The organism is Paenibacillus sp. S-12, assembly GCF_030363895.1.
GTDB classification, from domain to species: Bacteria; Bacillota; Bacilli; order Paenibacillales; family Paenibacillaceae; genus Paenibacillus_B; species Paenibacillus_B alvei.
In genome coordinates, this window is the sequence record NZ_JASIUF010000015.1 from 57,672 (window position 1) to 115,342 (window position 57,671).

The window sequence follows — 57,671 nt, forward strand, 5'->3', positions numbered from 1 at the left end:
ATTTGCGTGACAATTCTCGAGTTCTCCTTACAATATTGTCACAATGCAACTTAGGAAGAAACTTTCACGTTTATCCACCGTATGGAACACTGTCATTTCCTAGATCAATACATACCTACATCGAAGTAATAGAAAGAAAGGAGGAGCCGAATGCTACGTGTCGAAGGTCTGTCACACTCATTTAAGAACGGCCCCGAAACAACCCAAGTACTGCATTCCATTAATTTTGAAGTTAAGCGCGGCGAGATGGTTGCACTGCTAGGCAGCTCAGGTTCTGGTAAATCCACATTGCTCAACTTAATGGCGGGCTTAATGAAGCCAACTGAAGGGAGCATTTATATTGCAGATCAGGATATTGTAAAGCTGAACGAGAACTCACTTGCTGAATTTCGACGCAAGCATATTGGTTTCATATTTCAAGCGTACGAGCTAATAGCCAATTTAACTGTACGTGAAAATGTAGAGCTCCCACTTATTTTCCAAGGCGTACGTCCAGCCGAACGAAAGCAAAAGGCGATCCGTCTGCTTGAACAGGTTGGTATTCCTGACAAGGCTGAACTGTTCCCATCTCAATTGTCTGGTGGGCAGCAGCAGCGTGTCAGTATCGCACGCTCGCTTATTACCGAGCCATCGGTTGTTTTTGCGGACGAGCCTACCGGTAATCTGGACACACGAACAGAAGAAGAAATTATCGCAATCCTAAAAAACTTAAACGAAACCGTAGACACCACCTTCATTATCGTCACACATGAAATGGAAGTGGCCGAACAAACAAAACGCATTATTACTTTAAAGGATGGCATATTGATCGAGGACGGATTGCACACGCACGTAAGTCCAATGTTGACGACAGAAGCTGTTCAGGACGAAAAAGTTCTTCATCCCGTTGGAGGTGAGCAGTCGTGAGAGTACGAGACTACCTCCATCTATCATGGGATCAATTGAAGAGACGTAAGGTTGTTACTGGCTTATGTGCGGCTGGAATTTCGATTGGCTGTGCCGCAATTATTATTGCGATGAGCGTCGGGGAATCTGCACAAATGTTTGCAGAAAAACAATTGAACTCCTTTTTAAAGATGGACGAAATTACGGTTACTCCGAATACGGGGGTCAGCCAAGGCGGAAATCAAGGCAAAAACGGCGGACAGCAGGCCAAAGGTGCAGATAACGAGAACGTAGAACGCGGAAAGATTACTGCGCAAAAGATTGAGGTCATCCGCAACATCCCTCATGTAAAGGCAGTGGCGCCATTCCAGCAATTCGGTTATTTGGAAATGAGCACATTGGATGACCGCCGTACTGGAATTGAAGTATTTGCAACAGATCTCAATTCGTTAACTCAATTTGACAACAAATTTATGCAGGGTTCTCCTTCCGACCTCGATGGTACCGTCATCTTAAACTATGGAGGAACCCTAGGACTTGTTGATCAAGAAACGATGGATAACCTGATCGAACAGTTGTCTAACAATCCGTATGACGATTCACTAATGGAGCAGTACAACAATCTTAATCGCATCCCTACTGCGATGTATCAGCGACAAATACGTCTCAAAACGATGCTGGGTAATGGCGACAGCAAGACCTACACGAGCTCTCCGCTTCGGGTATCTGGCATACTTAAGAAGCCGGCCGGTGTCAGTGAGAATCAGGTAGCATACGATAAGAAACTTTACGTATCTCTTGAAACCGGCAAAATGCTGATGCAAGAGCTGCGCTTGAATAACGGCAATGAAGAACAAGGTACATATAACAATGTCATCGTGAAAGTAGACGATCAAGCGAATGTAGGACAAGTCGAGAAGCAAATTAAGAAGCTAACGCTGAACACACAAACAAACCTGCACCAGAAGGATCGTTTGCAGGAGAACTTCGCCATTATTAAAACGATTGCACTGGGCATTGGCCTATTTGTTCTTTTCATCGCTTCCATTTCGATTGTGGTCGCGATGACCATGTCAACCTATCAGCGGCGCCGACAGATCGGCATCATGAAGGTTCTCGGGGCGAACCTGAGACAAATTCGCAATATGTTCATCATTGAGGCAGCACTGCTTGGATTGGTTGGCGGATTGATTGGAGTTATGCTGTCTTACTGGATCGTATGGGCCATTAACGGGGTGACAGCAAGTACAATGTCAGAGAGTACAGGAGATGCGATTATCTTCATCTCCTTATCCAATATTCCAATCGGAATTATTTTTGCGATCGTGACAGGCATTCTGTCTGGTATATATCCAGCCATCAGCGCCTCTCGTACCGATGCTCTAACCGCTATTAAGCGAGACTAAGTGCCATCGTTCAATTGCAGTCCGCAGTTGTTCCACATAGAGGAGGACATAACCATATGAAATCGATATTAAAATGGTCAATTATCATACTTATTTTAGGCGGTATCAGCTTTGGATTGTACCGATTCGCCAACCCTGCGCAGCCGGAAGTTCCAATGGATAATGCAGGTGCTATCACCTTCCCCGTTACGAAGGAAACACTTGTCAACCATATCGAGGTAAAGGGAAAATCGACATACGAGAAGGAAACAATCGTATATGCTCCATTCGGTGCCGAGGTGAAGCAATGGGCAGTGAAAGACGGACAGCAGGTGAAAAAGGGCGACCTCATTTTCCGCCTCGATCCAAGTACGCTAACGAATGAAATCGCACAAGCGGAAGCTGCCATCAAGAAGCAGCAGTTGGAAACACAGCTTGCGAAATACCAATCCGCCCTCGGGGAAGAAGATCAAGCCCTTCCTTCCACGGAGGCCGAAATGAAGAAAAAATTCGTCGAAAAAGAAACGACCAAGCTGCAGCAAGAGCTTAACAATGTGACGGTCGATATTCAACGCAAGGAAATTGCTCAGAAGCAGAAAAAGGTGGATGCATCCGAATACATCGCCCCTTCGCCTGGCATTTTCCTGTATGATGACCCGAACAAAATTCCGAAAGCATTAAAGGAAAATGATCGCGTCGGTAAAATCGTAGATTTGAAGAAATTGCAGCTCGTCACTCTTGTTGGCGAACAAGATGTATTCCGGATTAAGCCTGGCATGGCTGTTGAGGTAAAGATGAACGCCATGAAGAATGTCAAGCTTCAAGGTAAAGTTCTAAAGGTGTCCAAGTTCGCTAAGGCTGTATCCGAAGAACAAAGCAATCAGCCTGCACAATTCGAAGTCATCATCGGACTCGATGCCAATGAGAACCTGATTGCCGGCCTTAGCCTTACTGGCCAAATCGAGACGCAGCGTAAAGAGAATGCGATTGTCGTTCCTACTGTTGCGGTAATGCGTGAGAAGGACAGCGTCTACGTCATGCTGGATAAAGGAAATGGTCAAGTAGAGCGTAAAGATATCAAGGTTGGCTTGGAGACAAGTGAAAAGACCGAGGTGCTGGAAGGACTTAAAGAAGGCGATACGGTCGTACTGCAATAATTCGTACTTTCTTTGAAATTAGCGGTATAGAGCATAATGCGGTTCAGTTTGATTAGATGAAAAGAAGAAGCACCCTGCAAAACCTAAATGGTTCTGAGGGTGCTTCTTTTTACATTAGAGCGAAGATTGCTCAGCTTCTATGTCATCGAACTCCAGCATCGTAACAGGTTGACCTGTCGCAATCTGAACTTTGCGAATTCGATGTTTTTCCCGCTCAAGCACGGTGAATTGAACGCCATTCCATTCCAACTGAGAACCCTTTTTGCAGTCCGGCATTCGATCATACAACCATCCTCCGATTGTATCGATATCTTCATGCTCAAGATCAGTGGAGAGCAAGTTATTCACGTCGGTAAGCAGCACCTTGCCATCGAAAATGAAGGTGTGCTCATTCACTCGTTCAATCTCAGGACGCTCTTCCTTATCGAATTCATCGCGTATGTCGCCAACGATTTCTTCCAATATATCTTCAATCGTGATCATGCCTGATGTTCCGCCATACTCGTCAATCAGGATCGCCATATGCGTGCTTTCTTTCTGCATGCGCTTCAGGAGTTGATTGATCGGTGTAGATTCAGAGACGGTAAGAACAGGAAGCATGATGTCAGACAATTTCTTATCAGCCGCTTCATCATACTGCAGGAACAACTGCTTTGTGTTGATCATGCCCACAATAAAGTCCTTGCTTCCACGGATAATGGGATATCGGGTATACTGCTCTCGCTTCATTACGGGGATGCTCTCTACGACAGGCAAGTCTTCCGACAAGCAGATCATATCGGTTCGAGGCACCATAATTTCCTTAGCCAGCAATTCGTCAAATGCAAATATGCGGCTTACATATCCAAACTCGGTTTTATTGATTTTACCGCTTTCATAGCTCTCATTCAAAATAATTTGGAGCTCTTCCTCGGAATGAGCTTCTTCCTGTTCTTTCGCAGGCTTCAATCCAAATAAGCGGATAAATCCATTTGCAGAGCTGTTCAACAACCAGATGAACGGATACATCACCTTGTGAAACCAGATAATCGGTCTTGCAAACAGCAAGCTGATCTTCTCCGACTTCTGAATCGCCAGTGTCTTCGGGGCAAGCTCACCTACCACCACATGAAGGAACGTAATGACGATAAATGCAATCACAAAGGAAAGAATAGACCCTGCCTGCTGTGGAACAGATAACCATACAAATACGGGATGAAGCACCTTCTCAACCGAAGGTTCTCCCAGCCAACCAAGTCCCAGCGCTGTAATCGTAATGCCTAATTGACACGCTGACAAATAGCCATCAAGATTGCTCGTCACTTGTTTCACCGCAAGCGCATTTTTGCGTCCTTCCAGAACCAATTGATCAACACGGCTGGAGCGGATTTTAATGATTGCGAACTCTGTGGCTACAAAAAAGCCGGTAAGGATAATCAGTATTGCTACTAAAATGAAGCTGATACTCGGGGGTAAATCCATTATTCGTCTCCTTTAGATACAAAATATGAAGCTTATTTCCACATATTATACAGGTTCCAGGAAAGGAAAACAAAAGCCTCTACAGTCGGAAAATGACTTCTATCGTTATTGATATTCCAGTCCTCCAGAAAAATAACATCATCACGCGTCATTGCACGAGCGCATGCTCTCCTATACGCTGTAGAACCAATTTTGTATGAAATCATCGCATCCGGTGTAACCATACAAGCCACCTCATTCTACCGCTCATATAATAATTTTGCAGACCGGCAAGATTGGGGGTGAAGTGATGGCTATTTTGTTTAATAGAACACTAATATTCGATAATTTGTCTGAATTGCTCGTAGGTAGAAATAAGTTTGAGCTTGTGCTTCAAAATGGCATAAATCAAAGTCTATGCGACCTTCACATTGCTACTAAGAATAACCTTGGCATCCCGCCACAGCTCGCCTCATTGAAAGTGCAGACAACTTTCGAATCAAAAACATTGGTATTGAGCCCGCCTGTAATATCACTTGATGTAGACTTCCTGACTCTCTTTAATAGCAAACAATGCGTTCCGTTTGGAACACTGAACAGTATCTTCTTACTGACATTGACATTTACAAGAACGTTTTTGCCGGGTGACACTCTGGTGATCGCTCCAACTAACAGTCTCGGAACCCTTGTCATTGCCTAATTCGTAAAAACTGTAGATATTACAGCAGAACACCATTTCCGACCTCGTCATGAAATGGTGTTCTGTATCTCCGTTTATTCGAATATGACATGTTTAGTCATGCAAGGATGGCAACTCACAGCTCGAAATAAGGAAATGAAGTTCTTGATCGACTATCCGAATCGTAATGTCTTGAAATGGCGGCAAATTATCCTCATGCTGCTGCAAGGCGTCCAACACTTCTTCTGCATCGGTGCGCAGTTGATGTAAGTCAATCCCCAGCACAAGATTAGGATAGGCGTGCAGCTTTTGAAGCGCGGCCACAAGAAGCTTGACCGCTCCGGAACGGTTGCCGTTCTGAAAATGATGCAGTCCAACCGCTACTTGCAGCAGGCCTTGGAGAAGAGGCTTCCGCCCCTCCTCAAGCCATAACTCTTCCATGACATCATGACATTGATAGTAGTCCCGCTCCTCATTGAACAGCTTGATGAACTGAACATACAGCCTATCATAAGGGAGAGCCTGTTCAGCATTCATAGCTGAATGTCCCCGTTCTTCTTCGCACTCTCCAGCTCCCTCGTGATCTCTTCCTCTAAATTTTTCAGTTCTGTAATATCATCCTTCTCCCATACTTCATTGAAGCGATTCTGGAATTGAATGGCTTCAGAAATACGGTGATAATAATACAGTTCTTGAATAAAGGACAGGCATTTCTGTACAATCTTCGACTTATCTTCGAAGCTCTGTTGTGCGACGAGAATTTCCTGACGGATGCTGGACATTTCGTTATCCAATACAAATGCCGCTTCCGCTGCCGTCTTCAGCCGCTGGCGAACTTCCTCAGGAAGGCTGTCCTTGTATTTATAATTCAATGAATGTTCAATCGTCGCCCAAAAATTCATCGCCAGGGTACGAATTTGGATTTCTCCCAAAATCATTTTCTGGCCAAGCGCCGTTTGAACCGGATATTCGATAATCATATGGAAACTGCGATAACCGCTTTCCTTATAATTGGTAATGTAGTCCTTCTCATATACGACCTTCATGTCCTGGCGATTGCGAATTAAGTCTGCCACTCGATGAATATCATCGACGAATTGGCACATAATCCGAATGCCTGCGATATCCTCAATTCCCCGCTCCAGTTGATCAAGGGGCACCTCAAGGCGCTTCGATTTTTCTAGTATGCTGGAAATTCTCTTCACCCGGCCCGTTACAAACTCGATAGGTGAATATTCTTCTCGCTTCTTCAATTCAGTTCGCAACGTTTTGAACTTGACCTTCAGCTCTTCGACGGCCTGTGCATAAGGCAGCAAAAAATTTCCCCAATCTCTTCCGTCCATTTGTATGCCTCCTGTCCATTCCAACCATTCGTTCAGTGAACCTGTGGTGTATCACGATACGACCATTTCTTATCGATGATCAGCCCCAATAGCTTCTGAAATATGCTTGAATCCATCCTGCTTCATTAGTCGCTTCAAGCCTGAAGCCAGCTCACGGTTAATTCCAGGCCCCTTATAAATGAGACCCGTATATATTTCGACCAGACTCGCACCGGCACGAATTTTTTGATACGCATCTTCTGCAGTGAATATGCCACCCGACCCAACAATTGGGATAGCCCCTTTGGTCATACGATATACTTGCGACACGACTTCAGTCGAGCGTTCTGTCAGCGGCTTTCCACTTAATCCCCCATTTTCCAACCGATGGACATGGGTTGCTCCCATGCGAGACAGCGTAGTATTTGTAGCAATGATCCCCGATACTCCACTCTGTACAATCGTCTCGGTCATGCTTTCCAATTCGCTGTCCGATACATCCGGAGCGATTTTGACGAGAATAGATTTATTTTGGCCATGAGCCGCATTTTGGCGATTCATTTCATCTACGACTAAGTTCAATAGTGCCCTCAACTCGTCACCATGCTGTAAATTCCGCAGATTGGGCGTATTTGGTGAACTGATATTGACTACGAACAGATCTGCCACATCATACATCGTTTGTATGCATTTCAAGTAGTCTTCATACGCCTTATCATTCGGGGTAGCTTTATTTTTACCGATATTGACCCATACCGGAATTGGTCGCTCCTTAATCGCTGTCAATCGCTCGTGCATAGCTTCCGTTCCTTCATTATTGAAGCCCATTCGATTGATTAACGCTTCGTCTGGAGGAAGCCGGAACATGCGCGGCTTATCATTGCCAGGCTGTCCTTTGGGCGTGACAGTACCCACTTCCATAAATCCGAAGCCAATGGAAGAGAATCCGCGGACGGCCTCCGCATTTTTATCTAGTCCTGCCGCAAGTCCAATCGGACTATGGAATGTGAGACCGAACAGTGAAGTCGTCATGGCGGGATCTGCCTTGACTCCATACATTCCACGCATCATGGCAAGCGCACCGGGCACCTTCGCTGCTTGCGCCATGCCACCTATAACGAGGTGATGCGCTTTTTCAGGATCTAATTTGAAAAATATCGGTTTAGCTATGTTGCGATATAACAAAGGTTCCACTCCGTTCATTGTGCCATACATGTAAGCCATGATTACTGACAACATCGTATAGTTACCGTACCGCGCAAGACTTATACTTAAATCCTAACAATATACTATGTAACATCCTTGGCGGGCATAAAAAAGGCTCCATGTCATAGTTTAAAGGTTTCTAGCACAAAAGAAAAGTGCATATGTCATCCAACCCTGACTGGTCAAACATTTAGAAAACGATTACAATAGGCATATAGAGGTTTTATAGAAGATTTATAAAGAAAGGTGATGACCTATGGCAGTGAAACGCAAATCCCCAACAATACCGGCTAAGCATGCAGAAGAAGTGAACAAAAAGGCGATCTTATGGGTCGGAGGGGTTCTCTTGCTATTTGTCATAATCGTATCTACACTGCTTATTGTAAATGGATAGCATTTCCCATTATTTACGAAGAAGAGCCAGAACTCAAGTCGCACTTGAGAATTCCGGCTCTTCTTCTTGATAAGAGCATCATATTTACAGCCAGCGATATCTCTTGTTCGGATTGTCCTGCTTCGGGCTCAAGTTAAGTCGATAGCGGCTGTCCTTATCCGGCACAAGCAGCTCCTCTGGCAATATATCAGAACCTATCACGACTTCTGTTCCGATCGGCACCATATCGAACAATTCCTCAACATCTTCCTTCGACATCCGTACACAGCCAAGCGACTTATCCAATCCAATGCTATCCGGCTCATTCGTGCCATGAATGGCATACAACGTATCTGACAAAGTCATCCCCCGACTGCCAAAGTCGCCAATTGACGACCCGTTCGGATCCACTACCTTTTCGGTAATTCGAAACGAGCCCAATGGAGTTCGTTTGCCACCAAGACCAACTTTGTAATTTCTCAGCATAATTTTACCACTTACGACCGCAAGTCGATGATGCTTCCTATCGACCAAAATACGCATTGGCTCCCTGAACGGATCTGATTCATCGCTCCATATATTTTGAAGTGCCTGCTGCTTCGCCTTCTTAGGGGCTATCTGCTTCGCCTTTTTCATATGAGACATATACGATGCAGCTATCTCGTCATAGGTTTGGGCGATTTGAGGAGTAATGCCTGACACTACATTGTTCGGGTATTTGCTTGCTAGTTTCGACCATTGCTTAGGCGCTTGATCATTCATTTGCAATACAGCCGTAAGTGCAGACTTGGCTACCAGCCGCTCCACACTTCTTGGCATCCATTGCTGTACAAATGAACTTGCCTGTACACGGTCAGCGTCACACTTGCACTGCTTGCCTTGCAGCGGAGTCACAACGATGTTTTGCCCGTTTGAATCTGCAGACAGCCGGTAGTCGGGACGCAGTGGAGCCTTCCACATCCACCATTGCTGATGAGTGCGAATATGAAGCAGATAGTGAACATGATTCACTTTGGAGGCAATGTGTTTGGCATCCTTCAACGCATGGCCGAATGCAGCATCGTCTTGTTCCGGAACGAGTATGCCAGCTTGAGATGGAATCGATAAAGCACCATTCGGTAGATGCACATCCGTTTTTTTAGAAATCGCATCGTCTTTTGCTTCCCCAGCCTCACTCTCAACAGAAGCAGGATACATTCGAGAAGGAGCTTTCACTTCACCAGCTATCGAGCCGAGCAGCAGAAAGAGCAGAATAGCAATGCCAATTCGCTTCTTCCCATTTCGGGAGATGTGTGATGCTGCTTGCTGCCGCTCGGTGTTCTCTGCCAATTCCTCAATCTCCTCAGATAGACGAGGCACATTCTCAAAGGCATGATAGATGTCCCCTGCTTCCTTGAAGCAATAATTCGCCTTGCCTTGCTCACCATTTCGCTCATATTGCTTGCCTAGCAGATACCAGGCCATCCGATTATCCGGATGCGACTCAATATACTCCTTTATATATGCTTGGTCTTTCTTCGATCCGAGTGGATGTTTTCCATCCGATGAAGAAGTCAATTACATTCCTCCCTCCGGCACATTATTTAGCTGTTATTCGCTGAGGCGGGAAGCACGTTCCCGTTGCCGCATAGCGCAGGAAAATTCGGTCTCTTACTACGACTGCCCTTGCTTGTGCAACCCACTGGACATCGAAGCCGAATTGTTCAGCCACAAAGCGGACAGGCACTAATATTCTGCCGTTCTGTATGAAGGGAGCTGTAGGAAGCTTCAATACAGATGATGTACCGTTATCTTCCACATTCACTTGGTTGCTTCCTGGACGCAGTTCGATGCTGCTCTCCCCAAGTTGAAGAACCACTCGCTTACCTGCTCGCCACTCCGTCTTATAACCCAAGGTTTCTGCCAGAACCCTTAATGGCAAAAAGGTTCTGTCGCCCTGAATAATCGGCGCCGTATCCGTATACAAAGGCATACGATTGTATACTAACTGAACCTGAGATGCGCGCGATTGATCCAAAGGTCCCATAACGCATTCAGGAAGCTCATAACGGCGAATAAGTCGGATTGCATTATTAAATCCTTCTGCCACCGCTATTGACCCATTCGCGAGCACAGCAACGGCTGTCGGCTCATGCAGCTTAGCATAAGAAGTAATTCCGTCCAAATCACCGCTTTTGCCAGCTTGTCCGCTTAGTGTAACAACCTCTCCCTTATATATATATCGGACAACATGATTCCATCTGTCTGCGACTACAATCCCATTTTCATTCGTAATTGCAATTCCTGTAGGGCTATTGAATATCGAATTCGAAGCAGCGCCATCGCGATATCCTCCTGGCGCATACAGTACTCGCTGGACACCTGGTAAGGTATACCCGGCAGTAGAACTGCTCCCTGCAATCGTTGATACACTTCCCTGTTTCAAATCAATGAGACGAATACGCTGGTTGCCCGTATCTGCGACAGCTAGTTTGCCATCATTCATCAAGGCAATCCCGCTTGGTTCATTGAACATCGCTTCTGTCAGGTTGCCGTCTTTAAAATCACCTGCTCCTGTTACTGACCCCGGTGAATATTCCACGATACGGGAAGAACGGGCAGTTAATGTAGTGACCATCCCCATTGCATCAATTCGTCGAATAACGTGATTCAATGAATCGGCAACATATATCGCTCCATCATCCGCTACGGCTATGGCTCGCGGCGTATGGAAGCGCGCTGTCCCTGCTGCACCATCTTTCCAGCCAGGAATACCATCGCCGGCTACTGTGGTCACTTTTCCAGCCCCATCTATTTTACGAATGACATGGTTTCCTGCATCCGCCACGTATAGATTTCCTTTTTTATCTGCTGCAAGTCCTGTCGGCTGATCGAATTGTACCTGAGCCTGCTCTCCATCCTCCCAGCCCTGCTTATTGATCATTCCTATAGTTGCCGTTATGCGTCCCTCAGCATCCAAGCGACGAAGTACATGATTACGCGTATCGGTAACAATAATCGATTCATTTTCCCCTGCTGCAATTCCTGTGGGGAATTGCAGGCGCTCCACTTGCTTATTAGCCATTGCTTTGCCAGATAGGTGCACCGTTTCATACCAATGTGATGCGGCCTTCCAGGCAGTCATCTCGATTGCAGGGGAAGTAAAGTGTTCAAAGGCTTGAGCCTGTTCAGACTTCTTGTTCAACGATGGGGCTGCTGCATATACCTCAACAGAGGATGCCATCGCTGCAGTACCAGCTATTAATATGAAGACGATGACAAGATGCATTTTTCCCGTGATTTGTCCGACTTTCATTTCCAATATCTCCTTCAACCGTTACGGAATAAGCTTGATTTCGAGCGGTTTCTCCATCGTATTAACTTGCAGCAGCAAACCTTTTTCATCATAAAAACGAACATTCGTCAATTTTAATGACACTGGATTATTGCTTCCATTTGTTTTAAACGGCAGCTTGACGAGCGTATCGTCGCTGTTGAGTGCTACATATCCAGATGTAGTCATCATAATGCGATATGTGATTAATGACTGGGTTGCGGTCACCACGGAATCGACACTATTGCTCTTTGCATAATCTCCAGGTTGGTGTGCAATTTGAAATTTGCCACCGCCATCTCGATATTTCTCTTTATTTGCTTGCAATTCCCCTGTGTCTAGTTCAGCTCCCTTTTCTATCTCAATGGTGAACTGCAATGAAGCTGCGTTTACAGGGGCGGTTAGGCGCTTCAGTATCGCCGTCACAATGAATTGATCACCTGACTTGACTTCATCCTTATCAGCGGCCAGTTCAAGAACGTGTTCTTGTGGCTTTGGATCCGGCTTTGGATCCGGTTTCGGATCTGGCTTTGGATCTGGTTTCTCTGGATCCGGACGACTTGGATCAGGGGAACTCGGATTGACCGCTCCGCCTTGAAAATCCTTATCTTTGTTAGATTCCTGACATACTCGATTTTCGTATGCATTTTCACATACTTCCAGTTGAGCTTTTTTTAAATTTTCTATAAATTGCTGCTTCATAAGTTCCGAGCTCAGTGAGGCCTCATAATTCTTCTCTACTTGTCCCTGTTCTTGAAGCTCCGCAGCCTTTCGCTGCTGCTCAAGGGCTCCTTCCTTTTTCAGCCCATCATTTGCTTCTAGCTCTCCCAACCCCGCCTGTTCCTCTACATGCTTATGTATGAAGGTCTGCTGCTGAGATTCTTCCTTTGTCAATAATAACGTTGCTGTTTTCCATGGTAACCCGCTCAGGTTCGCTTCCTGCTCTGTCAGCTTTCCATACTCTACAGCAGTTCGAACCACATAAGCAATGAAGCTGCTCATATTATGAGCGACCCGTTTCTCAAGTGGTTCCGCCTTGCCGCTATTCGCAATATTCTCGATAAGTTGATCAGAGCCTCCGCGCAGTATCCCGCCAAATTTCCCCTGCAGCATCCCATAAGATTGAAGAACCTCACATGCACGCAACTGTAGACTGGCTCCTTCACATTTTCCCTCTGACCACTGTTTCATGGTCGTCTTATTCTCCTCTTCTGCATCTGCCGCACCAGCAATCATGGCTTTCACAACTGCCATATCCCATTGTGTAAGCAGTGTCCCTGCATCCGCATACCCATATTTATAGTCAGTTCCTAACCCTGATAAAGTAAACGCAGCCGTTTGTGCAGGAAATACATCTTGATGGCCGATTGTCACGACCTTACTTTTACCGAATGATGTATCCTTTTTTTGCGGCTGGCTGCCTGATAAATCAGAACTGCTGCTGACCTTGATTGGGAATTCCGTTCTTACAATCCCCGCTGTAACATACAACTGTGTCAGTCCATTTAAGGGATAGACCTTGACCCCGAATTGCGTGCCGCGAACCGCCATAACCGTTGTTGGCGTCTCCAGCACAAATCGATCATCGATTCCTGCAATAGACTTTACCTTGGTAAAGACGGAACCTGCCCATACACCGATGCGAGTCTTCACACCGCCGTCCTTTTTTAACTCGGTAAAGCTAACATCTGCATCTGCGCCAATCGTCAGTTCATCCTCTTTATCTCCCCCGACCAATTGAATGACAATTCGGGATTTATCTCCGGTACGAAGGCGATCTCCTTGATTAATACTCATTTTTTTAAATACTTGAATCGGCTTATCTCCTCCGGCCTTGGTAACCGACACACTGCCTTTCCATTCCTTCACAATACCCACTCGTACGGCTTTGGCTGCACCCTCTGCACCATATGCAGTTCCCCATGATCCAGCTCCAAACAGTGTAAAAAACACCACCATAAAGGCGAGACTGCTTTGCAACAAGCGTTTCTTTCGCATTCTTCCATGCTCTCCTCATTTCTCAGACATAAGATTCATTTCTAGAACCGCTATCATGAACATGTTGGCGAATCTATCCAACTCAGTTTCCTTCCCGCTCAGCACGAACTTCATAAGCTAATACTTGTTCCGATTTCCCTTTTAATTGAAGTGCTCCAATACTTGTCACTTCAAAACGATTGCAAATTCTCAAATAGGTTTCCTTTCCAACAACAATTTGCCCCGGCAAGGCTCGTGATTCCAATCGCGAAGCGACATTGACGGTATCTCCGATGGCCGTATAGTCCAAGCGCAGTTGCTCAGAACCGACATTTCCAACTATCGCTTCCCCACTCTGAATACCGATACCAATTCCAAATCGGTCACTCAGCTCAATTTCCTGCAATAATTGAGTACGCAATTGCTCAGCACAGCGTTGAAGCTCTAATGCGGCTCGTACTGCGTGTTCAGCATGATTATCAAGATGCTGCGGCGCTCCAAAGATTGCCATGACGCCATCGCCCATAAATTTATCCAAGGTTCCATTATGCTTAAATATCGTGTTTGCACACAAATGCAAGTATTGATTCAGAAGTTGGATCGTTACTTCAGGAGCGAGCCTTTCAGACAATGGAGTAAATCCTCTTACATCAATGAACATAACCGAAATGTCAGTACGTACTCCTCCTGCCTTAACAGGTGCTTGTGATTCCAGCAGCTTCATCACAACCGCAGGTGATACATACCTGCCAAATAAATCTTCAACATGCTGTCTTGCTCTACGTTCTTCTCGGCCCCTATAGGCAACGATGAGAACAAAAGAAGCCCCCATTCCGCAAAGCTCAGTAAAGTAGGGAATGAAGACAGAGCCACTCTCGTAAATACCAATCCATACGATTGTAAATACAAAGACGATACCTATTGCTGCAGCAACACCTTGAACGCCTCGAATTCGCGATGCGCTCCAACCTACAATGCTAATTCCTAGAAGTAATGCAATCACATTCCAAAAAAACGGAGCTTCCTTATAAAAGCGACCTTCCACTAGCGATTGAACCATATTCGCGTGAATCTCCACGCCATAAAGTGTCATTGATCGACTAAGCGGCGTCATGTGCCGGTCGCTTAATGAGGCTGCATAGGGGCCTATTAAGACGACGGAGTTCTTGTAATAGGAAGGATCAACAGTACCATTCCATACATCTGCAAACGACTGACGATCATAGCCGTACAGATTGTCCGTGCTATCGCCATAAATGGAAGAGAAATAATCGAATGCGACTTGATCCCGATTCTCTGTCGGAATCACCTTCTCCCCCCGATACCAACGGCCGCTTAACCCATCCCACCGAATTTGCTTATCTTCTGGCAATAACTGATTCGCGGCTAGAACATCTATAGAAGGAATCATCTTTCCATGTTCATCCGGAATGCCTAAACTAATTTTTCGAATAACGCCGTCACCGTCTGGAATTACATTCACATGTCCGAGTTGACTATCAGCAACTCGAATGGAAGATGGAGGCCGCTCAACACCAGACGCTTCGAGAGAATGGGCATTCTCTTGTAAAGGAAGAAGTGAAACCTGCACCGGCAAGTATATTGACGGGTATGTACTCAATTGTTCAGATAAGCGTTCGTCCTCCTCTTCATGCATAGAGGGATCAAGCATCAGTAAATCGATGACGACCGCCCGGGCACCGGCATGCATCAACCTTGCACTTAATTCGGCATAATAGGAGCGAGACCATGGAAAAGAGCCGAGCTGTGCTAATGAAGGCTCGTCAATCGCTATCATCTTGATTCGATCATCGGGCTGCCGCTGTTCAATACTCTTCGTTCGCAAAGCATCACGAAATGCCTGCTCCGCCATATGAAACACGCCACCAGCTCCATGAGTGTACACATATACCATAATCATGGTCAGCAGCGATACGATCAATGCCGGGACAACGAATTTTCTCATCTCGAAATCACCTACTTCACCTTGGCAGCATGAACCATTTTATTGCTACAATCAAGAATGATATATTCTGCTATATTTAATCTATCATATTGTATGAGCGTATACGATGATATTGGTTATTTCAAGCTGAATTTTGTCGAATTTTGCGAATTGTTGCTTTGATGCAGTAATTAGTTGAGGTGAGCAGATATAATAAAATCCCCGCGGGAGGCGCGGGGATCGTGTAGGTATTTCTCTCTCTATGTGTGTAGTATGCTTCCAGTAGATTAGTTAAATGGTGCGTCCGCAATCTTAATAGAATCTGTTGGGCAGCCGTCTGCAGCATCTTGCAGATCGTCAAACAGATCGTCTGGGATAGCGGTTACCCCTTGGTTGTTGTCACCTTCAAAAATAACTTCTGCGATACCCTCATCATCGTAGTCATAAATGTCAGGTGCAGTAGCGCCACATGCTCCACAAGCGATGCATGTGTCTTTATCAACCCAAGTATATTTTGCCATTGGTCAGTTCCCTCCTGTAATCGTACAGATCTTCTTGGTTCCTCCGTTATCAATATAATACAAACAAGCTTGGAATTCAAACGATTTCCAACTTTTTTAAATGATTTGAAAATTATTAATTACTCGTCTGATCCATGCAGTGTATCAGTTTGAAGGGAAGTACCCCGAACACGGTGATTGCGAAGCAATGTAGAAGGATCATCTCCAAGCATTCCTAACGTAACAATCGCATTTTCTCCATATTTATCTCGTATCCGATCCATCGTCTCTATCAATTGCTCTCGCTTCGGCTGACGCTCGAAATCAAACAAATCCAACTGTACGGCCGCTTCTTGCTTTGCTACTAGATTTTGGCCCGTAATCCCTAGAAGCCGAATCGGCCTGCCTGACGTCCAGTGCTTCTCATAAAGCTTCCAGGCCTCATCCAACAAGCATCCAGCATCGTCTGTGGGTCCCTGGAGTGTGCTTGACCGCGTTATCGTCTTCATATCCGGAGTACGAATAGTAAGCTGTACAGTTTGTGCCATCAGTTTTTGCTTTCGTATCCGGCGCGCCACCTGATCTGCCAAGTTCAACAAAACTCTTCTTACTTCTTCCTTCGACTCCACATCCTTCGGCAAGGTCGTCGTATGGCCGATTGATTTGTTCTGTTCACGCTCTGCTTTCACTGGCGAATCGTCGATGCCATTGGCTGCCTGCTTCATCCAATGCCCCTGTATGCCGAACAATGACACGAGCCGCCCTTCATCGGTATGCGCCAGTTCTCCAATAGTGCGTATTCCCGCGCGGGACAGCTTATCAGCAGTTTTGCGACCAATCCCGAACAACTCGCCGCACGGTTTATGCCACAATTGCTTCGACATATCCCGAATTCGCAGGATGGTAATCCCATTTGGCTTTTTCATATCAGACGCCATTTTTGCAAGCAGCTTATTCGGTGCTATGCCAACTGAGCAAGGCAAGCTCAATTCCTCTCGAATCCTCGTCTGCAGTTCATTAGCAATGTCGAGCGGTGTGCCAAATATTTTGGATCCTGTAATATCCATGTAACACTCATCGATCGAAACGACCTCAACTAGCGGGGTATAGCTGCGCGCGATTTCGATAAAGGCTCTTGAATATTTGCGATATAAATAAAAATCAGGCCGAATGACAATCAAGTGGGGACACAGCCGCATCGCCTCCTTCACATGCATTCCTGTGCGAATGCCAAGCTTGCGGGCAGCATAAGAACAAGTAACAATGATACCCTTGCGCAATTCCATGCTGCCAGCCACCGCCGTTGGCTGGCCTTGATATTTTTCAGGTTCTTCTGCTGCATGTACAGAGCAATAAAAAGCATTCATGTCGAGATGCAATATGACTCGACCCTTGGTCGGATAATATTGTTGTATGTAGTTGCGCGAAGTTTCGTTCTCATTCATAATACTGCCCCCTTCCTAACAGCTTCATTGTATTCATACAGCCTAATTAACTACGCAAGACAACGATCCCTTTATTTCTATATATTACCAATATATCTCGAACAATTGTTCTATTCTCTTATAAGCTTACTGATTACTACAATCCGTTGCAAGCATGAATACCAACTTCCTTTGCTAAAAAATCAAGTATACGATTATGATTTTCGACTATACAAGCAAGAAAGCAGTGCTATAATAGGGAAATAGTTATTTCCATATTCATCCTTGCATAACTTAAGGAGGTTCCTAGAATGTCAAAATTCATCTCTATCTTTGACACAACACTTCGCGATGGCACCCAAGGCGAAGGAATTAGCTTGTCCGCGGACGATAAAATCAAAATCGCGCGCAAACTTGATGCGATTGGCGTCACATACATTGAAGGCGGCATTCCGGGAAGCAACGGCAAGGATATTGAATTTTTCAAAAGAGTAGCTGCTTATTCATGGAATGCGAAACTAACGGCATTCGGCAGTACCCGACGCAAAGATTCACTCGCCGAACAGGACGCCAACCTAAATCGCATTATTGAAGCGAACGTTCCTGCTGCAACGCTTGTAGGAAAGTCATGGGACTTCCACGTCCATACCGCCCTACAAACGACGCTAGATGAAAATTTAGCCATGATCTATGATTCTATCGCCTATCTGAAGCAAGCAGGACTTGAGGTGATGCTCGACGCAGAGCATTTCTTTGACGGCTACAAAAACAACACGGAATATGCGATTGCAGTACTGCGCAAGGCGCAAGAAGCCGGCGCTGACTGGGTCGTCATGTGCGATACCAATGGAGGCACACTGCCTAACGAAATCGGCACCATCATTCGAGATGTTCGCAACCATGTGCAAGTGAAGCTTGGCATTCATACACACAACGATTGTGAGCTCGCTGTTGCGAATACACTTGCAGCGGTAGAAGCAGGCGTCACACAAGTACAAGGCACAATCAACGGATATGGTGAAAGATGCGGCAACGCCAATCTATGCTCCATCATTCCGACACTTCAATTGAAGATGGGATACTCCTGTGTTGAAGATAGCCAGCTCCAAGCGCTAACACCGGCTGCTCGATATATAAGCGAGATCGCCAACGTAGCTATGCCTGTCAATCAGCCTTATGTAGGCAACGCAGCCTTTGCACATAAGGGAGGCATCCATGTCTCTGCGATCATGAAGGATTCTCGTACCTATGAGCATATCGTCCCTGAATTGGTTGGCAACAAACAACGAATACTTGTATCTGAATTAGCAGGCCAGAGCAACGTTCTTTCAAAGGCACAGCAATTAGGGTACGAACTTGATGCTACGAAGCCTGAAACGAGGGCAATTATGGATCGAATCAAGGAGCTTGAGCATCAGGGCTATCAATTCGAAGGCGCGGACGCTTCACTGGAGCTCTTATTGCGTCAGGCTACAGGGCAAGCCGAGGATCCTTTCACATTTGAGTCGTTTAAAATACTGGTAGAAAAATCATCACAGCAATCCGTTGTATCTGAAGCAATCGTCAAGCTGCAAGTAGATGACGAGTCCATTTATATGGCCGCTGAGGGCAACGGCCCTGTGAACGCATTAGACAGTGCGCTGCGCAAAGCACTTAGTCGCCATTACCCTTCTATCGCAGACATGCATCTCACCGATTATAAAGTTCGTGTACTCGATGAGAACAATACGACAGCAGCCAAGGTACGAGTGCTGATCGAATCAACAGACTCCAACAATACGTGGAGTACAGTCGGAGTCTCCAGCAACGTTATTGAGGCCAGTTGGGAAGCACTTATCGACAGTATTCGTTACGCGTTAATAGGTCAAGAGAAGGTGGCTACGTCCACCGAGCGCAAAGAGCAGGTTGGACTCGTCAATCACTAACGTAATGCAAATATTCTTTCATAGAGATAGAGCCATGACCTCCTTGATAAGTGGTCATGGCTCTATTTACTTCAGTTCGTTATTCTGCAATGACTTGTTGAATGGCCTGTTCTAATTCAGCAGGTGGCCTGATACCATCATAACGCTGACGAATTACTCCGTTCTTATCCAGCAGTACATTCGTAGGGAAGCCAATTCCATTATACGCTTTGAACGCCTGCCCTCTACTATCCAGAAGAACCGGATTCGTTAAACCATAGGCCGCAACGAATTCCTTGGCTCCTTCTTCTGTATCGTGAGCGGTTACATTAATCGATACCATTAACAGCTTATCCTTATACTTCTCGTGCAGCTTCACTAAATCAGGCGCTTCAGCCTTGCACGGATCACACCAGGAAGCCCAAAAGTTAACAAAGATCGGCTTGTCTTGCTTCCCGCCTACCGTAATAGGTTTCATCTCAGATCCTAGCACATTCAATGAAATCGATGGCGCCAAGTCCCCAACCTGCCCGCCAATTTTGGTCGGAGCTCCATTATTGCTGACTGTAGATGTCGACTTATCTTGATTGTTCCATATCGCAATTCCAATGAGCAGCACACTCACTACAAGCAATAGTAAACTTTTTTTCATCCTATATTCTCCTTGTTCGCATCTTGTTCCGTGTTCATATTGTACCCTTTTTCCAGTAAAAATACGATTCCCTTCCGACAATCACCTTTCCTAACCTGCTCACGTATGCCAACCGAGTTATGCGGGTACAGTAACGACGAACTGACTCAAAGACTACACGAAGGAAAGGTAATGTATGTCATCACAACAATCTCGGCCACTATGGCTTGAATATGCAGCTCTGGCAACCGTCCCCCTTGTTATGGTACTGGGAAATTCCATGCTTGTCCCGATTTTGCCCGAAGTCAAGCGACATCTTGGATTGACTTCCCTTCAGACGAGCCTCATTATTACTTTGTTCTCGCTATCTGCCGCCATTATTATCCCGGTCGCAGGATATTTGTCCGACCGATTTGGGCGCAAAAAAATTATTATCCCGGGACTTATTATTTACGGAGCAGCCGGGGTATTTACCGGGCTGGGCGCACTGTGGAATTCGTACCCGCTGCTTATTAGCTCCCGGGCTATCCAAGGCTTAGGTGCTGCAGGAACTGCTCCAATTGCCATGGCTCTCGTCGGTGATTTATATAAGGATGCAGAAGAAAGTCAAGCCATGGGACTAATTGAAGCATCGAATGGAGCCGGCAAAGTCATTAGTCCAATCCTTGGAGCCGCGCTTGCGCTGTGGACATGGACAGCCCCATTTTTCGCTTTTCCTTGCTTTTGCGCTTTGTCGCTAGTAGCGATTATTTGGCTAATCAAGGAACCTCGACGCAAGCAGGAGCCTACTCCGTTGAAAACGTACTTGCACAATGTTGCCGAAATATTCAAAAAAATGGGGCGTTGGCTAATACCCGCTTTTTTTGCAGGCTCGCTCGCCTTATTCATTTTGTTCGGCATTTTGATTTATTTATCCGATATATTAGAGGAAAAGCCATATTACATTAAAGGTGTCGTGAAAGGTCTCGTGCTCGCGATTCCGCTGCTTGGCATTGTAACCACCGCCTTCATTACAGGTAGCTTAATTAAGAAAAACGGTATTCTCATTCGGCGAATGATGATAATCGGACTTGTCTGCATGTCACTATCACTCGGTCTTACGATCATGTTCCATAAGCAGATCGTGTGGTTCATTGCCTTAATTACGATTAGCAGCATCGGAACGGGAATGCTTCTTCCTTGCCTTAATACGATGATTACGGGAAGTGTGGAAAAAGCAGAGCGTGGAATGATAACGTCTTTGTACAGCAGTCTGCGCTTCTTCGGAGTTGCACTTGGGCCGCCACTGTTCACCTGGATGATGGAGAAGTCACATCAAATTATTTTTATTAGTGTGACGGCTTTATCTATTATTGCGCTTATACTCGTCTGCCTGTTCATTAAGCCAGATGCAAAGGTGCAATAGTACAGATCCTATACAAGTTATTTCCGACCTGGGAGCAGACAGCATCATTGTCCGCTCCTTTAATCCATTTAACCCCTAATACATAAAGGTTGTAAAAGTCATATAAATGTCATGTTTGGACTGATTATTCAGAACCATAACGTTTGACTGTATGGTTTGCTATCTAGTATCATAGATGAATAAGTGAGGTGATGACGATGGGGGCTACTAACAAGTTAATACGAATCGGAGAGCTGGCTCGCGCCGCGAATGTAAGTCAACGAACAATTGACTATTACACGACGATAGGCCTGATTGAACCGGTGAAGCGCACAAATACAAACTATCGTCTGTACAGTCATGAAACGATTGAACGAATCGAACGTATTAATCAATTAAAACAAGAAAAGTATAGTCTCGATGAAATCAAGCTTTACTTCTCGCAATTGAACAGTGTTACTGCCGAGCGTGAATTGGAAGAACGACTAACTGATTTGCAAATTCATCTGCAAAAACTAGAACGTGAAGCAAAAGAGCTTAGTCCAATGCTGGATAAGTTAAAACCAACACAAGCACAGTCATTGTTCAATCGTCTTGCTGCTCAGAGTGCAGCTTGTGTGGAGGTATTGCTCAATTTAATCGATAAGGGCAACAATCACTTTATGATGTAATACAACAATTGCCGCTAGACCGTACTCTTGATGTTTAAATGGGAGGTTTGAACATGCTATTTTTTCACCCGATGGATTTCTTGATTCTAATCGCTTTTGGATTATCAATTTGGGCGCAGTTCCGTGTTAAAGGAACCTTCCAACGATTTGCTCAAGTAAGAGCTATGAGTGGCTTGACCGGCTATGAAGCAGCACGTCGAATGCTGGATGCAAACGGCCTTCATGATGTTCCAATCGAACCGATTCAAGGTGCGCTTACCGACCATTACGATCCAATCAACCGTGTCGTACGGTTGTCAGAGCCTGTTTATTATGAAAATTCAATCTCAGCAATCTCAGTTGCCTGCCATGAAATTGGCCATGCGATTCAGCACCAGCAGTCGTATCCGATGCTCGTTCTGCGCCACCGCATGTTTCCGATAGTTAACTTTTCGTCCGGTATCGCACCATTCATGTTGATTGCAGGCTTTCTTTTCCAATGGAGCAACCTGATTCTGTTAGGGATTATTTTCTTCTCTGCAGCCGTATTGTTCCAGCTTGTTACCTTGCCAGTTGAGTTCGATGCAAGTAGACGCGCACGCGATCTGATGATTGCTGAAGGGTACGTAACGAATGAGGAAGAGCGCGGTGTAGCGAAAGTACTTAATGCAGCAGCATTAACATACGTTGCAGCGGCAGCCATTTCTGTGCTGGAGCTTTTGAAGTACATTATGATATTTACAAATAATCGCAACGAATAAAAATGAATTAGCTTTCACGCACCGTAATTCAAAGAACCCCACTCCGATGCTTTCGCGCATGGATGGGGTTCTTCTGTGTAACAGACTTAATCATGATAAGGTAGCAGAAGATGAAGCCTTCGTAGACTTAGCAAGCTGCTGCAAATCGTGCTGGGCAAAATATTGAAGTAAAAATGCATGAAATGTATGAGCAACTAACGGTAATTTCTCACCTGAACGATAAATGATGCCGATTGTCCTCGTTACTTCCGGGTTCACAACCCGCACTCGCGCAGGCTGCAGCTCTGAGGTATGCTGGAGGGCCATATCAGGCAACAAACTTACTCCCATGCCAGCAGCGACAAGTCCCCTTATTGTTTCTGTTTCCTCACCTTCGAAGCCAATACGCGGTGTAAAGCCAGCTTCGATACAGGCATCCCATACAATTGGCCGCAGGGAATACCCTTGACTAAACAGTACAAAAGCATCCTCCTTCAACTGAGTCAAAGAGATCTCCTCTTCAGTCGATAACGGGTGATGCGGAGGCAAAATTGCATATAATTCTTCGGTCAGTACAATTTCCCCCGTTACATGCTCACATTCCTTTGGGAATGGAGAAATGAACGCAAGATCCACTTCGCCGGAAATGACATCCCGAATAAGCGACGGATACATGCCCTGCTTGAATCGAAATTTCACATTCGGATGACGCTTACGGAATTCTGCTACAATACTCGGAATTAAATGCACGCCTAGGCTGTGAGGGAACGCAATTCGAACTTCCCCCAGCTCAGGATCCATAAACTCTTGTACTTCTTGAATCGCACGATCAAGATCCTTCAAAATCTCCTCCGCTCGCTTGCAGAACAACTGACCTACCGGTGTAAGCTGGAGGTTCCGACCCTTCTGTAGGAATAACTTAACACCAAGCTCTTCTTCCAACTGATGAATTTGCCGGCTAACGGCGGATTGCGCCACATGCAATTCTTCAGCGGCTTGCGTGACATGCTCTTTTTGCGCTACTTTCACAAAGTAGTGCAATTGCCTAAGTTCCACGACTTCTCGCTCCGTTCTGTCAATTATGCTATTTCATTTTCACTTGCAATCATGCCCTTCTATAAAAAGGGTTGATTTTACTTCCTAATCATCATATGCAAGCATCATTCAACGGATAAGCCGTAATATACCATATACTGCAAATCCTGCAGCCAACCCGCCTAAATGGGCGCTCCAGCTTATTCCTTGAATGACGAAAGATTGTACAATACCAATCCCTAATATAATTAACAATGTGCGTCGGGATGCCTCATCAAGGGTTTGGCGACGGAACATAGCAATAAACAAATATGCACCGTATATGCCATAGATCGCACCTGAAGCCCCAACCGCAAGCGTCCCCCATTCAGACAGCCACAGCGCAGCAGCATTCCCTAACAAACCGCTGCATATATAGAGGACGGCATATTTGAACGATCCCATCATCTTTTCAAGTGGTGGTGCAAACACAAATAGGGCGAACATATTAAATAGCAAATGCTCGAATCCACCGTGAAGGAACATAGCAGAGGCCATGCGCCATGTTTCCTGAATATAGGGTGTTTCCTTATAGATCGCTCCATGCCGAAACAAATTTTCGCTATTCGTACCGCCGCTAATCAACAACACGATAAACATAATCACATTAGCGATGATAAGCAATGTGGTTATGGGGTAGCTTTTGACATAGGTACGCCAATTTTCATACCGAATAAAAATCATTAGGTCTCCTCACTTTCATCTGCTGGCTTACATACATAGGCGTACTGTTTTGTACCCATATTATCGCATACTTGAAATCATTCTCAATTATGAAGTGAATTCATCACGAAGCGACATTGGACAACCTTATATGCAAACCGTATAATGGACAATAGGTTTACCAATTATGTGCATGATATGTAAGAAGGAGGCTACCAACCATGTCCGCAGAACGTACAGGTGTGGCAACATTAAAGGGAAATCCTATCACATTGATCGGCCCCGAACTTAAAGTAGGCGATAAAGCGCCTGAATTTCAATTGAATAAATCGCTCGTTGATGTCGTTGGACTTGAACAATTCGCTGGCAAAGTAAAGCTGATCAGTGTTATTCCGTCTATCGATACTGGTGTATGCGATGCACAAACACGTCGCTTTAACGAGGAAGCTTCCAAGTTTGGCGAACAAGCCGCAATGATTACTGTTAGTGTTGATCTTCCAATGGCACAAGCTCGCTGGTGCGGAGCAGCCGGTGTAGACAATGTCGTGATGCTGTCTGACTATAAGGACAACAACTTCGGTAAATCTTACGGTGTACTTATTAAGGAATTGCATTTGGATATGCGCTCTATCTTCGTAGTAGATGCCGATAATACGATTCGTTACGTTGAATATGTTAGCGAGATGACAGAACACCCTAATTATGAGCAAGCATTGGCAGCTGTAAAAGCGCTTCTGTAACACCACGATACCAATCAACTAGAGTAAAAGCGAGAGAAGAGTGAAGGCTCCTCTCTCGCTTCTTGATTTCATTAACGAGTATTCTATTTCCGCACGGCACCCGCTACTACCTTCGCTCCAAGTTCGTTAGCTATTCATTTTATAAGATGCCAACTTCTTGTCCAATATGGCATACAGATCGAGAATAACTCGGTAGTTCGCGCCAAAATCACCAAGTCCGCCACGAGAAGCAGAATAGATATCGATTGCAGTCTTATTTGGCCCTACATTAATAACGGAGACGGTTATATCCATCGTCCGTCCTGTCATTGTTCTCTTCTCTAGCGTAATCTCGCCTACAGAAGACACCTCATGCAGCACTTTGTACCCTTGAATTTTCTTTAGTGTGGATGTGACTTCTCCCCAAGCTTTCTCTCGGGACATTTGATAATAATGCGTTTTCAATTTAGGGTCCTTTGCACGATCGCCGCTCGATTCAAAACTGCGAACGATACCGACCAGTACACGTTTCAGTGACAAGAGTGTGTTCCTCCTTTTTCTAGACAGCCGATGCTCACTTATCTATAGTGTATCATTGTTCGTGATCGAACGAAAGAGAATTTACATAGAAAAAGAAAACACCTCCTCCCATGAAGTCATTCATGAAAGAAGGTGATTCGCTAAGAAGAAAACCCGCCTATGCCGTTCAGCTCCTATGCTTCTGAACCCGCTCTCGCAGGTGGGTGTCCGCATAAGCACATTTGACGTCCCTTCGGAGAGGGCTTGCCAGCAATGCTTAGATGTTGAACTCCCTAGAAACAAACATTGGTTCAAAACAACGTAAGCCTACACGTACATCGCAGGATGTAATGCTTATTATACTGTGTTGTTCACGCAAAGTAAACCATGCAAATTGCCTACTTATAATGGTCAAATGAAAGGCTACGATACGCAACCGTTAACTACGCTTCATTTGTTAGGAACAACATCATATCATATTTTCCTAAAGCAGTGCAAGTCTGATTGAGCTATCGTGTAAAGGAATTATCTTCCGATTGTTGTTCGCCCGATTTCCCAGATTCCGATGCTTCAACTTTATCTTTGACTTCTGCTTCTTCTCCGTCACCCTCTTGGGCGGCTACCATACGCTGGTACTTGTCCTGAATTTTTTGGAATGCGTTATTGAAATTGAAATAAGATAAGTATGCGATTAATGAACCTGAGAAGAAGAACAATAGAACCGGCCACTTCGTTAAGCTAAAGTATAAGATAATGCAGCTTAACACAATTGTAACTACACTGCTAACTGGAGTAAAAATCGTCAACAGTACGCTGTTCTTCATAATATGTGTTGTCTTCGCTTGCAAATGAGCCACCATAGAGAAAAAGTTGAACAAAGAAACAAACAACAAAATCAGCAAGCCGAGCATCGCGTATCCGATGAATTGCATCGACTTCAATTCTGTCATATACACGTAGTAGTCGATATACATAATGGCGAACAGCAGCGTGTAAAAGATTCCACCTACCATCGCCTGCTTATAATTGTCTTTGTAGGATTTGAAGAATGTGCGCAGCAGTTTGACATCTGTATCCCCCATAATCCATTTTCGCGTTACGGAGAACATCGCGGCTGTCGCTGGGAACAATGTAAACGGTGCCACAAGTCCCATTGCCCAATTCATCGTAATGGATTCATTTACAAAGTTCTGTTGATCGACTAGTAATTTCACGAATAAAAAGATAAAAAAAGGTGACGAACAGATCATCCATAATATGTTCGTAACCGAAAAACGCATTATCCATTCTGAAATGCGATAAAAGCCGCCCATAATCCCTCGAAATTCCAAAGGTCATTCCTCCTCATCATCCTGTCTCTTCTACTATAATACAAATTGCTACCTTAGTGCCAGTGCCTATTTTGGCGCAGATTAGGTTGGTGTCCACAGCGATATAAGGTTTTTCGCATAGGATATTAACGTGACAACACCAAACAATGCAGCGTTAAAGGAGGTCCCCGTATGGGTCAATTAGGTTTCGGAGGTAGCTGTGGTGGATGTGGATTTACATCCACAGGAGTGATTCTTGTCTTGTTCATTTTGTTAGTTATTGTTGGTCGTGCTTGGATCTAACCTTTTGGAATAGTAAACCATCCTCACTCCTGAATTGTCTATGTACAAGCAAAAAGAGACCGCTCCATTCGGGGCGGTCTCTACGATCAACGAAACACATTCACCATTCCATCCATTGCCTTACCTATTCGTCGCGCTTGTTACGGTTTTCCTCATTGTTAAAGCGTCTTGGGCGGCGATCTCCACCACTGTAGTTACGCTCACGGGAATCGCTGCGTCCAGAGCGCTCACCGCGTCCGTCACGATTGTAACCGCCACGGTTGCCATCTCGGCCACCATCGCGTCCGCCACGATAGTCGCGTCCGCCACCGGAACGGCCATTGCGGTTGTAAGGCGCAGACATCTTGCGTCCGCTGGAACGAAGATCCGGCTTGCGACGCTTCACGCGGATTGGATCTTCCGGTGTCAAGGAAATGGCTACATCCTTCTTATCGCCTGTCAGCATCTTGAATGCTGCAGACAACAATTGTACGGAGTCATACTGCTCCAACAATTCGATAGAGATGCTTTTGTACTCATTCAGTTCTCCATCTTTGAGTACATCAAGAATGCGATCTGCAATGATACGCTGCTTCCCTTCAATCGCTTCTGCAAGGCTAGGAATCGGCTTGCGAGGAATGCGATGACGAGTAACGCGCTCGATGAAGTGCAAATGATCAATCTCACGAGGCGTTACAAAGGACCATGCACTACCCTCTTTACCTGCACGGCCAGTACGACCAATGCGGTGTACATAAGATTCCGGATCTTGCGGCAAATCAAAGTTAATAACATGTGTTACACCTGATACGTCCAATCCGCGCGCAGCTACGTCAGTTGCAACGAGAACATCAATGCTGCCGTCGCGGAACTTGCGCATAACTGTATCACGTTGATTCTGGGACAAATCACCATGCAGCCCGTCAGCAGAATATCCACGTTTTTGCAATGCTTCAGACAATTCATCTACACGACGCTTCGTACGTCCAAATACGATAGCAAGCTCTGGAGATTCCATGTCGAGCAAACGGCTTAATGCGTCGAATTTCACACGCTCAGGGACTTCAATGTATGCTTGATCAATGAGTGGTGCACTCACATGTTTAGGCATTACCGATACATGTTCTGGCTCGCGCAGAAATTGATTAGCAAGCTTTTGGATGTTCGGTGGCATTGTTGCGGAGAAAAGCATGGTTTGGCGTTGTTCAGGTACGAGGCTCAAAATGGAAGTAATATCTTCCATGAAGCCCATGTCAAGCATTTCATCTGCTTCATCCAATACAACGGTTGCTACATCATCAAGACGAATTGTCTTGCGGTTGATGTGATCAAGCAAACGACCAGGTGTACCGATAATAATTTGCGGATGTTTTTTCAAAGCACGAATTTGTCGTCCAATATCTTGTCCACCATAAATCGGCAATGAACGCACACCCTTGAAGCGAGTCAATTTGCCGATTTCATCAGCAACCTGAATCGCCAATTCGCGAGTTGGTGTCATAATCAAAGCTTTTACACGTTCTTCAGTTGGATCAATCTTCGAGATCAACGGGATACCGAAAGCAGCCGTCTTCCCCGTACCCGTCTGCGCTTGTCCGATAAGGTCTCGTCCGGTCATCGCTACAGGTATCGCTTTCTCTTGGATTGGAGTCGATTCTTCAAACCCTAATTCCGTAATCGCCTGAAGCACTTTCGGCTCCAAGCCAAATTCTGCAAATGTCTTCAAAATATTCATACTCCTTCATTGTGGACAATCCACAGCCTTATCTGTATTCTTAAGTAGCGCGACAATGGTGACGAATGGCACTTTCAGTCAACCGTCTTCTCATATACAATGCGGAGGGACACTCTTATTGTGTAGCGTGAGCTCCGCGTCAAATTCATGTACATCGTTGGTAACTAAAGCCTACTCAAGAATATCCAGCATATTATAACACATAAATATTGAAGAATACCAGATGCGAACTAACTTATACTACGTTTTGAGGTGACATTGCTTGAAACGCATATTGGATATTATCTTGTTAATTGCCGGGGCAGCGCTCATCGCTGCATCATTCAATTTGTTCTTAATGCCCCACCATTTGCTTAGTGGCGGCGTATCTGGATTATCGCTTGTTACAAATTATTTAACGAAGTGGAATCCGAGCTTTTTGTATTTCGCCTATAATTTACCGCTTATCATATGGGGCTGGTTCGTCCTTGGCAAGCGCTTTATCAGTTACAGTTTGATAAGTGTTGTCGCGACAACCTACTTCATTTCTATATTTCCGGTAAAAGCTGTTGCCAACGAACCGCTTTTATCCGCGGTCTTTGGGGGAACATTAGTCGGAATAGGAAGTGGAATATCACTACGAGTAGGCGGCTCATCAGGTGGATTCGACATTATCGGTTCTATTGTAACCAGATATCGCGATTTCTCAATTTCGAACATTTTGGTTGGAATGAACGCAACTGTAATCGTAACTCATGGATATTTATCGAATGGATGGGAACTGGCACTCTATTCCATGGTCTCTATTTTCACAACCGGAAAAGTGATTGGAACCATCTATATTAACCACTATAAGGTAACGGTATTCATAATTACGCGAAATAAAGAGGCTCTGATCAACAAGCTGCTGTCCTTGCCGCACGGAGTTACCGTCATTAAAACCACAGGTGCATTTACGGATATTGAGAAGGATATGCTAATGACAGTGACCACACGCTATGAATTGACGGAATTGAAACGGGTTATACGCGAAAATGACCCAAAGGCTTTTGTTAATATTGTTGAAACTGTCGGGGTCATTGGCAATTTCCGAAGGCCAAAGAATAGATAGGCTATTGAGTTACCAGCTGTACAAGCCGTACATATGCATATGAATCGTTGTCAGCAATACAACAAAGCCCGTCCGCGTAAATGGACGGGCTTTGTTGTGCGATGCGAATGAGAGCAAACACGATGCAGAGCCTTACTTTCCAGCTTCCTGCTTATACTTTTTGACTTCAGATGGAGAGGCATATACATAATGTTCTGGCATAATTTCAACCAAGCTTGGATTCTCTGCACTATAATTATGTACGCCTGGATTATAATAGATTCGTTTGCGATTCCGTTCGTGATGAGGGTCTGGATGCGGAATGGCAGAAAGCAAAGACTTCGTATAAGGATGAATTGGCTGTCGATATAAATCATCTGCCTTGGCCAACTCCACAATCTTGCCATTGTACATCACGCCAATCCGGTCAGAGAAATATTTAACGACGGACAGATCATGTGCAATGAATAGAATCGTAAGTCCAAGCTTCTTACGAAGCCGATTGAGCAAATTCAATACCTGCGCCTGAATCGATACATCAAGTGCGGATATTGGCTCATCTGCAATTACCAGATCAGGGCTTGTAATTAACGCACGAGCAATTCCGATGCGCTGCCGCTGTCCTCCTGAGAATTCATGCGGATATCGACTTGCATGCTCCCGGGTCAATCCAACTGTCTCTAGGATGTCATAGACCATATCTACACTTTCCTGCTCACTGCGGCAAAGCTTATTAATTTTTAAGCCCTCCGCAATTATTTCCTTCACGGTCATTCGAGGATTCAGTGATGCGATTGGATCTTGAAAAATCATTTGCATGCCGCGCGTCACTTCTTTTCTGAGCTCCTTGGTCAAGGCTCCTGAAATGAGCGTGCCATTAAAATAAATTTCTCCGTCCGTAGGCTCATACAGACGGATAATCGTTCTGCCCGTTGTTGTCTTGCCGCAGCCGGATTCACCTACAAGCCCAAACGTTTCGCCGCGATACACCGTAAAACTAATGTCATCGACTGCTTTGACCACCGTTTTCTTTCTGCCAAAACCGCTGCTGAAATATTGCTTTAAATGCTTAACTTCCAACACCGGATCGCGAGTGATTACATTCGTCATCTTATCGCACCAGCCTTTCCGTTTGCTGCTCAATTCGTCTCTTCAATACATCCGGAAGCTCCACCTTCGGTGCATTCGGATGGAGAAGCCACGTCGCGGCATAATGCGTGTCGCTTATTCTGTACATGGGCGGCTCTTCTTCAAAGTCAATATTCATCGCATATCGGTTGCGTGGAGCAAAGGCGTCTCCTTTGGGCGGATGCAGCATATTAGGAGGCGTGCCCGGTATAACGAGCAATTCGTCGGATGCGCTCGTCCCCAGATCAGGCATGGACACAAGCAAGCTCCAAGTATAAGGATGCTTCGGGTTGTAGAAAATCTCGTCCACCGTTCCATGCTCGACGATTTTGCCCGCATACATCACGGCCACACGATCCGCGACGTTAGCCACCACCCCAAGATCGTGCGTAATGAATATGACGGACAACTGCCGTTCCTTCTGGATCTCCTTAATCAGATCGAGAATCTGCGCCTGAATCGTAACATCAAGCGCCGTCGTCGGCTCATCGCATATCAATACCTCCGGGTCGCATGCAAGGGCAATCGCGATAACGATACGCTGACGCATTCCTCCTGAGAACTGGAACGGATATTGATGGAATCGCTTCTCCGCATTCGGAATGCCTACAGCCTCCATCAGCTCCAGCGCTTTGGCTTTAGCATCCGCTTTGCTTAGCTGCTGTGAACGAAGTGCCTCCATAATCTGTTTGCCGATCTTCATTACCGGATTTAGAGAAGAGAGCGGATCCTGAAAAATCATGGAAATTTTAGAGCCCCGGATTTCCGTATATTGCTTCTCTGTATACTTCGTTACATCTTGCCCATGATACTTGATACTGCCGCGTTCGATAACAGCATTCTTTGATAAAATCCCGACAATCGCTTTGTTCGTTACGGATTTTCCCGAGCCTGATTCACCGACGATAGCCAGTGTCTCGCCTTTGCGTAATTCAAAGTCGACCCCGCGCACGGCCTGCACCTTTCCCGCAAATGTATTGAATGAGATATGCAGATCATTTACTTGAAGAATCATATCGTTGTGTGTCGTCATCCTAACTCCCCCCGCTATTCGCTATTATTCTTGGCCTCTTAAAGTCGGATCGAATGCATCCCGCAAGCCGTTTCCGAACATATTGAACGACAACATTAAGATCGAAATGATAATTGCAGGAAATAGCGTTAGGTGAGGATGTTCGAGCAACACCTTCTGACCTTCCGATAGCAAGACGCCGATGGAGGGTTCAGGGGCTGCGATGCCGAGTCCCAAATAGGAAAGAAATGATTCCGTAAAAATAGCACCTGGAATTGCGAGCGTCGCTTGTGTAATGATCGGACCGATTGCGTTCGGCATAATGTGCCGGAATATCAAGAGACGATCCCGCGCTCCCATCGTACGGGATGCCAATACATATTCTTGACCTTTATATTTATAGAATTGTGCCCGAATCATGCGGCTCATGCCAATCCAGCCCGTAACAACCATCGCTAATATAAACGGCGTTATGCCTGCACCCATGAGCATAACAAACAGGATTACGACGACTAAGCCAGGTACACCGCTCAATATCTCTATAATTCGCTGCATGATCATATCGACCGCACCGCCATAGTAACCGGAGATCGAACCATACGTGACGCCAACCAGCATATTAATGAGTACAGCCATAAATCCTATTAAGAGAGAGATGCGGGTACCTTTCCACAAACGCGTCCATTGATCGCGCCCCAATGCATCAGTGCCCATCCAGAAATATTTATCCTTCGCCTCTTTTAACTGATAAATATCTACTTTGGCCTGTACCATCGGAATTTTATTACCGCGGTAATCAAGTTCGTATTCTTTAAGCACTTTCACGATCGAACCTTTATATTTTTCTTCCATACTCGTTTTTTTCACGTCCATAACTTTCGTTCCATCCCATATTCCCAGCTTCTCCAGCACCGGGACGCGCGGGGGCAGCAAGCTCCATTCTATATGCTGTTCCCGATAGGAATAAGAACTGATCATCGGAGCAATTATAGCAAGCAGTACGATAATGCCAATCACAATTGCCGCTATGGTGGAAGCTTTATTCCGGCGGAATCGCAGCATCGCATCCTGTAGAAATCCAATCGCCTTTCCTTCAAATTTCTCATCCGCGATTGGCTTGTCCCGTTGGACGAATTCGAATGGGTTCCGCTCCGTGTTGTTATCTGTATTCCGGCTTATCTTCATTATTTCTTCCCTCCCATTCGAATGCGCGGGTCAATAATTCCGTATGATAAATCCACGATCAGAATACTGATTAAAGCAATTAAAGAATAGAAGAACATGACGGCAATCGTAAGCGGATGATCCAATGAGTTAATGGAGTTCACAGATAGAGAGCCAAGCCCAGGCACACTGAAAATATTCTCGATTACGATCGCTCCCGACAATATGGAAAAAATCATCGGAATAATAATATTCGAGAGCGGAATGAACGAATTGCGAATCGCGTGGCGCACGGTGGCCTGCATATGCGATAGGCCCTTCATTCTTGCCAACAGCATATAATCAGAATTAATTGTTTCGCATAATTCAGCCCGCAAATACCGTGTTATAATCGCAATTTCGCCAAAGGACAACGCCAGCACCGGCAAAATCATGGATTTAAACTTGTCCCAGGTAATCCCTTGATCCGTCGATAGCAAGATCGGCAGCAAATCCCACTTGTAAGCCACTACATATTGCAATAATGCTGCAAATACGAAGGAAGGAACGGATATGAACAGCACGACCATCATGTTGATCCCGTGATCGGTCATCGTATTCTTTTTCAATGCTGCTATAATTCCGCACATAATACCTATTGGCAGCGTAAATAGAAGCGCCATAACATTTAACTGGATCGTGATTGGAAGTTTTTCCTTAATAATATTGAATACTGGTACTTTCGGCTGCACTTTAAGCGAATCCCCGAATTCAAATGTAAGGAAATCCCCTAGGAAATATCCATATTGGACAATGAGCGGCTTGTCCAAATGATATTTGGCTTCGATCCGTTCCCGAACGTCCGTAGGCAGCAGCGGATCATTTACGATGCTGCCAGGCATGGCATGAATTAAAAAAAACAATAGGCTAATGATCAGAAATAGAGTAATAGCCATGGCAATCAGTCTTTGCGATATGTATCGTAACATAAGCCTGGGACTCCTTTTCCGCAAGGTAGGAGACCTTGCGTTACCACAAGGTCTCCTTAGTTCTGGTATTAGTCCACAATGTCAGCTTGCAGGATGGCAAACTTGACTCCCGGGAGGTATTTTCCTTTTGTGGCCAAATGAATTCGATCTTGATAGATCACTGCATTGTTGTTTTGGAAGAGCGGAATTTGTGGCACATAATCAGCCAGCATTTTCTCCATTTCGCCTAATGCCTTTAACCGTTCTTCCGGCTTCAACAGCAAATCGCCTGTCGTAGTCCGTTTCTGCAATGCATCGAATGCGTCACTGGCGAAGCGATGGCTACGGTTCGGGAAGTCCTCCCTCCATACCTTCATGCTGCTCCACGGATTGAACGCATTTTGGGTCATGGAGCCAATGCCCAATTCGTATTTTCCTTCTTTGTAAGCGTCATAAGCAGAGCTCGGCGGCATCGCTCTAAGCTTAACGGCAAGCTTATCCTTACCGAACAGGTTTTCGTACATTTCCTGCGTCACTTCTGCTGTGCGTTTCATCGTTTCCTGCGCATCGAAGTATGTGATTTCAACCGTGATTTTCTTGTTGCCGTTCGCCTGATACGCTTTTTCAAAATATTCCTTCGCTCTATCTGGCTCATATCCCATTCCTGGAGCTACTGCTAACTTTGCTTCTTCAGAATCGCGATAGCGCTTGCCCTCTTTGTAATCTCCAACTATGCAAACTGAAGAAATGTAATAAGGTGCCGATTTGAACGTTTTAAAAATACCTTTGGCAATTTTATCGCGATCGATTCCATAGTATAGCGCTTTGCGGAAATCGTTGTTTTTCAAGATCGGGTTGCTGTCCGATTCGGAGTTCACATAGAAGCCCCAAACTCCATCTGCTTCTGTATAGACGACCCGCGGATCCTCGCCGTATTTATCGAATTGTTCGCCGCTAATCGATACGGAGTCAATTTCACCTTTTTCCCACAATTGAACACGGGTCGAGCTTTCCGTTACAACTCGGGTTTCGATGCGGTCAGGCTTATAAATTGCAGCCAATGGCGAATCCGGGTTCTTTTCAAACGTGTGATGCTGATCGCGAACCCATTCGGTCAAGCGATACGTCCCGGAAGAAGGCACCAGTTCTTTCGTAGTCCCATACGTCGTTTCACTGCGATCAGACTTCATGCCGCCCTCGTACAATTTCTCGTGAACGGGGGATGTCGATCCACCGCCCGCAAAGACAGTTAAGATATCGATGTCCGGCATTTCGGATTCCAACGTAATTTCCAGCGTGGCATCGTCTTTGGCCTTAATTCCGACATCTTCCCATTTTGCCTCGCCCTTAAAATATTTGTTAGCGCTTACAACGGGGATGTTGTCAAACAATATGAAAGCATTTCTATTGGCTAGCTTCGGATCGAGCAGCATTTTATAGGAGTATTCATAAGTTTTCGCAGTAATCGGCGTGCCGTCCGTCCACTTCAATCCTTCTTTTAACTTGAATGTCCATACTTTATGATCTGTTGTGGTTGGCAGATCAACCGCATGATTGCCAACAAATTTAATATTGTCCGTTGCTTCGTCATAGATAAGCTCCAATAAATTTCCGTAAATATACTCCATCATATCCGAGTTTGTGGCATTTTCGGATGTATGCTGGTTGAACGTATCCGCACCCATAGTTGCAAGACGCAAGACTTTCGGCTTATCGCTTGCAGTGCCTTTCGAATCGGTCGCAACCTTACCTTCATTCTCCTTGCTCCCCTGATTCTCTTGTCCGGCATTCCCGCTCCCGCCCGAGCAACCCGCGAACGTTAGCATCATCATGATAGCCAAAACAACCAAGAACGGTTTTTTTGGCAGCTTCATACAATCCCCTCCTGATTTCTCATTTTTTCAATTCATTATGTAAAGTATGTGGGTAACAAGGTAGAAAGAACGTTGGGCCGCATGCGCCAATAAAATTGACACCGTGTGAAATAATGGGCCTTTGGATTGGATGAATGCGTTGACATTGTTGTAGGCTTGAAACTAGACAGAGAGCCGATTCATTGAGGAAGATCATTACACGTCGGTAACTGGATATGCATATATACCACGAATCGACAACGATCAAATGCATACTTATGAGGTAAATTATGTAATAGTTTTTTATAAATGCTATCAAACTAAATACCTATAGTCAAGAAATAAATCATAGAATATTCCTTAGAATACTCGAGAAAATGCGGAAATAGGAGGAAATATGATAGATTATGACGAATCTATCATATTCATTACACCAAAATATCTTCTCACTCGTCATCGCCAGAAAGCCTCCAATACAGCTAGACACCGAGCGAGTTCACAAAGAAAGGAGTTTCGCCATGAATCGACTGCTGCTTCTTGTAACCCTCTTATTTACAGTTGGTTATTCCATCTTGAACGGTCACAATTCCCTGCTTATCAACCTGTCCAATTCGTTCTTCATCATTGGTCTTATCTACCTATTAATCGCCTTGCTCACTTACGTGCGGAACATCGGCTTCTTTAAATCATTAAGTTATCACCTCCATCGCAAGAAGAAGGAAAAGGAACAGGCGCTTCATTACGATTCTGGCGACGCATCGCTGGCTGGGCAGCCTCAAAAGAGAATGGCCTTGCATGAATATGCTGACTTGATTCGTTCAAACCAATGGTCCAGTAAAATATTATATCTGTTTTCAATTCCGCTGCTGCTGTGCTCCTGCATACTGGCAATCTTCGCAACATAACAATCCCCGTTCCATAACAGAACGGGGATTAACTCCCCTTCTTTAGTCACTTTGAACGCTCATTTCCATGTGACCACGATATTGGATGGCTGTAAGCTGTTTCCTCCCGGACTTCCGCCACCGCCAAAAGATATGCTCCCCTTCGATGGTATACTGTCATTCCAGCCTGCCGATTCAATAATATAGTGATTGCCATTGCGGCTTACAATTCTGGCATCCCATATCTGGGATATAGAGCCGCTGTAGTCAAATTCCAGGTGCCAATTCGAGATTCCCGCGGAACCATTATTGGTCAATGTCCCCTGAAAATTATACCCACTCCCCCAATCGCTCGTAACAGTAAAAATAAAACTTACATCCGGCTTCGTAGACTTATCTGTCACGACCGTTACCGGTTGACTTGGCTCGGATCGATAGCCCAACGTGTCAACGGCGGTTATCGTAAATGAATAAGAAGTCTCAGGAGTCAGACCTGTAACGGTTACCGATGTCCCCTTCGCTTGAGCAACCGTCCCTCCAGACAGCCATACCTCGTACCTAACCACGCTCGTTTTTCCCGTCGAAGGCAACCAGGATAGGGACACTGTCGTATCCGTCTTGCCGGTTACCACAACTTGAGTTGGAGCACTTGGAGGATCCGTATCTACAGGAGGCTTGTTGGCTGTACGCACAAGCAGCGGAGCACTCGCCTCGGATCGATTGCCTAACGTATCCTTCGCCTTCACCGTAAAACGGTATTCCGTATTGTCCGTTAATCCCGTAATCGTCGCTTCTGTTTTTGATGTGGACAGTGCAAGGTTTCCATCCTTGTATGCTTCATATCCGGAAATCCCCACATTGCTTATTGATGGATTCCACTTGAACGTCACTGAGCTATACGTTGCCTGCACAACCGATAGTCCTTGCGGCACTGTAGGCGGTTCATTGCCAGGGTTAGTGCCGGATATCCCCAAATCCGCTGCCACTTTATCTACAATCTTTTGCCCTGAGCACGTATATTTGGAGCTAGTGCGGCAATCCGAGCTTAAATCCCAGTACATAGCACCGCCAAGCCCCTTGGATTTGATGTAGCTCGTCTTATACCCTATAGATTGGTTATCGTCATAGGACAGGAATACGCCCGTTGCTGCATTGAACAGGTACGGCACTTTCGCGGAATCATTCCAATAGCGCTGATATCCGTTTTTATTTACATAGTTGGCCGCTACATCGCCGTAATCAAACACTCCTGAAGCTCCAGACTCCCAGTTGTCCCATGTGCCGTTAGGACGCACATTGCCATCCCAACCTCCTTTGCAAGCTTGATACAGGCCGTCGTTGTTCGGTCCCGGATCGCATCCTTTCCAACCGACACCGTAAACCGCCAGCCCCATTACGACTTTGCTCAAATCCACCCCTGCGCGTTCATAGACTTGAATCGCTCCGTCAACATAGAATTTGGTTGCCGCTGCCGGGTCACGTGGATCTTCATATAAGCCAGTAGTATGATTCGTCGCTTTTTCCCAACCTCCGTGGAAATCGTACGTCATAATGTTGATGAAGTCGACAAGCTGCATCACCTTATCCATCTCTGCATTATCAATATACCGCTGCGAGGCACCAGTAGCCAAGGTGAGCAAATATTGCTTGCCATCCTGTGCTCCTGCTGCATCAAGCTGCTTGCGCACCTCTGCGAGCAGCTTTGTAAAGTTAAATTTGTCATTTGGACTGTAGCTGTTGCCTTTAATTCCTTCCACGCCTGGATACTCCCAGTCAATATCGATACCGTCAAAGCCGTATTCGCGAATGGCATCGACTGCAGACTTAGCAAAATTGATGCGATACTGTTCATTTGCCGCCACATCCGAGAAGCGATTGGACCAGGTCCACCCGCCTACTGAAAAAAGTGTTTTCAAGTGCGGATTCTTAGACTTTAATTGTTTTAAACGAGCGATATTTCCGCACTTCCCTTTTTGGCAATCTTCATAAGGAAGATTGAGAGCGCCTCCAAAATTTGTATTCACATCTGCCCACGGTTCCCCTAATACAATTGCTCCAGTAGGGACATTCCCCTTTTGCAGCGGAACCCCAGGATCTGTGCATGACCAAGTTTTCTTATTTGGATTATCCGAAGAGGTCGAAGGGTTGCCATGCTTACCATTCCAGCAAATATCAAAAAAAGCATAGTTCAAATGCGTCAACTTTGAAGCATCAATATCCGTAACCTGATAATTCCGGCCATAGATTCCCCATGATGTAAAATAGGCCACCGATTTATAAGACGATGACGCCTTTGTGCCTGGGAGATCAGAAGAAAAGGCTGACACCAATCCGGAGCCTCCTCCCGGCCAGAATAAGGCACTCATCATAACAAGCAGTACGACAAATAAAAGAAAAATCCGCATCGCATGTTTTCTTATGCCGATCGGCGACTTCGTTTTGTACATTCTTTCATCCCTTTCACTTTGAGATTCACAGCAAGCTGATTGCTGATGGAAAAATTAAGGACAAATACCTTGCCTCACCTCCTCAAGAGCAAAATAGAACGGAGAATCTAAAAGATAAACGATTAAACGGTTCATTTTATGTAAAAATAAGGATGCTAAGAACTAAAGGCTAACTCTTCAGAAAAATGGGGATCCATAAGTAGGTTGTTTACTGCCTGTGAGGCGTTTTTAAATATGAAAAGGGTCGAGTCAGGGGCTGATTACAATCCACCTAGAACTCGACCTTTTTCCTTGCGTTATTTGCAAACTTATGTACTTGTCAGGCAACGCTACTTCATAAAACCGTATTTAAGCGGATTTAATGAATGAAAGACTTAATCTAATCAGGGAGCCGTGATCAGAAACGATCCTTGCGTTCACTTGCTCCCCGACATAACGAAAAGACGAATTCTCTTCCTGTAAAGATGGACTGTTATAGTTGCCCCTTAACAATATCGGTATCGGTTATGCCAGATCACGTGTATGCTTAGACAGTTTCAGGAAATAGTCCAATGTCTTCTGTACACGCTGAATCACCTGTTCTTGTACAGGCTGTCCCTCTTCAGTGAACTGTCTAGCATCTCCGCCGATAGAAATCCATTCTGGGCAGTTAATACCGTGTACATTTCGAATAATCGTCTGCAGGTGCGTTAAAGAATTGACGCCAACCGCACCGCCGGCAGAGCTCATCGACAAGACAACCTTATTGTTGAAATAATCAAAGCTCAAATAGTCGATTGCATTTTTCAGTACGCCAGACAAGCTGCCATGATATTCTGGCGTAGCCAGAACGACAGCATCAGCTTCTCGAACGGACTCTCTCAGCAGCTTCACATTCTCATGCTCCTCTGCATCATCCGGGCAATAGAGAGGAAGCGGAAGCTCATATAAGTCAATGACTTTCGCCTCATGTCCTCTTTCTTGTAAACTTGCCGCTACATAACGGACAAGCTGCGCACTTGTCGCTTCCTTGCGATTGCTGCCTGCTATACATACGATACGCATGATCGCACTCCCCTTCTATCATAATTCGGCTGCCAAGCATCTATGAATCTCGAGCGGGGATGATATAACCGCTGCCATTGACGCAGCGCTTCTTCTCAAGCAAGGTCAATTCTTCCCATTTCAGCCCAGGAAGCTCCCGCTCGAAATGTGCTTCCGCATACAGAAACGCTTGCTCCTCTGTATCCGCCGTGAGCACATATACGAACGTCCCTTGCATCGATGACGCTTCCAACCGATATATGTACATTTTTCCATCCCCTTCCCTATCGCACATCATACAAAAAACCGGAATAAGGCGTCAAGATCTGTACAATCTTCGAACGCGATCTTAATCCAAACCCGAGTCGATAAATGACATGCCAAAAAGCCCGGCCGACCGCATGATGCGGGCAAGCCGGGCTTATCCAAATCTGCTTGAACAAGCAGCGTCTTATTGAGACAGACGCGTAGCCAATTCGTACAGCTCCATGTTGAATTCCTTTTTCGTGTTCACAACAAGATCGATATCGGTTGCCACCAGCTCGCCTTTGATCATACCACAAGCCTTGCCGGATTCCCCTTCCATCAGCTTGCGAACCGCAAAGTCGCCAAGACGGCTTGCGAGGATACGGTCGAATGCAGTTGGCGCGCCACCGCGTTGGATATGACCAAGAACCGTAACGCGCGGCTCAACAGTAGGGCAACGTTCGATGATGGCATTCGCTACATCTTCTCCGCGTCCAACGCCTTCCGCTACGATAACGATACTGTGACGCTTGCCGCATTCGAAGTTTTCTCTCATGCGGGCTGCAACTTCATCAATGTTATGATCAACTTCAGGAACAAGAATCGATTCCGCACCGCTTGCAAGACCTGCATACAGCGCGATATCTCCACAATGGCGGCCCATCACTTCTACAACAGAAGAACGTTCGTGGGAGCTCATCGTATCGCGAAGCTTGTTAACCGCGTCAACTACGATGCTGACAGCTGTGTCGAAGCCGATTGTATGATCGGTAAAGGAAATATCGTTATCAATTGTTCCTGGCAGACCCATGGTCTTGATGCCAAGCTTGCTCAATTTGTTCGCACCTTGATAAGAACCGTCGCCACCGATCACGATCAAGCCATCGATGCCATGCTTGCGCAAAATGTCCGCACCCTTTTGCTGGCCTTCTGGCGTTCTGAACTCTTGACAGCGAGCGGATTGCAAAATCGTACCGCCACGTTGAATGATATCACCAACACTGCGGATGTCCATCGGACGAATATCTTCATTCAAAAGCCCTTGATATCCGCGTTGAATTCCGTAAACCTCAATTCCATTAAATATAGCTGCACGCACTACTGATCGGATTGCAGCGTTCATACCTTGAGAGTCCCCGCCGCTAGTCAATACGGCAATCTTTTTTACAGCAGTCATGATTTGTTTCCTCCCTCATTATCCTCAATACATATGTTTGCGTATCCAGAGGCTGTTCATCCAGAAAAATAACCGCATAAGCGGACTATTTCGCATGAGACGCTTGGATACTTGTTGAACCGCGGCCTGTTCCCTTACTTTCGGATCTGATAAATATAGAGCTAGCAGCCCTTCTATAATCATACGATGAAATCGTCCATCCGGCAGCGAGCTAACTCGTTCCGTTGCAAGGTCTGCAAAGTGGCCAATCCGGTTCACGACCAAGCTCTGATCGTCGTAATAATTGCAGAAATTCAAGTCTCCGCCGCTACGATCTTCTTCCTGGTCAATTAAATAATCTAACATAATATGCAGCCCACATACATAAGGAAAATATGCCTCTAGAATGCGGTCTGCCTCAGCATGCGTCAGTCTCTCGTCTGCCGCAGCCAAAAACAACTGGAACACACCTAGCGTAGAGCCGGTCGCCGCAGCGAATTCATTCCAGCCCAGCTCCGAAAAAGCCGATTCATGCAAACTCCACCAATCCAGCAGTGCCTGCTCCCGAGAATCCGGGTGAATATGCTTGTACACTTGCAGGTCTGTATACAGTCCGACAAGACGAACAATATGCGACTGCACAACCTTATATGCCGGCAGTGAAGCGATACACTCCCTGCACGTCAATACTAGATCACGCAAATAGCCCCCGTCCTCTCGATCGTCACGGAGCGCATAGTAATCTTTCAGAGGTTCGTCCGGTTGGACCGCATCCAGCATGGCCTGATGAAGCAGGCGAAAATCATCCGCATCCATCGAGGTGCTTCGGTCGCACAGGTTATCCAAGTAGTCACTGATCGTTTGAAAAGCAACAATGAGCGGGATCAATATATGGCGCACATCTAACCTAGCCGCAGCGTACACCGCACCGCCCTCGCAATGAAACTGCTTGCTAGCGATGCTCGCGAGCGCCTGCTTGCGCAGCTCCTCGTTCGGAATACGCTCAGCCCGCGCCTGCCAATTTGCCAATGATTGACGAACCTCCGGCAATATGTACTTATACACGCGGTACATGAGTCCGAGCGGCTCTTTCGGAGCTCGCGTACGGCGTTGCCTCACCTGATTCAAGAAAATCCTCCGTCCTCTGTGTAGGTCAACTTCTACGGGATGTTACTGACACTTATTGCGTACTCATTTTAACCACACCTATTATATTACGAAGTGACTAATTGCACAAACGATTGCATGCGATAATCACTAGTGGTGATTTTTGGCATCTACGTCCTGATGAACCCGGTACCATAAATTCAGATCGATAATCTGGGAAGCCAGTTCTGCGATCTCGCTATTCAGCCGGCAGGAAGCCTCAAATTTCTCCTCCTCGTTCAGCGCATTCTGCTTCCTAATAATCGTACGTTCCAGTTCTTTAATACGGTCGGGAATCCTACCTCGAGTGTGTTCCCACTTTTCCATAATAAGCACTTGATCGTCCCAGCTCAGTCCGTCCCATGAATCTTCTACTATAGGCACCTCTATACCCAGCCGTTCATCGAATTCGAACCAATCATTCATAATGCTGCCACACCTCCGGTAAATAGGATGCATCATTAATGCTGTTAATGTACCATGCCGCTTAAGAGGATGTAAATGACGAAACCGTCCCATTCCAGAAGAAGCATGCTATACTAGGGATTATGCCATTTATACTTGCTCAGTTGACAACTCCGCTATACATACATTCATCTACTTCATGGAGGGAACACACATGGCGCATCCGGCACCCCGGAACACAGAAGCGCATTGGCTGCGCGCCTTTACATTTATGATTTTCATGACCTCTTCGGTCGTTGTTTCGTATTTGCCGCTTTATTACAAATCACTGCACTTCACAAGTGTGCAAATCGGACTTCTTTATTCCATTGGCCCGCTCATTTCGATTGTATCCAATCTGTTTTGGGGTGTAATGAGCGACAAGCTTGGCACGTTAAAAAAGGTACTCATCACACTGCTAATTGCCCAAATTATTCTGTCCGTGACGCTTGCTCAAGCTTCATCGTACGGAGTCGTCGCACTGCTTCTCGTTTGTTTTTATTTCTTTTACTTTCCGATCTATCCGTTGAACGACAGTTTCTCGATCATGACCGCCCAATCGCAAGGCAAAAGCTTCATCGGCATTCGTGTATTCGGCTCTATCGGATTTGCGGTATCTGCGCTTCTATTCGGCTTTGTCCTGCGCTCAATAGGAGCCTCATATAGCATTTGGATCATTGTTCTATTAGGCGTGCTGTCACTAGGACTTGCCTTCCCGCTCACAGATAAGCGAGCTTCTATGAAAAAGATGGAGCTATCCGGTCTATGGGTTGTTCTGCGGCAGCGGGAAGTGCTGTTGTTCTTCTTGTTCGTATTGCTGCTTGCGATTGGACATCGGCTGAATGAAGCCTTCCTTGGACTATCATTGTCCCAAATTGGGGCAGATGAATCATTGGTTGGCTGGGCCTGGATGCTCTCTGCGCTGAGTGAAATCCCGATCTTCTTCCTATTGAATGCCTATGGGGAGAAATTCAGGGAGCTTCCGCTATTAGCTTTCTCTGGATTAACCTATACCATTCGACTTTTGCTTATAGCCGTGCTGCAAGATCCCGCATGGATCGTATCCACTCAGCTTTTGCACAGCGTTTCGTTCGGTATTTTTTATTTCGTTGCAGTTCGATATATAAGCCGCGTCATCCCAGATGAATATCGTTCTACCGGGCTTGCGCTGTACACAATCGTGTGGTCAAGTATTGCCGGACTTATTAGCGGTACTTTTGGCGGGATCTTAATGCAGTCCTTCGGCAAGGATGTGCTCTATGACGTTGCGGCTGGCTTTTCCTTCGTTGCCTGTCTCGGCTTTCTGACCATGGCCGTAATCGCTCGCCAGAATGAAACTGGTTCAAGACGGACTTTACGCAAAGGAAGCTAATTGCTTTTTTTGAAGTGTACCGTATAATAGTAGTAGGTCCTAATACAAGGTCTTAAAGGAATCATACTACTCGTTCGGTGGAGGGTCACCAATATGACAACTACGTATGAGACGATAAAGGAAGTCATTCATGGGCGCCGCAGTGTTCGACGCTACGATGAGCGTCCCGTGTCTGTAGACGACATTAAGGAGCTTATTGATTGTGCTCGCTATGCTCCAAGCGATACGAACTCGCAAACGTGGGAATTTATTGCGATTGTAAATCGTTCCATCATTCAGCAAATTGAACAGCTTACTTGGGATGCGCTGCATGCCAGGGCACAAACTGCAGAGGAGCAAGGATTGAACAAGGAAGCGAGAATGCTCCTCAAATCCTTCGGGCCTTATGCAACAGCCTTTTCTGACGCACCAGCACTCATTGTATGCTTAGCAACACCTTATACCTCGAAATTCCGTGAGCGCATCTTCGATCCGATTCAACTGGTGCCAAATACAGTGTGGGAAGAAGAAGGAATTAAGAGCAGCTGCTTGGCCATTCAAAATCTAATGCTAGCCGCACATGCGCAAGGATTGGCTAGTTGTCCGATGACCGGCCCTGTTCTATTGGCAGCTGATGCAATCAAGTCTTTACTGGAAATTCCTGAAGATCGTCAGGTGAACATGGTGCTTGCCTTAGGCTATCCGCACGAAACGCCAGCCAAGCTGCCGCGCAAGCCTGTCGAGGACATCCTGCGAATCGTCGACTAAAAAAGCACGATAATGTACGAATGTACGTTTATCAGATCTAACCAAGCAAGCCCCTTGCACTTCTCCATCGAATGAGAAGCATAAGGGGCTTTTCCTTTTACTATGCGTCAATCGTTGTATAGCATGTGATGGGCAAGCTCGACTTCATCAATTGAAGGACGCAGTATATAGTTCTCAGTTGATTCTTCATTTGCATTGCAAGGAACCGTCATGATCATGACCTCATTCCGCTTAGGTGCACCTGTCTCCATGTGGGGTATTACCTGCGAACAGGATGACACTCCGCGGGAACGGATTTGTCTTCCTGCATATCCTTGCGCATCCAGAAGGAAATCAGCACAGAGTCTCTGTCACCATACAGCTCGCTCGACTCGTACGATATGGAGTATTGACCTGACTTACTAAAAAAGCAGCCATGCTCATATTGGAGCATGGCTGCTTGGCATTGCTAGTGCACTATTTATAAATGACAGCCCTTAACGGGACAACTCATTATAATTTAATGACATTAGCTGCTTGCGCACCGCGATTGCCTTCAGTGATATCGAACTCTACTTCTTGGCCTTCGTCAAGTGTTTTGAAACCGTCGCCTTGGATTGCGGAAAAGTGAACGAATACATCTTCGCCGTTTTCCACTTGGATAAATCCATAGCCTTTTTCTGCGTTAAACCATTTTACAGTACCTTTCAAGGTCAAAACCTCCTCACTTCTTCGCCCTTACAGGCGAATAGTAACATTATACTTAAGCAAAAAGTCAAACGCAACTTTTCCCACAAAAAAAGATTTCTTAAGATCTTGCAAATAAAGTCGTCTATATTGCGGTTTTTGGGGAAATCAGATTTGATTTCATCTAGTTGCTAAGGTATCATGATCGGTAAGACGAACTGCTTGGCAATACCGTATACAACTTAGATTGACGGTGCCCTGCACCAAGAAACGAGGTAGCTTTGAAATGATGAAAAAACACATTATTTATAAAAAGGATAACTGGAATATGCTGACGGTTGAAGTACAGGGCCGTTATATCGTATTGCGTGAAATATCCGAACAATGGGGAGAGGAATGTCATAACTTCCTAAGCCGTCCGGCGTTGATGCACTGGGCGGAACAACGCTTCCCTAAAGAGGAATTCGTGGGCAAGGAAGAGGAATGGAACGAGCTGATGCTCAGATTTAAGCAAGTGTAAAGGCAGGATGCATATGAATTTTTCATCAACGAACCTTATTTTCATTTTGCTCGCATTCTCATTAGGAGTCATACTGATTTGGAAGAGGGATACGCTGCCTGATAAGCTGCAAAGGCCTTTGGCGATTACTGCATTGTGCATGATCGTTTTTGCCTTCTTCCTGATCGTATATTCCTTCTTAGCGCTCGGAACTTAGTCTGCGACTTGTTTTCAGAACAAACGTAGCCGATCGCAGCAGATAGTTTGGCGCTGCTCTGGTCATACTACCCTACAGATTTATTGGCAGCTCTCCCAATAGGAGAGCCACTATGAGTGCCTACGGAGGGGTAATATGGCCACAACACGCCAATTGGTGATCGGACTGGTTACAACCGCCATCACGGCGACCAGCCTGCTTCCCGCTTCTACAACTACTGCCTCAAGTCATAAGCATGCAGTAGCTAAGCCATTATCGCAGCATCAACACATGAGGAGGGTACATATGCAACAAGTATTGAAACGTTCAGAAGTTCCACAAGATGTGCGCTGGAAATTGGAAGACTTATTCGGTTCACAAGCTGAATGGGATAAAGAGTATTCGTTAGTTAACCAGCTTTTGGATAAGATGAAGCAATATCAAGGCAAGCTGTCTGAGGCTGATGCACTGAAGAACTGCTTCGAGCTTGAAGATGACATTTCCCTACATACCGAGCGCCTGTACGTGTATGCAAGCATGCGCCATCATGAAGATACGGCAGAGCCTAAATATCAAGCCTTGTCAGAGAAGGCAAAGCAGTTGAGTGTAACGGTTGGGGAGGCGCTCTCTTTCATTACACCCGAAGTGCTGTCCTTGTCCGACGAACAGTTGAATGCTTTCATCGAGGATCCGAAGCTCTCTGCATACCGCTTCACCTTGACGGAAATGAAGCGTCAAAAAGCACATGTTCTGACGAAGCAAGAAGAAGCCTTGCTCGCGCAAGTCGGAAGCATGTCCAAGGCACCTGAGACCATTTACAGCATGTTGAATAATGCGGATATGAAATTCCCGACCATTAAAGATGAAAAGGGCAACGATGTGGAGCTGACACATGGCCGTTACATTCAATTCCTTGAAAGCCGCAACAGCGAGGTTCGCAAGGCTGCATTTGAAGGTGTATACGGCACTTATCGCAAGCAACGCAATACAATTGCTTCTACACTGAATGCAAATGTGCAGAAGAACTTGTTCTATTCGCGTGCACGCAAATACCCTTCCACATTGGAAATGTATTTGTACGGCGATAACATTCCGAAGGAAGTCTACACGAACCTGATTGATACGATTCACAAGCATTTGCCGCTTATGCACCGTTATATGAAGCTCCGCAAGCAGCTTCTTGGCGTGAAGGAACTGCATATGTATGACTTGTTCGCTCCGGTCGTCGAAGAGTTCGATATGAATATTACTTTCGAGGAAGCTAAGGCTACTGTGAAAGAAAGCTTGAAACCGCTTGGCGAATCTTATCTGAAAGTGCTTCAAGAAGGATTCGATAACGCATGGATTGATGTTTACGAAAATGAAGGCAAACGCACAGGTGCATACAGCTGGGGCGCATACGGCACTCACCCTTATGTGCTGTTGAACCACAAAGACAATTTGAACAGCATGTTCACATTGACTCATGAAATGGGTCATGCATTGCATTCGTATCATTCAGACAATAATTTGCCATACCGCGATGCACAATACACGATCTTCCTCGCTGAAGTTGCGTCTACGCTGAATGAAGCACTGCTTATGGACTACATGTTGAAGAAGACTACGGACAAGAAAGAAAAGATGTACCTGCTTGCATACTACATCGATCAGTTCCGTACAACGGTATTCCGTCAGACGATGTTTGCCGAATTCGAAATGATCATCCATGATCGTGCAGAAAAAGGCGAAGCGTTAACACCACAGTTGCTCTGTGACGTGTACTATGACTTGAACAAAAAGTACTATGGCGATGATATGGTCATTGATAAGGATATCGAAATGGAATGGGCGCGTATTCCTCATTTCTATACGAGCTTCTACGTATTCAAATATGCAACAGGCTTCTCGGCAGCGCAAAGCTTCGCGAAGCAAATTCTCGAAGAAGGACAACCGGCAGTCGAACGCTATACAGGCTTCCTGAAGAGCGGCGGCAGCGACTTCTCTATTAATATCTTGAAGAAGGCCGGCGTTGATATGTCCACACCTAAGCCAATCGAGGAAGGTATGAGCTTGCTTGAATCCCTCATTGAAGAGATGGAGCAGCTTGCAAAATAAATGTAAAAAGACGCTCGACAGTCTGCTTTCTTGACTGCCGAGCGTCTTTTTAGTCTTACAAAGTCGATTGATGAGCATCCATAAAGGTGGCATCATCACTATTCTTCACTCTAGTTACTCCACCCCGTCAAACGGCCAGCAACGCTGCACACCCGCCGCATCCAGCTCAGATTGATATGCCTTCAAATGCTGCTTATCTTCATAGACGCTGCGTGGAATGACACCCTGTGCGATGGAATAAGCGATCAGATGGCCGACTGCCTCTCCTATATTCCATTCGGTTGGATGGAGACGATAACATCCATTGGTAAGCTGGGTCGTACCGATATTTTTGCAGGCAGGCAGAACATTGATTACCCGCTTAGGGATCAAGGCACTAAGTGGTATTTCATAAGGCATTGTTGGGATGTAGCAGCTTCTTCCAGTCTTTGTTGTTGTGTGTAAATCCATGGAGTAGTGCCCCACTCCCACACTGTCCTCATATCGGCGTATGCCCAAGCCCTGCGCTTTGCGAAGCTCTTTACTGACATCCTGCTCCGTAATCGTATACATCGCTTGGATTCTTCTCGATTCACGAATATAGGCCGACTTGGAGAGACCATCCTCTGTACCGACAGATGGACCGTATAAACGAAATTCAGGGTAACCTGCTCCCCCATCCTCACGAGGCGCCTCTGTCTGAAGCCAATAGAGCAGAGACAAGCTCAACTGCCTTGCTTCCGCGATAAGCGCATCCCGTTCCTCATAGCTCATTTCAACGGGAGATGCAATCGAGTAGTCATTTTGCGGCCAGTTGATTAAAGACAAATCTCCAGAATACATTCCATCCTGGAACTGCGAGGCATCAATTGTACGGCGATAAGTCCATAGGGGCATTGGGTCTACATCGTTAGGCAAGCAGATGAACTTGCGAAATTCATGAGTCGCATTTGGCTTCGTATCCCACCAGCTAAGCAGTGGATAAGGCGATCCCTCATGATGAAAGCTCCTCCATCGTTCGTAACTGTCCGGTCTAGGGATCGGCTTATTGTTCGCAGCAGCCTCCGCATCCAGCTTCTCTAGGGACATCACAACCGTAAACGCTTGCAAATCAGCTGGATCCGCTTCCTCCAACGCGTGAGGCTCCCCTGTCACTGCACGTGACTCTGCCCCAACCACGTATTCAATTCCTGCCAATGGCAGCACATCTCCGCATTCGGTTGCATCCACATAATAAGCGCCTGTAAGTACCGACTTCTCAAGCGTAATCCGATTTTGAACCACAATCTTCGTTACCGCATCCCCGTGTGTATCCGCATGAATGGGTACCGTATGATACAGAATCTGCAATCGCCCTTCATCTACATGCGGACGAAGCCATGACAGCAATAAATGATGTGCTACATTCGGCTCATGGCATAGCCGGCTCACCCATCCATTGCCTGGATTGAATGTATTGTCATAGGCGTATCGATCCTGCAGCAGCTCCGGCTTCACTAATGAAGCATAGTGACTGCGGATTTGATTGCGGAATGTTCGGTAAGCAGCAGTACAGCCTGTTTGTTCAATCCATGGATGCTCATCTGGTGGAACAGCCTGACTTGTAAGCTGTCCGCCTATCCAGTCCGTCTCCTCTGTCATGATTACTCGCAGGCCTCGATTGATCAATGTCCACGCTGCCAGTGTTCCCCCAAGTCCGCCGCCGATAATCACAACGTCTGACTTCATCATATTCATGAATATCCCTCCCTTACCATTTCCAAATAACCCCTTTCCATGATCATACCATGGCAACCCTCTATTATGAATATTAATTCCACATTAAAGAATTTAAAATGGAGAAACCATTCAACTTGTGGCGAATGAAGTCGAACATTATACTGAGATTAGATACATAAAATAAAGGTAAGGAGGCTACCTGCAATGCGAATTCAATGGTCCTTGCTGGCAGGGCTCATTTTTGCGCTGATTACAGCGATATTTGCCGTTATCAATGTAAATCCAGTTCAAGTTAACCTGCTGTTCGGCACATTCGACGTACCGCTTATTCTACTTATTTTGGGCTGCACGCTGCTAGGCGCAGTAATTGTAGGCTCATACAGCATTTACTTACAGTTCCGCTCCCAGAAAAAGATTAAGCAATTGGAGCTTCAGCTTGCGCAGCTTACTGGGGAGGGCTCATCTATGTTAGAGAGCCATGAATCTCTAAGTGACCAAGAAGGTTTACTTCCTAACGGAGAACCTTCAACTGAAGATCTCACCGGCTTCACAACAACATCCAGCGTTAATAAGACTGAGCATTAAGCAAGATGGCACCAACACATGCACGATACATATACGGACAAACGATTTTGAGGAGGAACGTAACCTATGACCACATCTGCATATCCAACAATCGCACCTGAACCATTTCATGCAATAATTGACGAAACCTATGTAACAGCCTTCCTGCTGGAACTGCTATCAAGTCCAAGTCCGACAGGCTATACCCACCATATTATGAAGCGGATTGGACATGAAGCAGAACAGCTAGGATATTCATTTGAGCTGACGCAAAAAGGCTGTGGCGTCATTAAGGTAGCCGGTACGAATCGCAGCTCGAAAAAAGTCATTGGATTATCCGCCCATGTAGACACACTCGGAGCTATGGTACGTTCGATACATACTGACGGAACATTGCGCTTAACTTCCCTTGGCGGGTATATGTCTGGCTCGATGGAAAACGAATACTGCCAAATTCATACTCGCAGCGGTCATACATATACAGGTACAATTATGACGAATCATCCTTCTGTTCACGTATACAGCGATGCAAGAGAATACGCACGCGAAGAGAAAAATATGATTGTACGAATTGATGAGCTTGTGCACTCTAAGAAGGATACCGAAGCGCTTGGCATCCGTACAGGAGATTACGTTTCCTTTGATGCGCGTCCCGTACACCTGCCAAACGGTTTAATTAAGTCTCGCCACCTAGATGATAAGGCTAGTGTAGCTGCATTATTCGGATTGCTGGAAAGCATGAAACGCCATGCTTGGCAGCCAATGCATGATATTGTCATTTTTATTACAAATTATGAAGAAATCGGACATGGAGCGTCATTCATTCCCCAGGAAATAACAGAATTGCTTGCCGTTGATATGGGTGCTATGGGGGATGATTTGTCATGTAAAGAAACAGACGTGTCGATTTGTGCGAAAGATTCATCCGGTCCGTATGATTATATGATGACAGGCCAACTGATTGCACTTGCAGAACGTGAAGGGATCGAACACGCAGTCGATGTTTACCCACACTACGGTTCAGATGCATCTGCGGCACTTCGCGGAGGCAACAACATTCGAGCTGCGCTAATTGGTCCAGGTGTTCATGCCTCACATGCGATGGAACGCACTCATCAACGTGCAGTTATGAACACAGCACGCTTGATTGCAGCATACATCACAGAGGAATAAGAGCAAGAACAGATATAATTAATGCTGTTAATCACTTTATTCCCTAATGGGAGTGATTTTGTCCTATCTTCCACATATCTTAGCTTGTGCAACAGTGAATAAGAAGGGAGGCTCGAAGGTAGATGCTACAGCAACAGCAATTTTCAGCGTTATGGATTCAACAACAGTCAGACGGAGCATTAGATATACAAGTTCAGCCATGTACACCGGATCAACTATCAGCGGGCACAGTAACAATTCGCACTGCTTATTCAGGTTTAAACTACAAAGATGCACTTGCCTGCTCGCCTACAGGCAACATCGTTAAGTCATATCCCTTCATTCCAGGGATTGATATGTCTGGTGTCGTTATGCAGTCTGAGGATGAACGATACTCGCCAGGCCAGCGTGTGCTTGTAACGGGTTATGGGCTGGGAGTGACCCATACGGGAGGGCTCAGTGAAATTGTCCGTGTCCCTGCCGAGTGGATCGTTCCGCTACCAGATTCGCTCAGTCTGCGGGAAGCCATGATTTTCGGTACAGCAGGTCTAACGGCTGCACTCGCCGTTGAACGCTTGGAACGCCACGGAATAACACCTGAGCAAGGGCCTATTCTCGTAACCGGCGCAACGGGAGGCGTAGGTTCTATTGCCGTATCCATGCTTGCCAATCTGGGGTATGAGGTTGTCGCCTCAACAGGCAAGGCACAATATGAAGAACTGCTTTATACGCTTGGCGCCAAGCACATTGTCGCACGCAGAGAGCTTCTGCCTGAGCGGCCAAGGCCGCTCGATAAGCAGCGCTGGGCAGGTGCAATCGACGTATGCGGCGGGGCTATCCTTGCCTCTGTCCTGTCTTCTCTGCATTATGGCGGAGCTGTAGCTGCAGCCGGGATGACCGCAGGCGGGGCATTACCTGCTTCTGTCTTTCCGTTCATTTTGAGAGGTGCAACCTTGTACGGCATCGATTCGGTATTCGTCTCGAATGAGGATCGTATGCGTTTATGGTCGCGAATCGGAAAACAGTGGAAGTCATTCATCGATACCACGAATTGGATACGTGAATTGCAGTTGTCAGAAGTCCCTGCCTATGTCACTGAGCTTCTTCATGGCAAATCGCATGGTCGTGCCATCGTAAAGATAGGTGACAATGAGTAGAATGGTATTGGCTTTGGATAGATAGATAGCAAGCACTTTCGTCATTCATGATTTGATAAGCAGCAAATCATAGAAAAAGAGCAGGAACCAAGTTGAACTGCCCCCCAATTGTTAGACACCATCTAGCGATTGGAGGTACAGTTCAAGTAAGATTTCCTGCTCTTTATATTAGTGCTGATTCAGTTTCTCTTGCTCCCAGCGCACATGCATATCCTGTGCAAGCTGCTCAATCGAGCCACGTATTCCAATCTTAGGAATGTTAATCTGTGTATCCACAAATGCCTGATTTGCTGACATTGCTGAACGCTTCCATCCTGGGCAGCGAGCTAGGAACTGATCTGGATTCACTACCCTCACACCAAGAAAAGTCTGCCCCATCATCTCATAAATCTTAATCTCCTCAACTTCCGACCAAAACACTTTCCCCGCCGCCCCAAGCGAAGCTTGATCATAGAATCCTTCCACTGTCAGGATTACTGCAGGTTTAGGAATGAGCATGCGGTACATGCTGTACAGACAGCCAAGTCCAAAAAATGCAATGCTTATCGCTCCAAGGATTACATATATCCCTTTATCCGTTCCTAACAGTACTGCTCCAATTGCAATGAAAATGAGAGAACATAGACATAATAAGATTAATTTTCGCTTACTAGGATAAATAACAATATCTTGTGATTCCGGTTCATACTTCCCCATCATACGAACGCTTCCCTTCACATCGCTGTTATTCATTAGCAGTATCGTTCATACCTTTCACGTCAACTCATATGTCATTAATGTTACTTTGATTTCTCCGCCTCGATTTGCTCGGCAAGCTCACTTAAATAGGTCCATCGCTCCATCAAATGCTCTAACAGCTTCTGGGCTTCGGCATCTTCCTTCATTAGCTCCTGCAAGCGTACAGAATCATTGAACGCCTGCTCCATATCCTGCTGGATTCGTTCAATATTGCTCTCGGCTTCCATAATGCGTTCTTCAATCTGTTCATACTCACGTTCTTCTTTGTATGACATTTTGAGCTTAGGCTTGCGTTCTGGTTTGCCGCCAGGCTCTGTGGCAACAGTCGCTACCTTGGATTGCGTTACGCTGCTTTCCGAATTTGTCGAATTTCCATGCTTGGATTGCCACTCCATATATTCTGAATAATTGCCGACATGCTGGTTGACATGACCATTTTCAAATGACCAGATACGTTCTGCTACACGATCCAAGAAGTAACGATCATGAGATACCGTGATGACAACGCCAGGGAAATCATCCAAATACTGCTCCAGCACTGCAAGCGTCTGTACATCCAGGTCATTGGTTGGCTCATCAAGCAGCAAAACATTTGGGGCTTCCATCAAGATTCGAAGCAACTGAAGCCGCCGTTTCTCTCCGCCTGACAGCTTGCCAATCAAAGTCCACTGCATCGTTGGGCTGAACATGAAGCGCTCCAGCATTTGTGCAGCCGTTACTGTATGCCCTTCAGCAGTCTGAACGGTTTCTGCTCCCTCGCGTATATACTCAATGACACGGAGCGACTCATCCATTTCTTCATGTTCCTGTGTGAAAAATCCAATGCGAACCGTTGGCCCTAACACGATGGTTCCTTGTTGCGGCTCGCGCATGCCTGCAATGACACGAAGCAGTGTCGATTTTCCGCTCCCGTTCGGCCCAATGATACCTATGCGATCCTCCGGTACAGTAATATAGCTAAGATCCCTGAACAGCTCACGACCATCAATCGAGCATCCAAGAGCGTCCAGTTCCATAATTTTCTTTCCTAGGCGTGCAGACATTGCGGAGATTTCCACTTGTCCATTTTTTGCAAGCGGGTTATTTGCCTGCAATTCCTCGAAGCGTTGAATCCGCGCCTTTTGTTTCGTTGATCTTGCTTGTGCCCCGCGCCGAATCCAAGCCAGCTCATTTCGCAGCAAATTCTGACGCTTATCCTCTGACGCAGCTTCACGCGCCTCCCGATCTGCTTTTAACTCTAAGAAGCGCGTATAATTGGCTTCATAGAAGTAAGCGCGACCTTGATCCAGCTCGATCATACGATTGGCTACGCGATCCAGGAAGTAGCGATCGTGCGTAATCATGATTAATGCACCACTGCGCTTTTGGAGCAATGTCTCCAGCCATGCTACAGTATCATTATCGATATGGTTCGTCGGTTCATCCAACATCAGCAAATCCGAAGGGTGAATCAGTGCTGAGGCAAGCGCTACACGCTTGCGCTGACCGCCTGACAAATCACCCATACGGGCGTCAAAGCGATGAATGCCAAGTTTGGACAGAATTGTCTTGGCATCGCTCTCGAGCTGCCAAGCCTGAAGACGATCCATATCATCGCTAGCTCGTACAAGTCTTTGCTGGACTTGCTCATCATCGGGATGAGCTGCGGCCGATTCCAAGCTCTCGGTATATGTTCGAATGGCAACCATTTCAGGAGCATCCCCGCCCATCACCTGATCCAAAACAGTAGCGTTAGGATCATATTCCGGCTCCTGCGGCACATATTGCACGCGAACGCGGTTTCCAACCATAATCTTGCCTTCTTCTATTGGCTCCAAGCCCATAATCGTACGAAGGAACGTAGATTTACCTGTACCATTCACGCCTACGATACCGAAACGATCTCCCTCTTCGATGCCAAATGATACATCTTTAAACAGCGTTTTATCCCCATAACTTTTACCTAATTGTTCGATCGTCATTACATGCATGATTTCCGTTCCTCCAATCAAGCTCAACCCATCTATAACGAAGTTGCAGCGCAATCCAACTGCATCTCCAATCTACTTCATTACCTATTCCTTATCATAACATTTCATTGACAATAGACGATAGCTTATATGCACAGTTCTTGTCCATTCAGGTGAAGACAAACTGCAAAAGAACGAAGGGGCCACTATTGTGCCCCCTAGTTTCCACCTCCCATCATCGAAAAAGGAGAACCATTGTATCGGTTCCCCTTCTGAATAAAACATTCATGCAGCTAAGAGAGCGGCATGCCGTGCTTACATCCATTCTGAAATAATTCGGATGCGAATTGAATTCGCCGCCGCAAATCATGAATGGAGAATGTCGGATCAAATAAAATGTCCATCTTGAGCATATCAAGCATCCCGATAAAGGATTTGGCGTGAAGTAGGGGATCTGGTAGATCAAAGTTCTCCATTGTACTTGCAATCCGCTGCACATAGCTTTGCATGAAATTGCACAGCGCTCCCATCATTTCCGGATCCTTATTCGGCGCCTTGAAGAACAGCTTCGTATATTCCCTGCGCTTGTAATAATGCTCCAAATGATGTTCAGCTATGAAGGTAAGACTTCCTTCGAAGGTGTCACGCTCAAGAAGCCCTTGATCCAGCTCCTGCAGAAACTGCTCGAAGCTGCGCATAATTATAGCCGCAAATAGCTGCTCTTTGCTCTCGAAATATAAATATAGCGTTCCTTTGGCTATGCCAGCCTTGTCAGCTATTTCCGACATTTTCGTTTCATAAAAACCATTAGAACCGAAGAGTTCATAAGCTGCGTTCATAATTAGCTGCTGCTTGTCACTCTGTCCATAACTCACTCGGTTCACCTCCTTGTACACTGCTGCCCAACAAATAGACTAACATTCTGCTTCGACTATAACATGAGTCAGGAATGTTGTCGATTTCAATTGCGTGACAATTCAAGCTCTCTTTCCGACTACAGAAGCAGAGCGACAAGAAGTGAGACAATTCCGCCGATACATGAAGCAAGCAAGTTGACACGATCATTATTTAACCAAGCGAGGCCGCGAATATGATTCGTC

The 57,671-nt window shown here is 45.8% G+C and carries 54 protein-coding genes and 1 other RNA gene (1 of these 55 only partly in view); 21 read left to right on the top strand and 34 right to left on the bottom strand.

The window, feature by feature from the left end; genetic code table 11:
• The first annotated feature begins 150 nt into the window (after positions 1–150).
• From NO352_RS14750 to NO352_RS14760, 3 genes are read left to right on the top strand one after another with little or no spacing between them, the layout of a single operon-like run.
• Positions 151–906 carry an ABC transporter ATP-binding protein gene (locus NO352_RS14750; RefSeq protein WP_289356001.1) on the top strand — a complete coding sequence of 252 codons (756 nt, stop codon included), beginning with the start codon at positions 151–153 and terminating at the stop codon, positions 904–906.
• Positions 903–2,291 carry an ABC transporter permease gene (locus tag NO352_RS14755; RefSeq protein ID WP_289356002.1) on the top strand — a complete coding sequence of 463 codons (1,389 nt, stop codon included), beginning with the start codon at positions 903–905 and terminating at the stop codon, positions 2,289–2,291. Before NO352_RS14750 ends, NO352_RS14755 begins: the two co-directional genes overlap by 4 nt.
• Before the next feature lie 56 nt (positions 2,292–2,347).
• On the top strand, positions 2,348–3,427 hold the full coding sequence (locus NO352_RS14760) for an efflux RND transporter periplasmic adaptor subunit (protein WP_268598820.1): 1,080 nt from the start codon (positions 2,348–2,350) through the stop codon (positions 3,425–3,427).
• A 114-nt stretch (positions 3,428–3,541) separates the two neighbouring features.
• Here NO352_RS14760 and NO352_RS14765 read toward each other — a convergent pair whose 3' ends face one another.
• Positions 3,542–4,888: a hemolysin family protein gene (locus NO352_RS14765; protein ID WP_268598821.1), complete on the bottom strand. Its 1,347-nt coding sequence runs from the start codon at positions 4,886–4,888 to the stop codon at positions 3,542–3,544.
• A 289-nt stretch (positions 4,889–5,177) separates the two neighbouring features.
• Here NO352_RS14765 and NO352_RS14770 point away from each other — a divergent pair, with 289 nt between their 5' ends.
• On the top strand, positions 5,178–5,567 hold the full coding sequence (locus tag NO352_RS14770; protein ID WP_005546119.1) for a hypothetical protein: 390 nt from the start codon (positions 5,178–5,180) through the stop codon (positions 5,565–5,567).
• Positions 5,568–5,660: 93 nt separating this feature from the next.
• On the opposite strand, the gene NO352_RS14775 is transcribed toward NO352_RS14770, so the two are convergent.
• The 3 genes from NO352_RS14775 to NO352_RS14785 all read right to left on the bottom strand — a co-directional run bounded on the left by NO352_RS14775 (position 5,661) and on the right by NO352_RS14785 (position 8,053).
• A complete protein-coding gene (locus tag NO352_RS14775) occupies positions 5,661–6,083 on the bottom strand; it encodes a DUF309 domain-containing protein (protein ID WP_005546118.1) in 423 nt (140 codons plus the stop codon).
• Positions 6,080–6,889: a GTP diphosphokinase gene (yjbM, locus tag NO352_RS14780; RefSeq protein ID WP_005546116.1), complete on the bottom strand. Its 810-nt coding sequence runs from the start codon at positions 6,887–6,889 to the stop codon at positions 6,080–6,082. Before yjbM ends, NO352_RS14775 begins: the two co-directional genes overlap by 4 nt.
• A gap of 69 nt (positions 6,890–6,958) precedes the next feature.
• The gene (locus NO352_RS14785) at positions 6,959–8,053 is read right to left on the bottom strand and encodes a quinone-dependent dihydroorotate dehydrogenase (protein ID WP_005546114.1); all 1,095 of its coding nucleotides are present in this window, start codon (positions 8,051–8,053) and stop codon (positions 6,959–6,961) included.
• 277 nt (positions 8,054–8,330) lie between these two features.
• Between NO352_RS14785 and NO352_RS14790 the strand changes: the two genes are divergently transcribed.
• The gene (locus NO352_RS14790; RefSeq protein WP_005546113.1) at positions 8,331–8,468 is read left to right on the top strand and encodes a hypothetical protein; all 138 of its coding nucleotides are present in this window, start codon (positions 8,331–8,333) and stop codon (positions 8,466–8,468) included.
• An 84-nt stretch (positions 8,469–8,552) separates the two neighbouring features.
• On the opposite strand, the gene NO352_RS14795 is transcribed toward NO352_RS14790, so the two are convergent.
• From NO352_RS14795 to NO352_RS14820, 6 genes are all read right to left on the bottom strand, one after another.
• The gene (locus NO352_RS14795; protein ID WP_289356005.1) at positions 8,553–10,004 is read right to left on the bottom strand and encodes a L,D-transpeptidase; all 1,452 of its coding nucleotides are present in this window, start codon (positions 10,002–10,004) and stop codon (positions 8,553–8,555) included.
• Positions 10,005–10,026: 22 nt separating this feature from the next.
• Positions 10,027–11,742 carry a stalk domain-containing protein gene (locus NO352_RS14800; RefSeq protein WP_268598824.1) on the bottom strand — a complete coding sequence of 572 codons (1,716 nt, stop codon included), beginning with the start codon at positions 11,740–11,742 and terminating at the stop codon, positions 10,027–10,029.
• Positions 11,743–11,763: 21 nt separating this feature from the next.
• Positions 11,764–13,758 carry a FecR family protein gene (locus NO352_RS14805; protein WP_268598825.1) on the bottom strand — a complete coding sequence of 665 codons (1,995 nt, stop codon included), beginning with the start codon at positions 13,756–13,758 and terminating at the stop codon, positions 11,764–11,766.
• An 82-nt stretch (positions 13,759–13,840) separates the two neighbouring features.
• On the bottom strand, positions 13,841–15,703 hold the full coding sequence (locus NO352_RS14810; RefSeq protein ID WP_005546105.1) for a CHASE2 domain-containing protein: 1,863 nt from the start codon (positions 15,701–15,703) through the stop codon (positions 13,841–13,843).
• A gap of 266 nt (positions 15,704–15,969) precedes the next feature.
• Positions 15,970–16,203 carry a ferredoxin gene (locus NO352_RS14815; RefSeq protein ID WP_005546103.1) on the bottom strand — a complete coding sequence of 78 codons (234 nt, stop codon included), beginning with the start codon at positions 16,201–16,203 and terminating at the stop codon, positions 15,970–15,972.
• Between the two features lie 119 nt (positions 16,204–16,322).
• The gene (locus NO352_RS14820; RefSeq protein ID WP_289356007.1) at positions 16,323–17,627 is read right to left on the bottom strand and encodes a DNA polymerase IV; all 1,305 of its coding nucleotides are present in this window, start codon (positions 17,625–17,627) and stop codon (positions 16,323–16,325) included.
• A gap of 290 nt (positions 17,628–17,917) precedes the next feature.
• On the opposite strand from NO352_RS14820, the gene cimA reads away from it, so the two are divergent.
• A complete protein-coding gene (gene cimA, locus NO352_RS14825) occupies positions 17,918–19,531 on the top strand; it encodes a citramalate synthase (protein WP_163977939.1) in 1,614 nt (537 codons plus the stop codon).
• Between the two features lie 79 nt (positions 19,532–19,610).
• Here cimA and NO352_RS14830 read toward each other — a convergent pair whose 3' ends face one another.
• Positions 19,611–20,162, bottom strand: coding sequence for a TlpA family protein disulfide reductase (locus NO352_RS14830; protein ID WP_268598828.1), 552 nt, complete (start codon positions 20,160–20,162; stop codon positions 19,611–19,613).
• A 175-nt stretch (positions 20,163–20,337) separates the two neighbouring features.
• On the opposite strand from NO352_RS14830, the gene NO352_RS14835 reads away from it, so the two are divergent.
• The 3 genes from NO352_RS14835 to NO352_RS14845 all read left to right on the top strand — a co-directional run bounded on the left by NO352_RS14835 (position 20,338) and on the right by NO352_RS14845 (position 22,936).
• On the top strand, positions 20,338–21,546 hold the full coding sequence (locus tag NO352_RS14835; RefSeq protein WP_289356008.1) for an MFS transporter: 1,209 nt from the start codon (positions 20,338–20,340) through the stop codon (positions 21,544–21,546).
• Positions 21,547–21,743: 197 nt separating this feature from the next.
• Positions 21,744–22,196 (top strand): helix-turn-helix domain-containing protein, encoded by a 453-nt coding sequence (locus NO352_RS14840; RefSeq protein ID WP_005546094.1) that lies wholly within the window; start codon positions 21,744–21,746, stop codon positions 22,194–22,196.
• Between the two features lie 53 nt (positions 22,197–22,249).
• Positions 22,250–22,936, top strand: coding sequence for a zinc metallopeptidase (locus NO352_RS14845; RefSeq protein ID WP_005546092.1), 687 nt, complete (start codon positions 22,250–22,252; stop codon positions 22,934–22,936).
• A gap of 90 nt (positions 22,937–23,026) precedes the next feature.
• Here the strand turns inward: NO352_RS14845 and gltC are convergent, their stop codons facing one another.
• Both gltC and NO352_RS14855 read right to left on the bottom strand, forming a co-directional pair.
• Positions 23,027–23,971: a glutamate biosynthesis transcriptional regulator GltC gene (gene gltC / locus NO352_RS14850; protein ID WP_005546090.1), complete on the bottom strand. Its 945-nt coding sequence runs from the start codon at positions 23,969–23,971 to the stop codon at positions 23,027–23,029.
• A 108-nt stretch (positions 23,972–24,079) separates the two neighbouring features.
• The gene (locus NO352_RS14855) at positions 24,080–24,673 is read right to left on the bottom strand and encodes a rhomboid family intramembrane serine protease (protein ID WP_289356009.1); all 594 of its coding nucleotides are present in this window, start codon (positions 24,671–24,673) and stop codon (positions 24,080–24,082) included.
• 200 nt (positions 24,674–24,873) lie between these two features.
• Between NO352_RS14855 and tpx the strand changes: the two genes are divergently transcribed.
• The gene (tpx, locus tag NO352_RS14860) at positions 24,874–25,392 is read left to right on the top strand and encodes a thiol peroxidase (RefSeq protein WP_005546087.1); all 519 of its coding nucleotides are present in this window, start codon (positions 24,874–24,876) and stop codon (positions 25,390–25,392) included.
• A gap of 126 nt (positions 25,393–25,518) precedes the next feature.
• Here the strand turns inward: tpx and NO352_RS14865 are convergent, their stop codons facing one another.
• The 3 genes from NO352_RS14865 to NO352_RS14875 all read right to left on the bottom strand — a co-directional run bounded on the left by NO352_RS14865 (position 25,519) and on the right by NO352_RS14875 (position 27,221).
• Positions 25,519–25,911, bottom strand: a complete 393-nt coding sequence (locus NO352_RS14865) for a DUF1499 domain-containing protein (protein WP_005546086.1) — start codon at positions 25,909–25,911, stop codon at positions 25,519–25,521.
• 146 nt (positions 25,912–26,057) lie between these two features.
• Positions 26,058–26,240, bottom strand: a non-coding RNA gene (gene ssrS, locus NO352_RS14870) — 6S RNA.
• Positions 26,241–26,399: 159 nt separating this feature from the next.
• Positions 26,400–27,221 (bottom strand): YesL family protein, encoded by an 822-nt coding sequence (locus tag NO352_RS14875; protein WP_289356010.1) that lies wholly within the window; start codon positions 27,219–27,221, stop codon positions 26,400–26,402.
• Positions 27,222–27,392: 171 nt separating this feature from the next.
• Between NO352_RS14875 and NO352_RS14880 the strand changes: the two genes are divergently transcribed.
• Positions 27,393–27,503 (top strand): YjcZ family sporulation protein, encoded by a 111-nt coding sequence (locus NO352_RS14880; RefSeq protein ID WP_289356011.1) that lies wholly within the window; start codon positions 27,393–27,395, stop codon positions 27,501–27,503.
• A gap of 124 nt (positions 27,504–27,627) precedes the next feature.
• On the opposite strand, the gene cshA is transcribed toward NO352_RS14880, so the two are convergent.
• Positions 27,628–29,208: a degradosome RNA helicase CshA gene (cshA, locus tag NO352_RS14885; protein ID WP_005546081.1), complete on the bottom strand. Its 1,581-nt coding sequence runs from the start codon at positions 29,206–29,208 to the stop codon at positions 27,628–27,630.
• Between the two features lie 271 nt (positions 29,209–29,479).
• Here cshA and NO352_RS14890 point away from each other — a divergent pair, with 271 nt between their 5' ends.
• Positions 29,480–30,307, top strand: coding sequence for a YitT family protein (locus NO352_RS14890; protein WP_005546080.1), 828 nt, complete (start codon positions 29,480–29,482; stop codon positions 30,305–30,307).
• A gap of 132 nt (positions 30,308–30,439) precedes the next feature.
• On the opposite strand, the gene NO352_RS14895 is transcribed toward NO352_RS14890, so the two are convergent.
• The 5 genes from NO352_RS14895 to NO352_RS14915 all read right to left on the bottom strand — a co-directional run bounded on the left by NO352_RS14895 (position 30,440) and on the right by NO352_RS14915 (position 36,411).
• Positions 30,440–31,396 (bottom strand): ABC transporter ATP-binding protein, encoded by a 957-nt coding sequence (locus tag NO352_RS14895; RefSeq protein WP_005546078.1) that lies wholly within the window; start codon positions 31,394–31,396, stop codon positions 30,440–30,442.
• A gap of 1 nt (position 31,397) precedes the next feature.
• The gene (locus NO352_RS14900) at positions 31,398–32,447 is read right to left on the bottom strand and encodes an ABC transporter ATP-binding protein (RefSeq protein WP_005546076.1); all 1,050 of its coding nucleotides are present in this window, start codon (positions 32,445–32,447) and stop codon (positions 31,398–31,400) included.
• 24 nt (positions 32,448–32,471) lie between these two features.
• Complete coding sequence (locus NO352_RS14905; protein ID WP_289356012.1) at positions 32,472–33,611, bottom strand: ABC transporter permease; 1,140 nt, start codon at positions 33,609–33,611, stop codon at positions 32,472–32,474.
• Positions 33,611–34,558 carry an ABC transporter permease gene (locus NO352_RS14910; protein WP_262866557.1) on the bottom strand — a complete coding sequence of 316 codons (948 nt, stop codon included), beginning with the start codon at positions 34,556–34,558 and terminating at the stop codon, positions 33,611–33,613. Before NO352_RS14910 ends, NO352_RS14905 begins: the two co-directional genes overlap by 1 nt.
• 68 nt (positions 34,559–34,626) lie before the next feature.
• The gene (locus NO352_RS14915; protein WP_005546072.1) at positions 34,627–36,411 is read right to left on the bottom strand and encodes a peptide ABC transporter substrate-binding protein; all 1,785 of its coding nucleotides are present in this window, start codon (positions 36,409–36,411) and stop codon (positions 34,627–34,629) included.
• Positions 36,412–36,908: 497 nt separating this feature from the next.
• On the opposite strand from NO352_RS14915, the gene NO352_RS14920 reads away from it, so the two are divergent.
• The gene (locus tag NO352_RS14920) at positions 36,909–37,295 is read left to right on the top strand and encodes a DUF3899 domain-containing protein (RefSeq protein ID WP_289356014.1); all 387 of its coding nucleotides are present in this window, start codon (positions 36,909–36,911) and stop codon (positions 37,293–37,295) included.
• 59 nt (positions 37,296–37,354) lie between these two features.
• On the opposite strand, the gene NO352_RS14925 is transcribed toward NO352_RS14920, so the two are convergent.
• The 6 genes from NO352_RS14925 to NO352_RS14950 form a co-directional block, all read right to left on the bottom strand.
• Complete coding sequence (locus NO352_RS14925) at positions 37,355–39,721, bottom strand: glycosyl hydrolase family 18 protein (RefSeq protein ID WP_289356015.1); 2,367 nt, start codon at positions 39,719–39,721, stop codon at positions 37,355–37,357.
• A 504-nt stretch (positions 39,722–40,225) separates the two neighbouring features.
• Complete coding sequence (locus NO352_RS14930) at positions 40,226–40,765, bottom strand: NADPH-dependent FMN reductase (protein WP_005546067.1); 540 nt, start codon at positions 40,763–40,765, stop codon at positions 40,226–40,228.
• Between the two features lie 40 nt (positions 40,766–40,805).
• Entirely contained in the window at positions 40,806–41,012 is a 207-nt protein-coding gene (locus NO352_RS14935) for a DUF3906 family protein (RefSeq protein ID WP_289356016.1), read from the bottom strand.
• A 183-nt stretch (positions 41,013–41,195) separates the two neighbouring features.
• Positions 41,196–42,167: a 6-phosphofructokinase gene (gene pfkA, locus NO352_RS14940; RefSeq protein WP_163977954.1), complete on the bottom strand. Its 972-nt coding sequence runs from the start codon at positions 42,165–42,167 to the stop codon at positions 41,196–41,198.
• A gap of 24 nt (positions 42,168–42,191) precedes the next feature.
• Entirely contained in the window at positions 42,192–43,274 is a 1,083-nt protein-coding gene (locus NO352_RS14945; protein ID WP_268622328.1) for a tetraprenyl-beta-curcumene synthase family protein, read from the bottom strand.
• A gap of 129 nt (positions 43,275–43,403) precedes the next feature.
• Positions 43,404–43,718, bottom strand: a complete 315-nt coding sequence (locus NO352_RS14950) for a hypothetical protein (RefSeq protein ID WP_289356018.1) — start codon at positions 43,716–43,718, stop codon at positions 43,404–43,406.
• Positions 43,719–43,911: 193 nt separating this feature from the next.
• On the opposite strand from NO352_RS14950, the gene NO352_RS14955 reads away from it, so the two are divergent.
• Together NO352_RS14955 and NO352_RS14960 are read left to right on the top strand one after the other, a co-directional pair.
• On the top strand, positions 43,912–45,108 hold the full coding sequence (locus NO352_RS14955; RefSeq protein ID WP_005546057.1) for an MFS transporter: 1,197 nt from the start codon (positions 43,912–43,914) through the stop codon (positions 45,106–45,108).
• A gap of 93 nt (positions 45,109–45,201) precedes the next feature.
• Positions 45,202–45,855: a nitroreductase family protein gene (locus NO352_RS14960; protein ID WP_005546055.1), complete on the top strand. Its 654-nt coding sequence runs from the start codon at positions 45,202–45,204 to the stop codon at positions 45,853–45,855.
• A gap of 492 nt (positions 45,856–46,347) precedes the next feature.
• On the opposite strand, the gene NO352_RS14965 is transcribed toward NO352_RS14960, so the two are convergent.
• Entirely contained in the window at positions 46,348–46,545 is a 198-nt protein-coding gene (locus NO352_RS14965; protein ID WP_005546053.1) for a cold shock domain-containing protein, read from the bottom strand.
• Positions 46,546–46,807: 262 nt separating this feature from the next.
• Between NO352_RS14965 and NO352_RS14970 the strand changes: the two genes are divergently transcribed.
• From NO352_RS14970 to pepF, 3 genes are all read left to right on the top strand, one after another.
• Positions 46,808–47,041, top strand: coding sequence for a hypothetical protein (locus NO352_RS14970; RefSeq protein ID WP_005546051.1), 234 nt, complete (start codon positions 46,808–46,810; stop codon positions 47,039–47,041).
• Between the two features lie 13 nt (positions 47,042–47,054).
• On the top strand, positions 47,055–47,237 hold the full coding sequence (locus NO352_RS14975) for a hypothetical protein (RefSeq protein WP_040735799.1): 183 nt from the start codon (positions 47,055–47,057) through the stop codon (positions 47,235–47,237).
• A gap of 285 nt (positions 47,238–47,522) precedes the next feature.
• Positions 47,523–49,313, top strand: a complete 1,791-nt coding sequence (gene pepF, locus NO352_RS14980; RefSeq protein ID WP_289356059.1) for an oligoendopeptidase F — start codon at positions 47,523–47,525, stop codon at positions 49,311–49,313.
• Positions 49,314–49,427: 114 nt separating this feature from the next.
• Here pepF and NO352_RS14985 read toward each other — a convergent pair whose 3' ends face one another.
• A complete protein-coding gene (locus NO352_RS14985; RefSeq protein ID WP_289356019.1) occupies positions 49,428–51,029 on the bottom strand; it encodes an FAD-dependent oxidoreductase in 1,602 nt (533 codons plus the stop codon).
• Positions 51,030–51,215: 186 nt separating this feature from the next.
• Here NO352_RS14985 and NO352_RS14990 point away from each other — a divergent pair, with 186 nt between their 5' ends.
• From NO352_RS14990 to NO352_RS15000, 3 genes are all read left to right on the top strand, one after another.
• Positions 51,216–51,596, top strand: coding sequence for a LapA family protein (locus NO352_RS14990; RefSeq protein WP_005546047.1), 381 nt, complete (start codon positions 51,216–51,218; stop codon positions 51,594–51,596).
• A 66-nt stretch (positions 51,597–51,662) separates the two neighbouring features.
• Complete coding sequence (locus NO352_RS14995; RefSeq protein WP_289356020.1) at positions 51,663–52,748, top strand: M42 family metallopeptidase; 1,086 nt, start codon at positions 51,663–51,665, stop codon at positions 52,746–52,748.
• 122 nt (positions 52,749–52,870) lie between these two features.
• The gene (locus tag NO352_RS15000) at positions 52,871–53,884 is read left to right on the top strand and encodes an acrylyl-CoA reductase family protein (protein WP_289356021.1); all 1,014 of its coding nucleotides are present in this window, start codon (positions 52,871–52,873) and stop codon (positions 53,882–53,884) included.
• Positions 53,885–54,052: 168 nt separating this feature from the next.
• On the opposite strand, the gene NO352_RS15005 is transcribed toward NO352_RS15000, so the two are convergent.
• From NO352_RS15005 to NO352_RS15020, 4 genes are all read right to left on the bottom strand, one after another.
• Positions 54,053–54,616: an STM3941 family protein gene (locus NO352_RS15005; protein WP_268598833.1), complete on the bottom strand. Its 564-nt coding sequence runs from the start codon at positions 54,614–54,616 to the stop codon at positions 54,053–54,055.
• 47 nt (positions 54,617–54,663) lie between these two features.
• A complete protein-coding gene (locus tag NO352_RS15010) occupies positions 54,664–56,592 on the bottom strand; it encodes an ABC-F family ATP-binding cassette domain-containing protein (RefSeq protein WP_289356022.1) in 1,929 nt (642 codons plus the stop codon).
• Positions 56,593–56,864: 272 nt separating this feature from the next.
• Entirely contained in the window at positions 56,865–57,446 is a 582-nt protein-coding gene (locus tag NO352_RS15015) for a TetR/AcrR family transcriptional regulator (protein ID WP_268622341.1), read from the bottom strand.
• A gap of 119 nt (positions 57,447–57,565) precedes the next feature.
• Positions 57,566–57,671, bottom strand: the 3' end of a protein-coding gene (locus NO352_RS15020) for a DUF92 domain-containing protein (RefSeq protein WP_268622343.1). The gene runs 764 nt beyond the window's last position; only the last 106 of its 870 coding nucleotides appear in the window; its start codon lies off the right edge, out of view; its stop codon occupies positions 57,566–57,568.

What these genes read in the sequence shown, in the direction of transcription:
- NO352_RS14750 (WP_289356001.1), top strand. Translation starts at nt 151, where the DNA reads ATGCTACGTGTCGAAGGTCTGTCACACTCATTTAAGAACGGCCCCGAA.
- NO352_RS14760 (WP_268598820.1), top strand. Translation starts at nt 2,348, where the DNA reads ATGAAATCGATATTAAAATGGTCAATTATCATACTTATTTTAGGCGGT.
- NO352_RS14765 (WP_268598821.1), bottom strand. Translation starts at nt 4,888, where the DNA reads ATGGATTTACCCCCGAGTATCAGCTTCATTTTAGTAGCAATACTGATT.
- NO352_RS14770 (WP_005546119.1), top strand. Translation starts at nt 5,178, where the DNA reads ATGGCTATTTTGTTTAATAGAACACTAATATTCGATAATTTGTCTGAA.
- NO352_RS14775 (WP_005546118.1), bottom strand. Translation starts at nt 6,083, where the DNA reads ATGAATGCTGAACAGGCTCTCCCTTATGATAGGCTGTATGTTCAGTTC.
- yjbM (WP_005546116.1), bottom strand. Translation starts at nt 6,889, where the DNA reads ATGGACGGAAGAGATTGGGGAAATTTTTTGCTGCCTTATGCACAGGCC.
- NO352_RS14790 (WP_005546113.1), top strand. Translation starts at nt 8,331, where the DNA reads ATGGCAGTGAAACGCAAATCCCCAACAATACCGGCTAAGCATGCAGAA.
- NO352_RS14800 (WP_268598824.1), bottom strand. Translation starts at nt 11,742, where the DNA reads ATGAAAGTCGGACAAATCACGGGAAAAATGCATCTTGTCATCGTCTTC.
- NO352_RS14805 (WP_268598825.1), bottom strand. Translation starts at nt 13,758, where the DNA reads ATGCGAAAGAAACGCTTGTTGCAAAGCAGTCTCGCCTTTATGGTGGTG.
- NO352_RS14810 (WP_005546105.1), bottom strand. Translation starts at nt 15,703, where the DNA reads ATGAGAAAATTCGTTGTCCCGGCATTGATCGTATCGCTGCTGACCATG.
- NO352_RS14815 (WP_005546103.1), bottom strand. Translation starts at nt 16,203, where the DNA reads ATGGCAAAATATACTTGGGTTGATAAAGACACATGCATCGCTTGTGGA.
- NO352_RS14820 (WP_289356007.1), bottom strand. Translation starts at nt 17,627, where the DNA reads ATGAATGAGAACGAAACTTCGCGCAACTACATACAACAATATTATCCG.
- cimA (WP_163977939.1), top strand. Translation starts at nt 17,918, where the DNA reads ATGTCAAAATTCATCTCTATCTTTGACACAACACTTCGCGATGGCACC.
- NO352_RS14830 (WP_268598828.1), bottom strand. Translation starts at nt 20,162, where the DNA reads ATGAAAAAAAGTTTACTATTGCTTGTAGTGAGTGTGCTGCTCATTGGA.
- NO352_RS14835 (WP_289356008.1), top strand. Translation starts at nt 20,338, where the DNA reads ATGTCATCACAACAATCTCGGCCACTATGGCTTGAATATGCAGCTCTG.
- NO352_RS14840 (WP_005546094.1), top strand. Translation starts at nt 21,744, where the DNA reads ATGGGGGCTACTAACAAGTTAATACGAATCGGAGAGCTGGCTCGCGCC.
- NO352_RS14845 (WP_005546092.1), top strand. Translation starts at nt 22,250, where the DNA reads ATGCTATTTTTTCACCCGATGGATTTCTTGATTCTAATCGCTTTTGGA.
- NO352_RS14855 (WP_289356009.1), bottom strand. Translation starts at nt 24,673, where the DNA reads ATGATTTTTATTCGGTATGAAAATTGGCGTACCTATGTCAAAAGCTAC.
- tpx (WP_005546087.1), top strand. Translation starts at nt 24,874, where the DNA reads ATGTCCGCAGAACGTACAGGTGTGGCAACATTAAAGGGAAATCCTATC.
- NO352_RS14880 (WP_289356011.1), top strand. Translation starts at nt 27,393, where the DNA reads ATGGGTCAATTAGGTTTCGGAGGTAGCTGTGGTGGATGTGGATTTACA.
- NO352_RS14895 (WP_005546078.1), bottom strand. Translation starts at nt 31,396, where the DNA reads ATGACGAATGTAATCACTCGCGATCCGGTGTTGGAAGTTAAGCATTTA.
- NO352_RS14900 (WP_005546076.1), bottom strand. Translation starts at nt 32,447, where the DNA reads ATGACGACACACAACGATATGATTCTTCAAGTAAATGATCTGCATATC.
- NO352_RS14905 (WP_289356012.1), bottom strand. Translation starts at nt 33,611, where the DNA reads ATGAAGATAAGCCGGAATACAGATAACAACACGGAGCGGAACCCATTC.
- NO352_RS14910 (WP_262866557.1), bottom strand. Translation starts at nt 34,558, where the DNA reads ATGTTACGATACATATCGCAAAGACTGATTGCCATGGCTATTACTCTA.
- NO352_RS14915 (WP_005546072.1), bottom strand. Translation starts at nt 36,411, where the DNA reads ATGAAGCTGCCAAAAAAACCGTTCTTGGTTGTTTTGGCTATCATGATG.
- NO352_RS14920 (WP_289356014.1), top strand. Translation starts at nt 36,909, where the DNA reads ATGAATCGACTGCTGCTTCTTGTAACCCTCTTATTTACAGTTGGTTAT.
- NO352_RS14925 (WP_289356015.1), bottom strand. Translation starts at nt 39,721, where the DNA reads ATGTACAAAACGAAGTCGCCGATCGGCATAAGAAAACATGCGATGCGG.
- NO352_RS14930 (WP_005546067.1), bottom strand. Translation starts at nt 40,765, where the DNA reads ATGCGTATCGTATGTATAGCAGGCAGCAATCGCAAGGAAGCGACAAGT.
- NO352_RS14935 (WP_289356016.1), bottom strand. Translation starts at nt 41,012, where the DNA reads ATGTACATATATCGGTTGGAAGCGTCATCGATGCAAGGGACGTTCGTA.
- pfkA (WP_163977954.1), bottom strand. Translation starts at nt 42,167, where the DNA reads ATGACTGCTGTAAAAAAGATTGCCGTATTGACTAGCGGCGGGGACTCT.
- NO352_RS14950 (WP_289356018.1), bottom strand. Translation starts at nt 43,718, where the DNA reads ATGAATGATTGGTTCGAATTCGATGAACGGCTGGGTATAGAGGTGCCT.
- NO352_RS14955 (WP_005546057.1), top strand. Translation starts at nt 43,912, where the DNA reads ATGGCGCATCCGGCACCCCGGAACACAGAAGCGCATTGGCTGCGCGCC.
- NO352_RS14960 (WP_005546055.1), top strand. Translation starts at nt 45,202, where the DNA reads ATGACAACTACGTATGAGACGATAAAGGAAGTCATTCATGGGCGCCGC.
- NO352_RS14970 (WP_005546051.1), top strand. Translation starts at nt 46,808, where the DNA reads ATGATGAAAAAACACATTATTTATAAAAAGGATAACTGGAATATGCTG.
- NO352_RS14975 (WP_040735799.1), top strand. Translation starts at nt 47,055, where the DNA reads ATGAATTTTTCATCAACGAACCTTATTTTCATTTTGCTCGCATTCTCA.
- pepF (WP_289356059.1), top strand. Translation starts at nt 47,523, where the DNA reads ATGCAACAAGTATTGAAACGTTCAGAAGTTCCACAAGATGTGCGCTGG.
- NO352_RS14985 (WP_289356019.1), bottom strand. Translation starts at nt 51,029, where the DNA reads ATGAATATGATGAAGTCAGACGTTGTGATTATCGGCGGCGGACTTGGG.
- NO352_RS14990 (WP_005546047.1), top strand. Translation starts at nt 51,216, where the DNA reads ATGCGAATTCAATGGTCCTTGCTGGCAGGGCTCATTTTTGCGCTGATT.
- NO352_RS14995 (WP_289356020.1), top strand. Translation starts at nt 51,663, where the DNA reads ATGACCACATCTGCATATCCAACAATCGCACCTGAACCATTTCATGCA.
- NO352_RS15000 (WP_289356021.1), top strand. Translation starts at nt 52,871, where the DNA reads ATGCTACAGCAACAGCAATTTTCAGCGTTATGGATTCAACAACAGTCA.
- NO352_RS15005 (WP_268598833.1), bottom strand. Translation starts at nt 54,616, where the DNA reads ATGAATAACAGCGATGTGAAGGGAAGCGTTCGTATGATGGGGAAGTAT.
- NO352_RS15010 (WP_289356022.1), bottom strand. Translation starts at nt 56,592, where the DNA reads ATGCATGTAATGACGATCGAACAATTAGGTAAAAGTTATGGGGATAAA.